Below are 55,896 nucleotides of genomic sequence, written 5' to 3' on the forward strand. Positions count from 1 at the left end.
CTGTTCATGCCGATGGCCGTCTCCCTGCTCGCCGCCGGCGTCATCTTCCGCCTGGTGTACGAGCAGGACCCGGACAAGGGCGTGGCCAACGCCGTCATCACGACCGTCCACGACGCCTTCTCCGCCGGCGCGGGCTATCCCGGGGCCCGGCCACGGGAGAACGACCAGGCGCCCGCAGCCGTGCAGGGCGGCGCGGTGGTGACGAAGCAGCAGGCGCAGGCCGGCACTCCGGTGCTGATCCCGCTCGTCGGCCTGACCCAGGACGCGGTGAAGAACACCGCGCCCGCCAAGGCCGCCCCCGGCGGCGACGGCCTGAGCGGCACGATCTGGCTCGACGTCGTCCGCGGCGGCGGAGGCACACTGAACCAGATCGACCCGCAGGAGAAGGGCCTGGCCGGCGTCACGGTCGAGGCGGTCTCCGGCGGCGCGGTCAAGGCGACGACCGAGACGGCCGCCGACGGCACGTTCCGCTTCTCCGGCCTCCCGGCCGGCTCCTATGTCGTACGGCTGCCGCAGTCGAACTTCACGGCGCCCTTCAACGGGCTGACCTGGCTGGGGCCGTCGCTGATCACTCCCGCGATCATCGGCGCGTACATCTGGGTGTGGGCCGGGTTCGCGATGGTGCTGATCGCGGCCGGGTTGTCGGCGATCCCGCGTGACGCCCTGGAGGCGGCCAGGATCGACGGCGCGACCGAGTGGCAGGTGTTCCGCCGGATCACCGTGCCGCTGCTGTCGCCGGTGCTGCTCGTCGTCTTCGTCACCATGATCATCAATGTGCTGAAGGTGTTCGACCTGGTGTTCATCATCGCCCCCGGCTCGGTGCAGCCACAGGCCAACGTGATCGCGCTGGAGATGTGGCGCGTGTCGTTCGGCGGCGGCGGCAACCAGGGTCTGGGCAGCGCGCTGTCGATCTTCCTGCTCGTGCTGGTGGTGCCGTTCATGATCTTCAACATCCGCCGGTTCAGGAGGGACGAGGGATGACGACCCTGGCCGAACCCCTGCACGCGCAGTCCATGCGGCGCGGCCTGATCGCGCGGGCGGTCGACCGCCTCGGCGGCGGCCTGGTCCAGGTCTTCATGATCCTGGTCGCGCTCTTTTGGCTGCTCCCGACCCTCGGGCTGCTCGTCGTCTCGCTGCGCGGCGAGACCGAGAACAACTCCTCCGGCTGGTGGACGCTGTTCACCAAACCCGCGCAGCTCACCGTCGACAACTACTCGAACCTGCTCGCGTCGGGCTTCGGCTCGTCGTTCTGGAACACCGTCCTCATCACGGTGCCGGCGACGCTGCTGGTGATCGGCATCGCGGCCATGGCGGCGTACGCGTTCGCCTGGATCGAGTTCCCCGGCAGGGACCTGGTGTTCCTCGTGGTCATCGCCCTGCTGGTCGTCCCGGTGCAGATCGCGCTGATCCCCATCGCCAAGCTGTACGGAGCCCTCGGGATCTTCGGCTCGATTCTCGGGGTCGTGCTGTTTCATGTGGCGTTCGGCCTGCCGTTCGCCATCTTCCTGCTGCGCAACTTCTTCGTGGGCATTCCGCGCGAGCTGCTCGAGGCGGCGCGGATGGACGGCGCGCCGGAGTGGCGGATCTTCGCCACCGTGGTGTTCCCGCTGGCCAAGCCCGCGATCGCGTCGCTCGGCATCTTCCAGTTCCTGTGGGTGTGGAACGACCTGCTCGTCGCGCTGGTCTTCGCCGACACCGGCAACCAGCCGATGACGAAGGCACTGCAATCCCAGATGCGGCAGTTCGGCACGAACGTGGACATTCTCGCGCCGGGCGCGTTCCTGTCGCTCATCATCCCGCTGGTGTTGTTCTTCGCCTTCCAGCGGTATTTCGTGCAGGGCATGCTCGCGGGCTCGGTCAAGTGACCGGCCGGAGGCCCCGAATCGTCCGGGGCCTCCGGTATCACCGCGGTTGACACGGGAAATGTCCCGTGTGTGACGAGCCATGCCGGAAGAACGTCGGATGCCCGCTTCACGGGGGTAAGCGGGCATCCGATCTTTCCGTCGCCGGGCCGTACGGGGGCCGAAAAGCCGATAGAGTGCGCGGACATGTCAGGACGTCCGTTGCACGAACTCGTGGAAGCCGGGTGGGCCGAGGCCCTCGCACCCGTGGCCGGGCGGATCGCCGCCATGGGCGACTTCCTCAGGCAGGAGATCACGGAAGGCCGCCAGTACCTCCCGGCGGGGGACAACGTCCTCCGCGCGTTCCAGCAGCCGCTGAGCGAGGTCCGGGTGCTGATCGTCGGCCAGGATCCCTACCCCACCCCCGGGCACCCGGTCGGGCTGAGCTTCTCCGTCGCCCCCGACGTACGGCCGCTTCCGGGCAGCCTGGTCAACATCTTCAAGGAGTACATGGCCGACCTCGGCCATCCCACGCCGCCCTCGAACGGCGACCTCACCCCGTGGACCGAGCAGGGCGTGCTGCTGCTCAACCGGGTGCTGACGGTGATGCCGGGCAAGCCCGCCTCCCACCGGGGCAAGGGCTGGGAAGAGGTGACCGAGCAGGCCATCAAGGCGCTGGTCGAGCGGGGCGGACCGCTCGTGGCGATCCTGTGGGGCCGCGACGCCCGCAACCTGCGGCCGATGCTGGGGGACGTGCCGTGCATCGAGTCGGCCCACCCCAGCCCGCTGTCGGCGCGCAGCGGGTTCTTCGGCTCCCGTCCGTTCAGCCGGGCCAACGCCCTGCTGGAGCAGCAGGGCGGGGCGCCGGTCGAGTGGAAACTGCCGTGACGGCTTGCCGATAGGATCACCACCATGAGCGATGGAACGGACACCGGTCGCTACCTGCGGCTCACCGTCGACCTGGTGGTCGAGGTCCTTGATGTAGACGCGCTGCAGGCCGCGGCGCTCGCCGAGATCCGCGACCCCCAGGCCGAACTGGACGACGCCGAGCGGCAGGAGCAGATCGAACTGGTCAACTCCGACGAGACGGGCGCGGCGGCCCTGCAGTGGCTGATCGAGCCCGACCACGTGCTGGGCCTGGTCGAGCACGTCGCCGAGATCGAGCCGAGGGAGGCGATGCTCGGCGTGGAGCCGTCGGAGGGCGTCCTGGAGGACGAGGACGACCACGATCACGATCACGACGAGCCGGGTCACATCCACTGAGGCCCGACCACATCCACTGAGGCCGGTCCACGACAGGGCGTCGGGCCGGACGCGCCGGCCCGACCGGCGCGTCCGTGCCGGGCCCCTCACACAGGCCGGCGCGTCCCTGCCGCCTGACGTCACGGGACCGCGTGGGCGTCACGGGACCGCATGGACGTCACCGACCGCGTACGCGTCAGGGACAGGCGGGTAGACGCCCGCCCCGCTCATACCGGCCGAAGAGCCTGGTGGGGTCCTGTCGGCGGCTCTACACGAATGGCGTCGCCGGGCCGGACCTCGCCGCCCGCGACGACGACGCCCATGACCCCGGCCTTGCGCACCAGATTGCCCTCCTCGTCCCGGTCCAGCACAGCCTTCATCAGCCCGTCCTGGAAACCGTCGAGTTGCACGCAGGGGTTGCGCAGACCGGTCACCTCGACGACGGCGGTCTCGCCGAGATGCAGCCGGGTCCCGGCGGGCAACGCGAGCAGATCGACACCCCTGGTGGTGACGTTCTCCCCCATGTCCCCTTCCCGTACGGCGAAGCCCGCCTCGCGCAGTTCGTCGTGCAACTCCGCGTGGACAAGGTGCACCTGGCGCAGGTTCGGCTGACTGGGATCGCGGGCGACTCGCGACCGGTGCTTCACGGTCACGCCGGCGTGGGCGTCCCCCTCGACGCCCAGGCCCGCCAGCAGCCGGATCGACTCCAGCGACGTCTTGCTGAAGGTATGGGCGGCGCTGCGGCTCACCGCCGTCACTCTGCTCGTCACGTCTCCTCCTCTTGGGGCGATGGCTCCATTCCGCGCACGAGGGCGAGGAGGCGGTCAAGCAGATATTCGTCACACGGGGCCTGCTCGCTGACCCACGCGACCGCGTTGACCAGCGTGAGGAGGTCGGCGATCTCGATGTCGCCGGGCACCGCGCCGTCCCGTTGCGCGCGTTCGAGCAGGGCGGCGCCGGTGGCCCGGATCCGCTCGTGGCACGCCGCGAGCGCCGCGTCCGTGTCCGGCGCGGGCGGTGCGGCCATCCGGGCGGCCACCAGGCCCCGCATCGCGGTCGCGTGCTCGGCCACGGCCCGCAGCCAGGTGCGCAACGCCTGCGCCGGCGACCTGTGGTCGAGCAGGTCGCGTCCTTTCTCGCACAGCGCCGCCACATCGTCCCCGATGATCGCCACGAGCAGGGCTCCGGGAGTGGGGAAATGGCGATACAAGGTGCCCGGGCCCACCCCCGCGCTCTGCGCGATCTTGTTGAGCGACGCCTGAGCTCCGTGCTCGGCGAAGGCGGCTCTGGCGGCGCGGAGCACGCGTTCGCGGTTGTCGCGCGCGTCGGCCCGCATCCGCCGGTTCCCGGGAGCATCGCCGGGCGAGCCCACGGCGTCGGCCGGCCGAGCGGCCGACGCGTTCGTGTCGCCCGCCGTCGCAGGGGCCGGTGGCCCCGCGTCGCTCGTCGTCTGGTTCGCCCGCCGCCGGGGGGCCCTGGCACTCTCGGTCGTCACTTCACCCTCGCATTGCCATCCGGAGAGGATCTCCGTATTCTAGCCGCAACCTAACCGGAGAGGTTCTCCGGTCGGAATCGTGGAGGTGTTCGATGAGGATCGGTGTTTTCGTCGGGGAGGTCCGGGGAGCCGTGACGGCCGGGGAGCTCGCCGGCCAGGTGCGTGCGGCGGCGGACGCCGGTCTCTCCACCGCCTGGTCGGCTCAGGCGCTCGGATGGGACGCGCTGACCGCGCTGGCCGTGGCGGGCGCCCAGGTGCCGGGCATCGCGCTTGGCTCTTCCGTGGTTCCGGTGCCCGCGCGTCATCCGCTGGTGCTGGCGAGCCAGGCCCTGAGCGTCCAGGCGGCGACTGGGAACCGGCTGACCCTCGGCATCGGCGTGGGGATCGCGATGATGACGCGGACGATGTTCGGCCTTTCCGCCGACCGGCCCGTCGCCCGGATGCGCGAATACCTGTCGGTGCTCCGTCCCCTGCTCAGGGGCGAGCAGGTGAGTCATCGGGGCGAGATGTTCACAGTGGAGGGCACGGTGAACGTTCCCGGCGCCGCGCCGCCGCCCGTGCTGCTGGCCGCGCTCGGCCCCGCCATGCTGCGCCTGGCGGGCGAGCACGCGGACGGCGTGGTGACCTGGATGACCGGCCCTCGCACCCTGGCCGGCCATATCGTCCCGACGGTCACGCGGGCGGCCCACGCCGCGGGGCGCCCATCCCCTCGCGTCGTCGCCGGGCTGATCGTCTGCGTGACGGACGACGAAGAGGATGTGCGGCGGCGGATCGCCGGGGAGTTCGGGCTGGCCGGCCAGGTGCCCGAATATCGGGCCGTGCTCGACCGGGAGGGCGTGGACGGCCCGGAGGACGTCGTGATCGTCGGCGACGAGCAGGCGGTTGTCCACCGAATCGGGGAGCTCGCCGAGGCGGGTGTCACCGAGTTCGCCGCGTCGCCCTACGGGGACGCGCGCGAGCAGGAACGCACCCTCGCGGTGCTCGCCGGCCTCGCCGGATCGACCGGCCACTCGACCTGAGGCCACCGGCCGCTCGGACCACGCAGAGCCCGCCCACGGTGCCGGCGACTTCCCGACCGGTCTGCCCGGACGGGGTCGGTCAGGAGCTCAGGACCTCCTGGCGCCGCCGGGCGAGGGACTCCTGCTGGCGGGTCAGCTCACCACAGCGGGCGGACACCTGGTTGACCATCCCCGCGACCCACTCGGCCACCTCGCGCACCGCCTCCGCCGTACGGGCGATCCGCTGGTGCTTGATGGCGTCGGTGATGATGTTGTCGAAGAAGACGTCGGCGAACCAGCGCGTGTCCACCTTCGGCAACTGCGGCGCGGCGCCGACGCCGATGTCGGCCAGCTCACGGGAGAACCGGTCGAGCGCACCCTGCGCGTGCCAGGCCGCCTCGTCGGCCTGACGCAGGTGCCCGTGCTCGACCATGTCGGCGAAACCGCCGCCGTTGCTGAACATGTCCCAGGTCGAGGCGCCGCGGGCGCCGCCCAGATGCCGCAGGACATAGCCGACCGCCTCGCCCGCGGCCGCCCCGACCTGCTGCGCCTCCTGGTGCTCGCGCAGGTCGGCGCTCACGCTCGCCAGCCGGGCGGCGATGTCGGCCAGCTCCCGCCCGCGCGGATCGCCCGACTCGACCAGCATCCGTTCCTTGCGGACGAGCAGTGCCTCCAGCTCGTGATGCGGGTTGCCGAGCTCCGCGAGGGCCTGGTCGGTCGTACGCAGGTCGCCGGTGAGCCACGCCAGGCGGGTGCGCTGCCCGGTGACCCGCTGGCGGGCCGCCACCGCCTCGGCCCGCTCCCGCGCCAGGCGCTCCTCCTTGCTCCCGGTCAGACCCGCCAGGAGGGCGGCGAAGCCGCCCTGTTCCAGCTTGGCGACGTCGCGGTCCTCCTTGGCAAGCTGCCGCTCCAGGTCCGCGAGCATGCCGCGGACCTCCTCGATCTGAGTCAGGAGAGTGGCACGCTGCCGGGTGAGCTGGTCCCGGCGTCTGGCGCGGTCCCGTGCGTCCCGGATCTCGTCATCGACAGCAGCGAAAAGGGTCACACTTCAACAGACGTCCGGCAGACACCCGAACGTTCCCGCCCCGCCGCCTGATCACCTGGTCAAGGGAACCGGCATGATCGTGCCGGTGGTTCTGCCGGTCTGCCCGCAGAAGCCGGCTCAGGCGACCAACAGGCCCGGGGAATGACGGGGGTGGGGGCTTCCGTCGTGACCGCCCGGCAGGCGGAGCCTGAGACAGGACCGGGCGGCGGCGGCCGGCGCGAGGCGTGCGCGCAGGAGCCCGCTCTCCTCGTCCCAAAGGCCGGGCGGGGACCCGTCCTCGCCTCCGGGAACGGGGAAGGGCCCGCTTTCCCGGTCCGCTCCGCCGGACAGCACGGCACAGTCCAGCTCCGCCACATAGTCCAGCTCCGTCACACAGTCCTGCCCCGCCACGTGGTCCGGCCCCGCCACCCGGAGGCGGCGGGCGACGCCGCGGCGGGGCGGATGCGTCCCGGTCTGCCAATGGGAGCCGGTGGACAGCCAGGCGAAATGGCCGGCGAGCAGCGACTCGGCCACGGTGCGCAGGACGGTGACCGCGCACAGGCTGTGGGCGCAGGCGAGGCCGGTCAGCGTGATCTCCGGCAGACCGAAACGCCGTAGGCCGCGCGAGGTCGTCACGAGGCACGAACAGCCCTCGTCGACATCGGCTCCCGCGGGTGCGGCGGCGCCGAGGCCGCAGGTGTGATCCTCGTCGGCGCACGACACCTTCCAGCCCAGCCAGTCGTCGCCGAGGCGGAAGTCACGCCGCTCCCCCGGGCACTCGGCGCAGTGGTAGACGGCCGCCCCCGTGAGCGGGTCGTACAACCCGCCGTGGTAGGCCTCCGCGATCCCGCGCGCGGCCGCGCGGGCGACCTGGGCGGCCTCGGGTTGTTCCTCGACGGGAGCGGTGCTCGTCACCACCACGTGATGACGGGCCCGTCTCACCCGTCTGAGGTCCTCCGCGTTCAGGTCCATCCGCCGCCACGGGGACCGCGCCGACCGGAACGCCTCCAGCGTCAGCCGGGGCGTGCCGAGCGCGTCCCTGGCGGCACGCCGGTGGGACGGCCCCATCCGCCAGGGGACGACCGACGAGAGATCGGTCGGCGTGCGGTCCGTGACGACGACGAAGACCGATGAGGTCTGCGCGGGCACGGGATAGGTGAATAGCATGGCTCCTCCTCCGCGACGTGCTGCACCTACAACCGCCGAAGCGGCCGCGGAAGTGCCGCAGGAGCAGCCGGCCCCACGCCCACCGCTCCTCGCACTGCCGCAGGGCCACAGCCTGCGCGAAACCGTCGCCGGCCGACCCACCCGAACGGCGCTCTGTGGACAGCCGGCGAACAGAACGGGCGAATCCCCGCGCCACGTCGCCTTGGTCCACAGGTGGCCGGTCAATGGGCCTGTCGGGCGATCGCCTAATTGGCCTTACCGAAGATCAGGAGCCGATGGGACTCCAGCGTCCCTTCCGGCAGGTCGTCCGGCGCGAACCACCGCGCCTCCAGGATCTCCTTGGGGTCGATCTTCATCGTGCCGCCCGCGAACTCGGCCTCGTACGCCACCTCTACCCGCAGCCGGTAGCCGCTCTTGAGCTGGACGAGCTCACCGACACGCACCTTCAAGCCGGTCTCTTCGCGCACCTCCCGGACGACCGTCTCCTGGAACGTCTCCCCCTTCATGGCACCGCCGGTGGGCAGCCCCCATTGCCTGCCTTCCGGCCACAACCGATGCCGGAGCAGCAGCACCCGCCCGTCTCCGTCGCGGACGATCCCTGTGACACCGACCATGAACTTCGCCTGCGAAAGCCACAGCAGTCGCCACTGCACCGAGCCGCCGATGCTCCGCCACAGCCGGGCGACCAGATCGTTCACGATGAGTCCCTTCGTCCACGAGCCCCTTCGTCCACGGTGACTCCAGCGGTGAGAAGGACATCATCACAGGCCGGGCGCCCGACCCCGTGCCACTTATCGCGGGGCGACCGCCCTACCGCGACCCGCCCTCACTCCAGGTCATGTCGATCCGCTGCCCGATGATCTCGTATCCGGCGCGGAGGAACGCCCGGGCCATCGGGACGTTGCCGACGTCCGTGGCGGCGCGGATTCGCGGGACGCCCTGCCCGGCGAGGACGCGCGTCCCCTCGGCCAGCAGGTCGTCGACATGGCCCTTGCCGCGATGGGCGGGCAGGACCCCGATGTAGGCGATCATCGCGTTGTACTCGTTGCGCGCCGGGATGACGAATCCCACCGGTTCGCCCTCGGGCGACGTGCCGATTCGCCACCATTCCCGTGGGCTCCGGTAGTGGGCGAGCTCGTCGTCGTAGTGCTGGGCGGCGGCCCGCTCGGCGGGCATGCGGGCGAGGTCGGCGCGGCTGTGGGCGTCGAGCGTGCCGTCGAGGACGCGGGTCATCAGAGTGACCAGTTCCTCCCTGCCGGCCACGGGACGGAAGGTCAGCCGCCCGTTCGGCGCCGCGACGGGAGTGCCGGGACGCCACTCCAGCCGCAGCCGTTCGACGAGCGGCCGCGCGCCGGCCCGCTCCAGCACGGCCATGCGGTTCTCGACGGCGGGCCTCGCCGTCGCATCGTCGCGCCATCGCGAAGGCACGAACGCGTTGTATTCGGGCGGGCATGCTCCGGCCGGCAGCACGGCGGCGCTCGCGGTTTCGTACAACCGGACCCCGGCGTCGATACTCGCCGGTCCTGGCGTGGCGTCGTCGAGGTCGAGGATGTCCAGCAGCGCCGGGGCCTCGCCCGCGCGCGGGGCCCACCAGGACAGCCTGGCGACGAGGCGGTCGCCGCGCAGCGCCATCCACATCCACTCGGGCCGCCGGCGGCCGGAGGCGAGGTCGTCGTCCAGCTCGTCGTTCAGCACGTAGGGCAGGCGGCGGAAAAGGCCGAGTTCCTCGCGTCCCGCGATGGGGCGCATGATCAAGTCTTCGGGGTTCACTGCACTTCCTCAGATGAGGCGTGCCCGTTCGCGCCCAGGGGTCAGCGTCCGGCCGCACCCCGGGAAGGAACCGGCACGACGTTCTTGGCAAACATCGGCTCGTCCCTCCTCTCGTCGTCGAAGAATCGTCGTCGAAGATCCGCGCCTGTTCTATCGGACGCGCCACCTGGTGCGCCAATCATTTTCCACCGGCGAGACCGCAGGCCAGTGGCCCTTCGGCTCCGGCTACGGCGACCGGGTCGCCACCGTCACGACGACGGTAGGCGACCCGCACGCTCCCGGTGCGCCGCTCGTCCGCCCGTACGGCGTCGCGGCGTGGTCCCCGCCCGGCGCCGGCCGGGCGACCCCGGTGTCCGGCCCCGCCGGGCCGTGGCGGGAACGTCCGGGATCAGCTGCAGTTGCCCCACGTCAGGCGGCCACCGCTCGCGATCTCCCCGTCGACGCGCGTGTCGGCGACCGTGCCGTAGTACTTCACGCACTTGCCCTTGGCGTTCATCTTCACCGGACCGGCGTAGTACTTGTACTTCTTCAGGTGGTCGATCTTCTCGGCCGTCCTCCCGTTGGACTGCCGCACCATGAGCTGGGCGGACGTCCGTGTGGGCGTGCCGACGTACGCCGACTTGATGGTGACGACGCAGTTCTGCCCGGTCTTGCGGTTGTAGAGCAGGTAGACGCGCCCGAAGACCTGCCCCGACGGGGTCTTCACCGCCCGGCTGCCGTCGTGGGTGACCCGGCCGAAGCCGGAGCCGCACACCCCCTCGGGGGTGTAGCCGGCGGAGATCGCGTATGCCGGGTTGGCGACGAGCCCTCCGACGGCCAGCGCCGCTGCGACGACGACCGTACTCGCGGACCTGCGCATACGTTGTCCTTTCCCAACCGCCGCCCTCCGTCCGGGCGGCGTCCTGGCGATCATCCTTGCGGATCATCAACCAGGAGATGACCGAAACAGTCAAATCTGGGCAAGACGAATCGCGTTCAGCCCGCCGCCAGGGCGCAGGAGAGGCCTGACCGGTGCATCACCCGATAGGCCGCCCAAATCGAGTCCGGCGGGTGAAACATTCAGCACGAAACGCCCTCATCGGCCCCTGAAGAGGCGAACGACGAGGCCCTTCCACCGAAGGCTTGACCCTGCCCGGGCCGACGACTGACGCTTCCTCCGGCGGCTCCTCCCGCAGCGCACGACCAATGGGATCACGCCGCTCCCGCGTGTGAGGCCGAACTCGTGGTGATCTTCGCGGCTGCTCCTGTCAACGCGCACATGACGGAGGTCGAATGCTCGGCAGAGGAAGCAGCCGTCGCCAGGCGACACCGCACACGCAGGTCCGGAGCGGAATCCGGACGCACGGCTCGCGTGTGCGCGCCCGCATGCGCACGGTCCTCGCGTGCTCCGTGGCCGCCCTCACCGCAGTGATCGGCACCATGTCCCACCAGGCGGTGGCCGGGGCGGCCGCCGCCGGTTGCCGGGTCGACTACACCGTCACGTCGCAGTGGCCCGGCGGGTTCACCGGCGCCGTCACCGTGACGAACCTCGGCGACCCCGTCTCCGGCTGGAAGCTCGCGTGGTCCTTCACCGCGGGTCAGACGGTCACGCAGGCGTGGAACGCCACCCTCACGCAGAACGGGGCCCAGGTCACCGCGGCCGACGCCGGATACAACGCGGCCCTCGCCACCGGCGGCTCCACCGCGTTCGGCTTCAACGGCTCCTGGAACAACTCCGCCAACCCCCTGCCCCTCTCCTTCACGCTCAACGGCACCCCCTGCGCGGGGTCGGCGACCTCCACACCGAGCCCCACCCCCACACCGAGCCCCACACCGAGCCCCTCCGCCAGCCCCTCCGCGAGCCGGACACCGAGCCCCACGCCCAGCCCCACGCCCAGCCCCACGCCCAGCCCCACGCCCAGCCCCACCCCGAGCCCGCGAGGCGGCGACGGAAGCCCGGCCGACCCCCGCATCGCCTACGCCGGGCGGTGGGACACCGGATCGAGCACCGGGTACGTGCCGAACTGGACGGGCGCCTACTTCGAGACCGCGTTCACCGGGACCACGGTGAAGATCAAACAGCGGGACGCGGTCAACATGTACGTCAGCATCGACGGGGGCGACGACGTGTTCTACGCCGGCGTCAGGGGCACCGTGAACCTGACCCCGACCCCGCTGCCCTCCGGCACGCACACGCTGCGCGTGTCCTACCGCTCAGGGGACACGGTCTTTCAAGGGCTGGTGCTCGATCCGGGGGCGACCACCGTGGACCCACACCCGCCCACCAAGCTCATCGAGTTCGTCGGCGACTCCATCACCGCCGGCTACCTCGATTCGAAGCTCGCGCTGTCCGCGTACGGCTGGGTCCTGGGCGAAAAGCTGCACGTCCGGCACACCCAGATCGCCCGCGCCGGCTACTGCCTCGTGGCACAGGAGGGGTGTGCCGGGCAGAGCACGCAGTATTTCAAGCTCGGGAGCACGGGCGCCACGGACTGGGACTTCTCCCGCTACACCGCCGACGCCGTCGTGATCAACCTCGGCACCAACGACATCGGTCATCACGTCACCGGCTCCGCCTTCCAGGCGGCCTACACCTCCTTTCTGAGTGCCGTCCGGGCGAAGCACCCGAGAGCGGCCCTGTTCGCGATGGAGACGTTCAAGCAGCGCTACGTCGCCGAGACCAAGGCGGCGGTGGCGGCTCGCAACGCCTCCGGCGACGCCAACGTCTACTACATCAACACCGAGGGCTGGCTGACTCCGGGCGTCGACTACGCCGACGGCGACGGGCACCCCAGCGACGCCGGCCACATCAAGATCGCCAACCGTCTCGCCCCCGTCATCGCCCCCAAGATCGGTGTTTCCGTCCCCTAACGGAGGCCGTCCGTGCCCTATCCCACGCGAGGGGGGCTTCGCTCCTCGCTCGTCGCCGCTCTGGCCGCGGCCCTCGCCGCTGTCTCGATCTCGCTGCCTCCCCGTGCGCATGCCGCCACCGGCGACGGCTCGCCTACCGATCCCAACATCTCCCTCACCGGACGGTGGGACACGGCCGACCCCACCGCGTACACGCCGCACTGGGCCGGCGCCTACCTCACCACCGGCTTCACCGGCACCACCGTCAAGCTCAAACAGCGCAACACCATCGACCTGTACGCCAGCATCGACGGAGGGCCGTACACCTACTACACGAACGTCAGCGGCACGGTGAATCTGACCCCGACCCCGCTGAGGGCCGGCACCCACACCCTGCGCGTGTCCTACCGAGTCGTGGCAGGGTCCTATCACGGTGACGCCGTCTTCCGGGGGCTCGTCCTCGACTCCGGCGCCGGTACGGTCGCCCCGCCGGTTCCGCGCACGCTCATCGAGTTCGTCGGCGACTCGATCACCGTGGGCACGACGACTTCGAAGAACGCGCTCACCGCGTACGGCTGGCTCATCGGAGAGCGGTTGGGCGCGCGGCACACCCAGATCGCCCAGGGAGGCGCCTGTCTGGTCGCCACCGCCGACGGCTGTGTCGGTTTGGAGAGGCAGTTCGTCAAGCTCGACCCCAACACGTCCACCCCCGACTGGGACTTCTCCCGCTACACCGCCGACGCCGTGGTGATCAACCTGGGCACCAACGACTCCGGCCATGGGGTTCACACACCGGAATTCCAGACCTCCTACACCAACCTCCTCCGGCAGGTGCGGGCGAAATACCCCAAGGCGGCCGTCTTCGCGCTCGAGACCTTCAGTAAACGGTTCGCCGCCCAGACCCAGGCCGCGGTGAAGACCCTCAACGACGGCGGCGACGCCGACGTGTACTACGTCAACACCGAGGGATGGCTGACCAGCGCGCAGCTCAGCGACTCCGTGCATCCCAACGACGCCGGTCATCAAGCGATCGCCGACCGCCTGACCCCGATCATCTCCGCCAAGCTCGGCGGGTCCCCCTCGCCGTCACCCAGCCCCACGCCCAGCCCGACACCCAGCCCGACGCCGAGCCCGACACCCAGCCCCACGCCGACACCGACCGCCGCGGGAAGTTGCACGGTGACCTACACCATCACCAACCAGTGGCAGGGCGGCTTCCAAGGTGATGTGACGATCGCGAACACCGGCAGCGCGGCGGTCGGCGGCTGGAGGCTGACCTGGTCCTTCCCCAACGGGCAGCAGATCAGCCAGGCGTGGAACGGCGCCTACAGTCAAAGCGGCAGCGCCGTGACCGTGACCGACGCCGGCTGGAACGCCGCCATCCCGGCCGGCGGCACGGCGGCGTTCGGCTTTATCGCCAGTCAGTCCGGCGCGAACGGCGAGCCGACCGCCTTCGCCCTCAACGGCATGCCCTGCGCCGTCCGCTGACCGTGACCGGCCCGGCCCGCGCCGGGCCAGAGCGGCGCCTGCCCTGGAGCCGGCGCAGCGGGCGGTCAGGTCGCGCCGTCAGGCCCGTGCCGCGAGGACGGCCTCCGCGAGCGCCCGCGCGGCCAGGGCGGGACGGGCGCCGGGCCGGGTGACGGCGTGGGCGAGCACACCGTCGATGAGCACGAGGAGCTGGTCGGCGCCCGCGTCGGCGGCGGGGTGCCCGTGGCGGGTCAGTTCCGCCGCCATCAGCCGGTGCAGTCCCTCCTTGAAGGCCCGCACCTCCGCGTGCGCCGGATGCCCGGGGTCGGTGAGCGTGAGCTCGGCCGCGGTGTAACGGCACCCGCGGAACGACGACTGCGAGGTGATGGCGTCGAGCTCGTCGAACACGGCCAGCACCCGCTCGCGCGGGTCGTCCCCGGCCTCATCCATGACACGGCGGTAGCGGTCCAGGTTGTCGTCGCTGCGCAGCACCTCGGCCACGAGGCCGTCCTTGCCGCCGAAGTGCTGGTAGAGCGACCGTCTGGCGACATCGGCCTGCTTGAGGATCGCGTCGACGCCCACCTGAACGCCCTGGCTGTAGGTGAGCTCCCTGGCGGCGTCGAGCAGCCGCTCGCGGGGGCCGGGTCTCGTCGTCACGGGACGATTCTGGCACGCGCTTGACAGTAGATCAATCGGTCTATCTAATTGGGCGGCGTATACCGATCGTTCTATCTACCTCAGGAGTGCCAATGGCCCGCGCCGGGACTCTCCCCACCGTGCTGACCGGCGTTTTCGTCGCCATCCTCGATTTCTTCATCGTCAATGTGGCCATCCCCACCATGCAGCGGGACCTGCACGCCGGGCCGGCCGCGATCGAATGGGTGGTCGCCGGATACGCCCTGGCGTACGGCTCGGGGCTGATCCTGGGCGGACGCCTCGGCGACGTGTTCGGCCGGCGGCGGATGTTCGCCCTGGGCCTCGCCCTGTTCACGCTCGCGTCGGTCGCCTGCGGACTGGCCCCCGACGCGGGTTCGCTGGTGGCCGCCCGCGTCGTCCAGGGGGCCGCGGCCGCCGTCCTCGCCCCGCAGGTGCTCGCCGTCATCCGCACCGCCTACAGCGGCGCCGCCCAGGCCAGAGCCGTCAACGCGTACGCGCTGACCATGGGGCTGGCGGCGGTGTTCGGCCAGCTCGTCGGGGGCCTGCTCATCCAGGCCGACCTGTTCGGGCTCGGCTGGCGCGCCTGCTTCCTGATCAACCTGCCGATCGGCGCCGCCGCTCTGGCCGCTACCTGGCGGGTGATCCCGGAGAGCCGCGCGGCCGGTGCCGTACGGCTCGACCTCGGCGGGGCCGCCCTGGTCACGCTCGCGCTGGCGGCCACGCTGCTGCCGCTGATCGAGGGCCGTGAGCAGGGATGGCCGGTGTGGACCTGGGTGTCGTTCGCCCTTGCCGTCGCACTGCTGCTGGCCTACGCCCGGCGGCGGCACGATTCACCGCTGATCGACCTCACTCTGTTCCGCGAGCGCGCCGTCACTGCGGGGCTGCTCACCAACCTCGCGTTCTCCATGGGTATGGCGGCGTACTTCTTGATCTTCGCCATGTACTCCCAGGAGGGCCGGGGCCTGGACGCCCTGCACGCCGGCCTGGTCTTCACGCCGATCGGTGCGGGCTACCTCGCGGCGTCGCTGGCGGCGCCGCGCCTGGCCGCGCGCTTCGGCCGCCAGATCATCGCGTTCGGCGGCCTGACCAGGGCCGTCAGCCTGGCCGTCCTGCTGGTCGCGGTCGCACAGAACGCGCCGATCGGCTGGCTGGTGCCCGTGCTGGCCGTCGACGGCGCCGGCATGGGGCTGGTGCTGTCGCCCATCATGGGCACCGTCCTGTCGAGGGTCGCCCCACACCACGCCGGCGGCGCCGCGGGCGCCCTCACCACCGCCCAGCAGGTCGGCGGCGCGCTGGGCGTCGGCATCATCGGCATCGTCTTCTACGGCGCCCTGTCCGGCGGCGTCACCGTGGCGTTCCAGCACGGGCTCGTCTACCTCATCGTCATCACCCTGGCCATCGCCGCTCTCGTCCAGTGGCTCCCCCGCGCCAGAGCCGCGGCCTGACCGTTGTTCCGAAGGAGAATCATGAACGACCTCAACGACCTGGCCCGCCGCTACGTCGCCGTGTGGAACGAGCCCGACGCCGCCGTACGCCGCGAGATGATCGCCCAGCTGTTCGCCCCCGACGCCGCCCACTACACCCCGTCCGTGGAGGCCCACGGCCACGCGCAACTGGAGGTGCGCATCGCCACGTCGTACGACAAGTGGGTCGAGCCGGGCACGTACGTCTTCCGGGCCGTGGAGAACGCGAACGGCCACCACGACGCGGTCCGCTTCAACTGGGAGATGGTGCGGACCGCCTCCGGCGAGGTGGACTCGGTCGGGTTCGACTTCCTCACGCTCGGCGAGGACGGCCGGATCAGGACCGACCACCAGTTCATCGAGAGCTGACCCCGCGCCCGGCCCTCGCGTACGGACCACCCCTGCGGGCGGCGTTCGTCTCGGCGGCGACCGCGCCGTCCGGGCGACGCCGGAACGCCAGGGTCGTCACGAGGTCAGCGGGGGCGCCTTCCTGGCGGAGCCGCGATAGGTCTCCGGGTCGTACCGGCGCTCACTGTCGTCCAGCTTGGCGTTCGCGGCCTCGGCGAGGTCGACTCCCAGCGCGTCGGCCAGCCTGACCAGATACAACGTCACGTCCCCGAGCTCGGCGCGGACCCTGCGCAGGGCGTCCTCGTCGAGGTTGCGCGACTCCTCGGCGGTCAGCCACTGGAACTCGGCGACCAGCTCCCCCGCCTCACCGGCGAGGGCCATCGCCAGGTTCTTGGGCGTGTGGAACCTCTCCCAGTCCCGCACGCGTACGAACTCGCGCAGCCGGGCGGCCAGGTGCTCCAGTTCACCGCTCACGGCACCCGACCCTACTCGTGCGGCCGTACGGCGCCGTGGGTGAGGCCGTCGGCCACCAGCCTGGACAGGTCCTCACCGAGCGCCGCCGCCTCGCGCAGGGCCGACCGGAAACCGGCCAGGCGCCGGAACACCTCGCCGTATCTGCGTTGGTCCTCCATCGGCAGCACCGGCAACTCCGCACGCCGTACGTCCACCCGATAGCGCGAGGACATGGCGGTGTAGTGGCGGACGTTGGCGGACGCGCAGAGGAAACCCGCGAGGAAGTCGGGGTCGAGCACCTCGGGATCGGGCCGCAGCAGAGACAGGTAGGGGCCGAGCAGGGCGCCGCCCTTCGTCAGCACCTGCGCGACCGGGGCGGTCACGACCTGCGGCACCACGACGTCGCCAGGCCGCGTGACGATCGGTCTCGCCCCGGCGTGCTCGGAGGATCCCGTCGCGTCCCGGTCGTCGAGCACGTCCTCGACGGTGAGGACGGGCATCCCCCGAGGAGCCTCCTCTCCCGGCCGGGCCGGCGTCTGCTGCTCCACGGCGAGCATGCCGCGCCGCACCAGCTCGGGCAGCGGGACCAGGGCGAGCTCATCCGCGGGCGCAGCCGCGACGGACGGCAGCAGCCCGGCGACGGTCTCCAACAGCTCGGCGAGCCGGGACCGGGCTCCGGCGATCCGCTCCGGCGACAGGTCGTCGGCCCCCGTGGACAGGTAGCGGGCGGGGGTGAGGTCCACGTCCTCGTCGAGCAGATCGACGAGCGGGACCGACCTGCTGACGCCGGGCTCGTCCAGCTCGCGCCCCGCGCCGAACTCCCGCCACGCCCCGACGGCCACCGCGGCGTAGTCGTCCGGCCTGCCGGAGGTGTCGACCATCAGCACATGGCTCGGCGTGCCGCCCTCGGACGGCTGGCACAGGATCCACAACGTCAGGCCGACCGCCACGTTGGGCACCGCGCCCTGCGGAAGCGCGATGACCGCGCGCAACGCACCGCGCCGCAGCAGCTGGGACCTGATCCGGCGGCCCGACCTGCGGCTGGCGACGGCCGGGGGCATGAGGAGCACGGCCACGCCTCCCGGCGCGAGGTGGGCGAGCGCGTGCTGCACCCAGGCCAGCTCGGGCTCCACGCGCGGCGGCAGGCCGTACTCCCACCGGGGGTCGGCCGTCAGCTCCGCGTAGCCCCAGTTCCGGTCGTTGAAGGGGGGGTTGCACACCACGGCGTCCGCCAGCTCGCCGGGGAAGGCGTCCGCGCGCAGGGAGTCTCCCGGCCTGATCCGCGCGTTGTCGCAGCGCAGCGCGAGCCGTACGGCGGTGAGCCGGGCGGCCACCGGATCGACGTCCTGGCCGAGCAGCCGGGCCCCGGGCGCGCGCTCAAGCGCGCGGCCGAGCATGCGCCCCGAGCCGCAGGCCGGGTCGAGCACGGAGCCGAACCCGTCGCCCACGAGGTCGAGCGTGAGCGTGACGATCTCGGCGGGAGTGGAGTAGACCCGCCGGGTGTGCACCTCGAAGTACCGCTCACGCAGGAACTCGAAGGTGTCGCGAACGCCGCGTTCGGCGGCCAGCCGGGCGATGGAGCGGACCAGCGGCACCCTGGTCACCGGCACGGACTCGGGAAACGCCTCCGCGCTGACGGTCTTCGCGCACGTCGCGCGCACCCGGGCCGGAAGTCCCCGCGCCACCTCCTCGTCGGTCCCGGCCGAGAGCCTGCGCCAGTCGTCCGCCTCATGCCGCACGTACACGAGGAAGGCCCCGAGGTCGGCGATCAGGTCGGCGAGGTCGTCGTCGTCGACGGTGGTGCGCAGGTCCTGCCAGAGCCACTCGTCCGGAGGGAGGTCCCTGCCCTCGGCGTGGCCGCGCAGCCACTCCCGGATCTCCGCGAGGGAGAACGCCGGGCTGGTGGACGTGCCTCCCACGGGCTCGGGAAAGTCGTCGTGCCTGCGCCGCCAGTTGCTGACCGCCGCACGTCCCACGCCGGCCAGGCGGGCGATGTCCGCCGCGGTGACGTGTACGTCTCGCCGCACGCCGCTCCGCCTTCCGCCAGTTCTCCGATCAGACCGGACCATATCCGATGCCCCGGACATGGGCAACGTCGCACCAAGGGCTGGTTGATTGTGTCAACACATGCTCTAATGGACGCCATAAGTCATCGTGGAAGGGAGCAAGGATCGTGAGCACTCCCATCACTCGCCTCAGGTCACTTCGCCGCGGCCGCGCGATCCACCTCCTGGACATCGAGAACCTGACCGGTTCCCCCCTTCCGACCACCCACGACGTACGGCGGGTGATGGGCGCCTACCAACACAGGGTGCCGGTCGGGCCGCTGGACCAGTTCATCGTGGCGGTCAACCACAACGCGCTCGTCTCCGTGGGGATCGCGCTGCGCGGGGTGCAGTTGCTGGCCCGTTCGGGGCCGGACGGCGCCGACCACGCCCTCGACGAGGCGGCCCGCACGACCCGGGTGGACCTGCGGTTCGAGCGGGCGGTGATCGGCTCGGGCGACGGCTACTTCGCCGACCTGGCCCTCTGGCTGGCGGGCTGCGGCCTGCACGTCACCGTCGTCTCCCAGCGCACCTGCCTGAGCTGGCGGCTCTACACCGCGGTCCCCGACACCGTCACCTTCGAACTGCCCGTCCCCCAGGCCGCCTGAGGCCTACCGCTCGCCGCGGAGCCGGGGGCACCATGAGGGCATGATCGACTATTTGGTGATCGGAGCCGGGTCGGCCGGATGCGTCCTGGCCAACCGGCTCTCGGAGGATCCGGCCGTCCGCGTCCTGCTCGTCGAGGCGGGCGGCGCCGACCGCCACCCGCTCTACCACGTACCCAAGGGATTCGGAAGGCTCTTCGACGATCCGCGGAAGGTCTGGCACTACCGGACACAGCCGTTCGGTCCCGACGGGCAGGCCGAGATATGGCCGCGCGGCCGGGTTCTCGGCGGGTCGAGCTCCATCAACGGCATGGTCTACAACCGCGGCCACCGCGCCGACTACGACGAACTCCTGCGACTCGGCAACCCCGGCTGGGGCTGGGAGACGATTCTGCCGATCTTCCGGGCGATGGAGGACAACGCGCTGGGCGCCACCGCGACCCGCGGGGCGGACGGGCCGCTGCACGTGTCCCCTCCGCGCGACCCCGATCCCCTCTGCGACGAGATGATCGCATCCGGGGCCGCGCTCGGCCTGACCGCGATGCCGGACGTCAACGAGTCCGACGACGAACGCGTCGGCCACGCGATGGCGACCATCAAGGACGGGCGGCGGTTCAGCGCGGCCCGGGCCTTCCTGCATCCCGTACGCCATCGGAGCAATCTCACCGTCGTGACCGGGACGACGGTGACCGGGCTGCTGTTCGACGGCGACAAGGTCGTCGGGGTCACCGCCCGGGACGCCGGCGGCGCCACCGTCGAATATCGCGCCACCCGGGAGGTCGTCCTGTCCCTGGGCAGCCTGGGCACGGTGAAGCTGCTGCAGTCGTCCGGCATCGGCCCCGCGCAGGTGCTGCGGGCGGCCGGTGTGGAGGTCCGGCTGGACCGGCCGATGGTCGGCGCCCGCATGCGCGAGCACCGGTGCCTGGCGCTGAAGTTCCGGCTGAAGGAGGACCTCGGCTACAACCGCATGCTGTCCACGCCGCTGCGGCAGGGCGTCACCGCGCTGCGCTACCTGATGAACCGCGGGGGTCCGCTCGCCGCGCCGGCCTACGACGTGATCGCCTTCCTCAAGACCCGGCCCGAGCTGGACCGGCCGGACGCCCAACTGCTGATGGGGCCGTGGTCGGTCAGCACGTACCGGGCAGGCGAGACGGTCGCCGTCGAGCGGCAGCCCGGGGTCTCGGTCGTCGCCGAGATCCTCCGCCCGACCTCGGAGGGCAGCGTGGCCATCACCTCCGCCGACCCCGGCGCGCCGCTTCGCATCGAGCCCGACTACTTCGGTACGGAGCACGACCGGCGCGTCGGCGTCGACCTGTTCCGCCGGATGCGCGAATACTTCGCCCAGGAGCCGATCGCGGGACGGCTGGCGTCCGAGACGTTCCCCGGTCCGGGGGTCGGCTCGGACGAGGAGATCATCGACGCGGCGCTGGGCGGCGGCTACTGCGGCTACCACGCCATGGGCACCTGCGCCATGGGCCCGGGCGACGACGACGTGGTCGACGCGCGACTGCGCGTGCGCGGTCTCGACAACCTGCGGATCGTTGACTGCTCGGTGCTGCCCACCATGGTCTCCGGCAACCTGAACGGCCCCATCATGGCGATGGCCTGGCACGCCGCCGACCTCATCCTCGACAGAGCCTGACCACTCAGACCTCCGCGATGGCCAGGGAGCGGCCCGGCAGGTCGAGCACGTCGCCGGAAAGGCGGGCGGACTCGTCGGAGGCGAGCAGGATCCGCGACGCGGCCAGCCGTACGGGCACCGGGCCTTCGGCGAAGTTGGCGGCGATCCGCAGCGATCCGCGCTCGATCACCACGACGCGCCGGTCCTCGTCCACCTCGGCCCGCACCCGGTCCAGGCGCGGATCGGTGAGGTCGGGGCGCGACCGGCGCAGGGCGATGAGATCGCGATACCAGCCCAGCAGCGAGGCGTGCTCGTCCTTGGCCGTCTCCTCCCAGTCGAGCTTGGAGCTCAGGAAGGTCGTCTCCTCGCCCGGTTCGGGGGCCTTCCAGTCGTAGCCGAAGCCCTCGAACTCCTTCCTGCGCCGTTCGCCCTCGCCCTCGGCCAGGTGTGGCTCGAAATGGTCGGTGAAGAAGTAGAACGGGGTGGTCGCCCCCCACTCCTCGCCCATGAACAGCATCGGGGTGAACGGCGAGGTCAGCAGCAGCCCCGAGGCGAGGCGGAGCTGCGCGGGCCGCATGCGGTCGCCTTCGGGCCGGTTGCCGATCTGGTCGTGGTTCTGCGCGCAGCAGACGAACCGGTGCGCCGGTATCCCGGTCGCCGGCCGGCCGTGGGAGCGCCCCCGGAACGACGAGTAGGCGCCGTCGTGGAAGTAGCCGGACGTCAGCACCTTGGCCAGGGACGACAGGGTGGCGAAGTCGCCGTAGTAGGCGTTGGCCTCCCCCGTGACGTTCGCGTGGATGGCGTGGTGGACGTCGTCGTTCCAGCTCGCGTGCATGCCGAGTCCGCCGGCCTCGCGCGGGGTGACCATGCGGGGGTCGTTGAGGTCCGACTCGGCGATGAGCGTCAGCGGCCGGCCGACCGCGGCGGACAGCGCGTCGACCTCGGCCGACAGCTCCTCCAGGAAGTGGACGGCGCGCTTGTCGTGCAGGGCGTGCACGGCGTCGAGGCGCAGCCCGTCGATGTGGTAGTCGCGCAGCCACTGCAGGGCGTTGTCGATGAAGTAGCGCCGCACCCCGTCCGAGCCGGACCCGTCCAGGTTGACCGCGTCGCCCCAGTAGGACCCCTTCGCGTCGTGGAAGTAGGGTCCGAACCTGGCCAGGTAGTTGCCCGAAGGACCGAGGTGGTTGTAGACGACGTCGAGGATCACACCGAGACCGGCGCGGTGGCAGGCGTCCACCAGGTCCTTGAGCCCGTCCGGCCCGCCGTACTCCTCGAAGACCGCGTAGAGCTCCACGCCGTCGTAGCCCCAGTTGCGCTTTCCCGGCACGGGCGGCACCGGCATGATCTCGACGAAGTCGACCCCGAGATCCACCAGGTGCTCCAACCGGTCGGCCACCCCCCGGAAGGTGCCCTCGGGCGAGAACGTGCCGACGTGCAGCTCGTAGATCACCCCGCCGCGCAGGTCGCGGCCGTGCCAGCCCTGGTCCGTCCAGGCGAACCTGTCGTGGTGGTAGACGCGGCTCGGGCCGTTCACTCCGTACGGCTGCCGCCGCGTCCGGGGGTCGGGGAACGGCCCGTCGCCGTCCACGAAGAAGGCGTAGTCGAGGTCGTGCTCGTCGCCTGGGGCGGTCCACCGGCCGCCCTCGCCCCGCGTCATCTCGTGCCGGGCGCCCCCGTGCTCGACCTCGACCCGCGCCGCCTCCGGCGCCCACACCTCGAACATGCGCATATCCCCCTAGAGGACGAAGCCGTCAGCCTTCGAGAATCGCGACCGGACACGCGGACAGCAGGTCGGCCATCCGCACCTCACCCGCGTGCTCGGCGCCGGTGAGCAGGTCGCGCCAGCGCCCCTGCGGCAGCGTCATCGTGTCGCTCCCCCATCCGCCCCTGCGCTCCAGCCCGACCGGCAACCGGGTCGCGACCACGACGGCGGCCGTGCCCTGCCCGGGAACGCTCCGCGTGAACGCGACCGCGTGCTCCCCCGCCTCGATCGGCGCGTACGGCGCCTCGGGGTCGAGCCGCTGCCGCAGCCCGAGCGCGGCGGCGGTGACGCGGATCTTCTGGCCGTCCCAGCCGTCGTCGGGCTCGGCCAGCAGCCGGCGGCGCCGCTCGAAGTCCACCGGCCGGCGGTTGTCCGGGTCGACCAGCGAGAAATCGGTGATCTCGTTGCCCTGGTAGACGTCCGGAATGCCCGGCATGAGGAGCTGGACGGCCTTCTGCCCCAGCGAGTTGACCCGGGCATACCGGTCCACGACCTCGGTGAACGAGGCGACCGAGTAACCGCACGCCTCGATGGCCCGCCGGGCGAAGTCCCTGATCCCGTCCTCGTACGCCGGGTCGGGGTTCAGCCAGGAGATCGACGTCTTGGCCTCGCGCGCCGCCTTGAGCAGGTAGTCGGTGAAGCGGTCGAGGGAGATCGGCCAGGCCGCCATCAGCGACTGCCAGGCGAGGTAGTCGAGCTTGGGGTCGAACGACACGGCCGCGGCCCAGGAGTCGACGGCCATCGCCCACTCCTCGGGCAGCTCCGACAGCACAGCGAGACGGGCGCGCACGTCCTCCGACCGCTTGGTGTCGTGGGTGGACAGCGTGGTCATCGTCCGCGGCGGCAGCCCGGCGCAGAACGCGTGGAACTCGGCGGGCGACACTCCGAACCTGTCGGGCTCCCCGCCCACCTCGTTGAGGCAGGCCAGCGGATACCACCGGTAGAGCGCGGTGTCCTCCACGCCCTTGGCCATCACCGGCCCGCAGGTCTGCTGGAAGCGGGTGATCGCCTCGGGCGTGCCGTACAGGACGAGCTTGGCGGCCTTGGCGACCGCGCCGGGGTCGGTCCGGGTGGCGGCCAGCCCGGCCGCCTCCTGGACGATCGCCTCGGAGCCGGCGGACGGCTGCTCGCCCGGGTTCACGTACGCCCGGTAGACGGGCATCGCGGCCAGCAGCTCCACGACGGCCTCCCGCAGCTCCGGATCGCCGAGATCGTCGGTCAGCCGGTCGACCTCTCCCCCGAAGAACAGGTCGATGACGTGCTTCTTGGCGTCGTGCCGCACGGTCTCGTAGTCGTCGCGGACGCCGGTGTGGCGGCCGAACGTCTCGATCAGCGCGTCGCGGCCGGCCGGGTCGACGAACAGCCGGGTGATCATGTTGAGCGCGTCGTATCCGGTGGTGCCGTCGCACGGCCAGTCGGCGGGCAGCCGCTCCCCGTCGATGAGGATCTTCTCCACCCACAGCGGGCCGGGCACGTGCGGGCGCAGCCGCCGGAGGTAGCGACGGGGGTCGGCCAGGCCGTCCGGGTGGTCGACGCGCAGCCCGTGGATCACCCCCTCCTCGATGAGGCGGAAGGTGACGGCGTGGGTGGCCTCGAAGACCTCGGGATCCTCCACTCTCAGGCCCATCAGCGACGACACGTCGAAGAACCGCCGATAGCCGGGGCTCTCGCGCCAGTGGGCCAGCCGGTAGTGCTGGGCCTCCAGCAGTTCCGGCAGCGGCAGGTGCTCGGTGCCGGGCCTGATCGGGAACGCGTGGTCGTGGTAGCGCAGCACCCTGCCGTCGACGCCGTCGTCCACGCGGAGCGCCCCGTCGGCGTCGTCGCCGAGCAGCGGCAGGGTGACGGGCCACCGGAAGTCGAACCATCGGGAGGCCGGCGACCCCGGGCCGTCCCGCAGCGCCGCCCACAGCTGGGCGTTGTCCGACTCCGGCACCGGGACGGTCATGTGGTTGGGCACGATGTCGCAGATCAGCGGCATCCCCTTCGCCGCCAGCGCCCGAACGCCCTCCTCGCCGCCGAACTCCTCGCGTACGCGGCCGTGGTCGGTCACGTCGTAGCCGTGCTGGGACTCCGGGCAGGCCTGGAGGATCGGCGACAGGTAGAGGTGGCCCACCCCCAGGTCGCGGAGATATCCGACGAGGCTCGCGGCCTGGGCGAATCCGAAGTCAGGCGTCAACTGCACCCGATAGGTAGAAGTCACCGATCCGCCTTTCGCAGCGCGTTTCAGGAGGTCGTGTCCATAGTGCACATCACGGGCGCGCCCCTGCCAGCACCGCGCCGGGCAGGAGGAGCACAGAACCGGCTCCCCTCCTGCCCGGCGCGACGAGGACTAACGCCGAAGCGCACTCTATTCGGGCATCGGCGCCGGTCAGAACCCCGGCACGGGCCGGACCCTGCGCAGCACCCGCACCGACCTGCCGCTCACGGGCACGGCCTCGCCGGCCCGGCACACGCGCGACTCGCTCAGCACCGGCATCGCCGTGTCCAGCTCGGTCGCCCACAGCTCGCCGTAGTCGTCGGGGATCGTGAACTTGATGACCTCATGGTGGGCGTTGAACAGCAGCAGGAACGAGTCGTCGCCGATCCGCCGGCCGCGCCGGTCGGGCTCGGTGATGGCGTCGCCGTTCAGGAACACCGCCAGCGCCTTGGCGTAGCCGTTCGTCCAGTCGGCGTCGGCCATCTCCGTGCCGGACGGCGTGAGCCAGGCGATGTCGCTCAGCTCGTCGTGCGACCCGCGTACGGGCCGGCCGTAGAAGAAGCGGCGGCGGCGGAAGACCGGGTGGTCGCGGCGCAGCCGGGCCAGGCGCCGGGTGAAGTCGAGGAGCTGGCGCTTCTCCCTGGTGCCCGCCTCATCCCTCGCGTTGGCCTCCAGGATCGTGCCCCAGTCGACCCAGCTGATCTCGTTGTCCTGGCAGTAGGAGTTGTTGTTGCCCTGCTGGGTGCGGCCGATCTCGTCGCCGTGCGACAGCATGGGCACGCCCTGCGACAGGAACAGCGTGGCCAGGAAGTTGCGCTTCTGCCGTTCGCGGAGCTGGGAGACCGGACCGGTGGCCGGGCCCTCCACCCCGCAGTTCCAGGAGCGGTTGTCGTCCGCGCCGTCGCGGTTGTCCTCGCCGTTGGCCTTGTTGTGCTTGTCGTTGTACGACACGAGGTCCTGCAGCGTGAAACCGTCGTGGCAGGTGACGAAGTTGATCGAGGCGGCCGGCCGGCGGCTGTCGTCCTGGTAGAGGTCGCTCGACCCGGTGAGGCGGCTGGCGAACTCCGGCAGCGCGGCGGGCTCTCCCCGCCACAGGTCGCGGATCGTGTCGCGGTAGCGGCCGTTCCACTCGGTCCAGCGGGCCGGGAAGTTGCCGACCTGGTAGCCGCCGGGCCCGACGTCCCACGGCTCGGCGATGAGCTTGACCTGCGACAGCACCGGGTCCTGCTGGACGAGGTCGAAGAACGCGCTCAGCCGGTCGACCTCGTGCAGCTCACGGGCGAGGGAGGCCGCGAGGTCGAAGCGGAAGCCGTCCACGTGCATGTCGCGCACCCAGTAGCGCAGCGAGTCCATGATCAGCTGAAGTGCGTGCGGGCTGCGCATCAGCAGGCTGTTGCCGGTGCCGGTGGTGTCCATGTAGTAGCGCCGGTCGTCTTCGACCAGCCGGTAGTAGTTGGCGTTGTCGATGCCCCGCATGGACAGGGTGGGGCCCAGGTGGTTGCCCTCCGACGTGTGGTTGTAGACGACGTCGAGGATCACCTCGATGCCCGCCTCGTGCAGCGCCTTCACCATCGCCTTGAACTCCAGCACCTGCCCGCCGCGCTGCCCCGAGCTGGAGTACGCGTTGTGCGGCGCGAAGAAGCCGATCGTGTTGTAGCCCCAGTAGTTGGACAGCCCCCGCTTCTCCAGCATGTGGTCGGTCACGAACTGGTGGACCGGCATGAGCTCGATCGCGGTGACGCCGAGCGAGGTGAGGTGGTCGATGATCTCGGGGTGCCCCAGGGCGGCGTACGTGCCCCGGATCCGCTCGGGGATCTTCGGGTGGCTGATCGTGAGGCCGCGCACGTGCGCCTCGTAGAGCACCGTGTCGTGGTAGGGCGTGGCCGGCGGACGGTCGTGTCCCCATCCGAAGAACGGGTTGACGACGACCGACCTCGGCACGTACGGCGCCGAGTCGCTGTCGTCCCGGCTGTCCGGCTCGCCGAAACGGTAGCCGTACACCGCCTGGTCCCACTGCACCGAGCCCTCCACCGCCTTGGCGTACGGGTCGAGCAGCAGCTTGCTGGGGTTGCAGCGCAGGCCGTCGCCGGGCGAGTAGGGCCCGTGGACGCGGTAGCCGTACCGCTGGCCCGGCCCCACCCCGGGCAGGTAGCAGTGCCAGACGAAGCCGTCCACCTCGCTCAGCGAGACGCGCTCCTCGTTGCCGTCGTCGTCGAACAGGCACAGCTCGACGCGCTCGGCCACCTCGGAGAACAGGGCGAAGTTGGTGCCCGCTCCGTCGTACGTCGCCCCGAGCGGATAGGAATCCCCCGGCCAGATCTCCCTCACTGGACCTCCTCGCCCTCCGGCTCGGCGGTCGCGCCGGGAAGGTCCCGGAGCCCACCGGCTCTATGGTCGCGCTCGCCCACGGTCTGTACCCTTCCCGGAACTCCGCGTGCGAGATCGTGGTGCTGAGTGTCGTTCACAAGACATCGTGCCTGCCCAGAAAAGGCTTCGACAGTCTCGCCACGTTAACTGCGTGTATGGCAACGGGTTGAACCGCCCATCAACCGGCAAAGCACCGGTGACCTGGACCGACTCGCCGCGAACGGACGCGGGGGCCCACTCGGCCCGTCACTGTGCGTCCATGCCCCCCAGGCTCGGCGGACGGTCGTGTTCCGAGCTCGGCGCGGGCGCGCCGGGGGTCAGCGTCCCTCGTGGCGCTCCCGGGCGGCGACGACCTCGGGCATGCGCTCCTCCGCCCAGGCGAGGAGGGGAAGCAGGCGCTCGGCGGCCTCGCGGCCGAGCGGGGTGAGGCTGTATTCAACCCGGGGCGGGATCGTGTGCTCGGCCTCCCGCAGCACCATGCCGTCGCGTTCCAGTGCCTGGAGGGTCTGGGACAGCATCTTCTCGCTCACCCCGTCCACGCGGCGGCGCAGGGCGTTGAAGCGGTAGGGCGCCTCGTACAGGGCCGCGAGCGCCAGGATCGCCCACCGGCCGGTGACGGTCTCCAGCACGGTGCGCGAGGTGCACTTCCGTGAGAAGACGTCGGCGACGAACCCCTCGAACTCCTCCATGACCGTCAGCTTACGACGCTTGAGGTACTTTCTGATAGAAAGCACTAACCAAAGGAAAGCACTGTGGAGGAGAGACCATGATTGTCGTGACCGGAGCCACCGGGCACCTCGGCAGGCTGGTCGTCGAGGAGCTCGCCGGCCGTGTGCCCGCCTCGCGGATCGTCGCGGCGGTGCGCAGCCCGGAGAAGGCGGCCGACCTGGCCGAGCGCGGCATCCAGGTGCGCGAGGCCGACTACGACCGTCCCGCCACGCTGGGATCGGCGTTCGAGGGCGCCAGCAGGGTCCTGCTCGTCTCCGGCAGCGAGCCCGGCCGGCGGATCGACCAGCACAAGGCCGTGGTGGACGCCGCCCGGGCTGCCTGCGTCGAGCTGCTCGCCTACACGAGCATCCCGCGCGCCGACACCACTCCGCTGGGCCTCGCGCCCCACCACCAGGCGACCGAGGAGTACATCCGCGCGAGCGGGCTTGCCTTCGCCTTCCTCCGCAACGGCTGGTACCACGAGAACTACATCGCGGCGGCCCGGCAGGGCGCGCAGAGCGGCGTCATCCTGGGCAGCGCCCGCGACGGCCGCGTCGCCTCGGCGGCGCGCGCCGACTTCGCCGCCGCCGCGGCCGCCGTCCTGGCGGGTGAAGGGCACCGGAACGCGGTGTACGAGCTGACGGGCGACGTCGCCTGGAGCATGCCTGAGCTGGCCGCCGTGGTGTCCGAACTGTCCGGTGCTCCGGTCGAGTATCGGGACCTGCCCGTCGCGGAGTACGCCAAGGCACTGGAGGCGAGCGGCCTGCCCGAACCGGTCGCGGCCCTGTTCGCCCAGGTCGACGCCGGCATCGCCGACGGCTGGCTCGGCGACACCCCCGGCGACCTGTCCCGCCTCATCGGCCGGCCGACGACGCCGCTGCGCGACACCCTCGCGGAAGCCCTGAAGAACGGGTGATCACACGCCCTTGAGCAGGGCGGCACAGTGGCAGCGACAGTGGCAGCGAGGGTCAGTGGCGCGAGCCGTGGGCACGAGTACGCCGCAGCAGACGGCGACGCGGGCCGGCCGCCCGGCCGTCGGTGTGCAGCCACAGGTTGACGCCGGTCCCTCCGAGCGCCGAGGGCTCGATGCGCACCCCGCCACCCGTCGACTCGGCCAGGCGCCGGGCGATGTCGAGGCCGAGCCCGGTCGAGCCGGCCCCGCTGTTGCCCCGCCGCAGCGCCCTCTCCGGATCGGGGATGCCCGGGCCCGCGTCCGCGACGAGGACGCCCACCATGCCGCTCCCCCGATGCAGGGTGACGCGGAAGGCCGTGCCCTGCGGCGTGTGGCGGAAGACGTTGCCGAGCAACGCGTCGACCACCGCGCCCAGGTCGGCCGCGGCGACCGGCACCGGGCTGGGCTCGTCCGCGCCGACGAGCTGCCAGAGCCGCGCCTGGTCCTCGGCCAGCGCCGACCAGAAGGCGAGCCGTTCCCGCAGCACGAGCGCGGCGTCGCAGCCCGCCGGCACGGCCCGGGACGGCCTCCTGGCGGCTTCGATGATCTCGTCCACGGCCTGTTCGAGCCGGTCGATGGCGAGCCCGCGCTGCCGAGGGCCGCCGCCGCCTGCCCGAGCCTGCGGGCCGACCGGACCACCCGGGCCCCGAGCCGGTCGGCGACCACCACCGATCCCACCACCAGGGTGACCGCGACGCCGGTCAGCACGGCCCAGGAGGTGGACACGCCCTTCCTCGCGTCCGCCGCGGGCGCGTACACCTCGATGACGGCCCGCCGCCCGCCGCCCAGCGCGACCGGCCTGAGCAGCACGTATCCCTTGCCGACCGGCACGGTCCTGGCGCTTTCGGCCGCGCCCGCGACGTCGGCGGGCGTGACCCGGGAGCGACCCGCCGTACGCCCGCCGGAGAGGTGGACGGCCAGGCGGGAGCTGCCCGCCGGGGTGCTGGCCAGCGCACGCTCCAGCGCGGCCGCGTCGTCGGTCACCACGAGGGCGGGCACGATCGTGGCGGCCTGGCGCTCGGCGTCGGCGAGCGCACGGCTCTCGGCGATCTCCTTGACCGCCACGGCCAGCGGGATGAGGAAGGCCAGCGCGACCATCGCCGTCACGGCCACCGCCACCAGGGCCAGGCTCCGTCTCACCGCCGCTCCCGCTCCGGGCCTCGTGCCGCCCCGCTTCCGGGGCTCAGCTCTCGGCTGGGGGGCTGAGGCGCACGCCGACACCCCGCACGGTGTGCAGATACCGGGGACGGGACGCGCTCTCGCCGAGCTTGCGCCGCAGCCAGGACAGGTGGACGTCGATCGTCTGGTCGTCCCCGTACGACTGCCGCCACACCTCGGCCAGCAACTCCTTGCGCGAGATCACGCGGTCGGGACGGGCGGCGAGATAGGTCAGCAGGTCGAACTCCCGGCGGGTGAGGTCGAGCGGCGCGCCGTCCAGGCGGGCCTCCCTGCGGTCGGCGTCGACGACCAGGCCGCCGACCCTCGCGACCGACGACGGCGCCCCGGGCCTGGCCCGGCGCAGAACGGCCTCCAGCCGGGCGTTGAGGTGGTCGCCGGAGAACGGCTTGACCAGGTAGTCGTCCGCGCCGTCGCGCAGCAGGCGGACGATCTCGGCTTCGTCGTCCCGCGCGGTGGCCACGATGACCGGCACGTCGGAGATCGCCCGGAGCATCTTCAGCGCCTCCGCGCCGTCGAGGTCAGGCAGCCCCAGATCGAGGACGACCACGTCGGGGCCGACGTGGGCGATCTCCCGCAGCGCGTCGAGCGCCCGGCCCGCGCTGCGGACCGCATGGCCGCGCCCGGTCAGGTCGCGGATGATCGCGGACCGCACGAACTCGTCGTCCTCAACCACCAGAACGGTCGCCATGGGGCAGAAACGTACACTCCCGGTCGGCACGGCGTCCCAGGAAAAGCCATCCGAAACATGGGGATTTGCAGCTATTTAAGGCATGCACAAATCCGTAGAGCTTGACCGAAAAGGGTCGAGCGTGAATTCGAGTCGCGGGATAGAGTGAGCGGCCACATGAGAAGGGCCGCCGGTTACCTGATCGCCTGGTGCGGAGCCACCGCGCTCGCCGTCGGCGTGTCCTGGCTCGGTGTGCGCGACGTGCTGCGCAGCGCGATCCTGGACGAGGCGCCCCTCGCTCCCGTGGTGGCCGTCGTCGCGCACCTGTCCGCCTCGCCGGGCGTCCCCACCCCCACTCCTCAGGGCACCTCGGGCGGCGGGGCCTCCAAGGAACCGACCGAGGAACCGCCCGAGGAGCCGTCCGGGGAACCGTCCGAAAAGCCGCACGGGCCGGCGGGATCGGCGGAGTCCTCTCCCGCCGCCCAGCAGCGCAAGGCCGCCGGAGGGGAGAGCCTGCACACGTTCACCCTGGAGGGCGGCCGGGCGACGATCGCGGTGACCTCCGCGGACTGCCGCGTGGTGACGGCGACCCCGAACGACGGCTACGAGGTCAAGGTCTGGGAGGCCGACCAGTGGCTGCGGGTCGCGTTCCTCCGGGACACCCACGAGTCGTCGGCGTTCTGCGTGTGGAACGCCCTGCCGCCCAGGCTCGACACGTACGAGAACTGAGGGATCCCGGCCGTCCGGCGGGAGGACTCAGTCGAGGAGGGCGCGGTACTTCTTGAGCTCCTTGACCTCGGCGCCCAGCGATGTGGTGGTGGCGACGGCGAGCGCCTTGGCCCCCTCGAACGCGCCGTCGGCCTGCTCGGCCCGGGCGAGCTTGATCGCGCCGTTGTCGTGCTCGATCATCAGCGTCACGTACTTGCGGTCGAAGGACGGGCCCTGCAGCTTGGCGAGCGCCTCAATCTCGGCCCGCGTCTGCGTGCCCGGCATCGCGTGGTCGCGTGGCAGCGGCTCCGCGCCCCACATGTCGAGCCAGCCCTTGAACGTGCGGATGTCGGTGTCGCGGGCCGTGGCGACCTTCCCCGCGAACCCGCTGACCCACGGGTCGCCGGCCCGTGTCTGCGCGAGCCTCGCCATCTCCAGGGCCTGGAGGTGGTGCGGGACCATCTGCCGGGCGAACGCCACGTCGGCGGCGTCGCCCCCGGCGGACGGCGCGCCGGTCTCGTCCGGAGTGGCGCTGAGCGCGGAGTCGGGGGTCTGCGTGGCCTCGGAGCTCGGCGCGGCCTGCGAAGCGGGGGGCGTCTCGAAGGTGGCAGCGGGCGAGGCGACTACCGGAGCGGGCGAGGCGGCCCCGCTCGCCAGGTCCGGCGCGCCGCATCCGGCGAGCAGGGCCATCGCGAGCACGCCCGTCAACGCGGCCGGTAACGCGGCCGTCACACGAGCCGGCACAGCGGGAAGCCGGCGGTTAGTGGTCGTCACTGGAGGGCCTTTCCGGTTCTGGCTGGCGGACGAACGCGACGGCCGCCGGGGCCGGGCACGATCGGATCCGTCCGCGATCCCTTGCCGCAGGACCCTACCGCCGGACGGCGACTCCGGTCGCCTGGCACGGCGTTTCGGCATATTTACGGTGATTATCGGACAAGCTGGGCATCGCGTGTCAAAATTCCCATTCGCTTCCCTGGATCATCGCCGTGCTCTAGCCTCCAACTGTGCCAAACAGCAGCGAAACTCTACGAAAGGTTTCACACCGAGGAAACCTCTGTTGACACGAGCGAAACAGTGATACTTTCGCTTGGGAGCGCTCCCAAGCCGTGTGAACCTTCGGGCCGAGGAGACCGGATGGCCGATCTTCCCACCCTCGCAGAGGTAGCCGCCGCAGCCGGCGTCTCCCCGGCAACAGCTTCCCGGGTCCTGACCGGCTCGGTACGCGTGACCACGTCGACCCGCCGACAAGTTCACGACGCCATGTCGCGTCTGGGCTATGTCCGGCGCCGCGCCCCCAGGGGATCCGCGGGCAGGCGGGCCGAGCAGATCATCGCCGCGGTCGTCTGCGAGCACAGTCCACGTCTTTTCACCGAGCCGTTCTACGCCAGGCTCCTGTCCGCGTGCGAGGAGGTGCTGACGACGCACGGGGTCCCCATGGTCGTAATGACCGCGACCCCTGCGACCGCCTCCATCGCCGCGCCGCCGCTGGTCGCGGGCGCCGTCGACGGTGTCCTTCTGATCGGGGCACGGGCGCGGCACCCCCTCGCGGTCACGCTGGCCGCCTCGGGCGTCCCGGTGCGCTGTGCCGGGCGGCCGCCAGACGGCATCGACCTCCCGTTCGTCGACATGGACAACCGTGACGGCGGACGGCAGGCGGCCGAGCACCTGCTGCTCAACAACCGCAAGCACATCGCCACCATCGCCGGGCCGCCGACCCTGCCGGCCGCCCGCGACCGGCTGGAGGGCTTCCGGCAGACGCTCCGCGACGCCGGTGTGCTCGACATGCCCGTGGCGTACGGCGACTTCACCCACGCGTCGGGCGCGCACGCCATGCAGTGGCTGCTGCAGCGGGCGCCGCACCTCGACGCCGTGTTCGCGGCGTCGGACGTGATGGCGGCCGGGGCGATGCAGACGCTGCGCCGCGCCGGGCGGAAGGTGCCGGACGACGTGGCCGTCATCGGATACGACGACGCGCCCGTGGCCAGGCACACCTCGCCGACGCTGACCACGGTCAGGCAGCCCGTCGAGGAAATGGCCACGCTCGCCGCACGACTGCTTCTCATGACACTCGGGGACGGGGACAATCCCAAGGGCAATCCGGTGCTGCCCACGGAACTGGTGGTTCGTGAATCGGCCTGAGCTTCGAGAAGGCGATGTCCTGACCCGTCGCTATCTGCTCCAGGAGCGGATAGCGACGGGTGGGATGTCGGTCATCTGGCGTGCCTTCGACCAGTCACTCCAACGCGTGGTCGCGATCAAGGTGCTGGACGGCTCGCTCGACGACGACAACCCCGGACGGGAACTCATGCGCCGGGAGGCCAGAGCCACCGCCCGGCTGATCCACCCGGACGCGATCGAGGTCTACGACTACGGCGAGACGGTCACGAACGGTGGCAGGCTGGCGTCCTTCGTGGTCATGCGCCTGCTGGAGGGCCGGTCGCTGGCCGACCGGATCGTCGAGGGCCCGTTGCCCTGGGCCGAGGCGGTGGAGATCGCCGCCGGGCTGGCGAAGGTGCTGACGGCGGCGCACGACCGGGGCATCGTCCACCGGGACGTCACCCCGGAGAACGTGCTGCTCGCCGAGGACGGGCCCAAGCTGCTCGACTTCGGCATCGCCGCGTTCGTCGGCGACGCCGACGACCACCTCGTCGCCGACTTCGGCACCCCGCCGTACGTCGCGCCGGAGCGGCTGAAGGGGACGACGGCCGACCCGGCCGTGGACGTCTACGCGCTCGGCGTGCTGCTGTTCGAGATGCTCACGGGCGCGCTGCCCTACCCGGAGAAGACCTGGGAGGCGATCGAGGCGGCGCGGCGGGAGGGTCCGCCGCCGGCGCCCGAGGGGGTGCCGGGCCTGCCGCAGGAGGTCACCGACCTGTGCCGGCGCTGCCTGTGCCCCGATCCCGTGGACCGGCCGAGCGCGCGGGCCGTCGCCGCCGCCCTGACCACGATGAACAAGCCGCCAGGACCACGCGGAGCCGGCTGGGGCGCCGCCGCCGTCGGGGCCGCGGCCCTGGGCGGCATCCTCTGGTTCACCCAGACGCACGGTCCGGAGGTCGCAGCCGTCACCGTGCTGGCCAGCCCTTCGCCCACGCTCACGCAGACCATCGTCTCGCCGCCGCCGCAGGTCGAAGCCATCGCCGTACCCCGGCACACGGTCGCGCCCGTCGCGGACCCCATGAGCACCGCCGCGCCGGCCCGGCGTCACCCCTCCCCCTCGATCAGCGTCAAGGCCGTCAAGAAGGACCGGCACACCGGGGACACCCTCCGGCGGCCGAAGACCTCGGCCACCTCCGAGTCCGACGTGGCGCCGCTGCCGCTGGCCCTCACGGCCGCACCGCTGCGGGTCGACACCGCTGTCCGGCAGTTCAACCTGCTCACGGACGGCGCGGAGGCCACCGACGACATCGACGACGACGTCGCGCTCGACCTCAAACAGGTGCTGCGCAACGCCGTCGCCAGCGGTGAGGGGCTGTCCGGCATCCGCACCAAGATCGAGGTCCGCTATCAGGAGGGACGGCTGCCCTCCACGCTGAAGGAGGAACTACTGGCCGCGCTCGATCGGGTCGAAGCCGCTCTCGCCGAGGCCAGCAACACCTGAAGTGGGAGCGCTCCCAGAACAACCCTCTGTTGAGTTCGGTCAAGACCGAAAGTCCGAGTGCGTCCGTTAAGCGGCCACCCTGCGACCGAAATCATCTTCTAGTGCCGAGGGCCGGCCGACGACGTCCCGCCCTCGCCCGGCGGTCAGATCCGCCTGATCGTCGCAAGCCAGGCGGGTGCGCCGTCATCGTGATATCTCGTCCGAACCCGGTCCGGTTCGACGGCCACGACGCTCCATCCGCCGCCCGGAGCGAACGCCGCTCCGAGCTCTTCCCGGCCGACCGGGTGCGGCCCGGTGCCGGGACCCTGGTCGCTGAAGCACAACACGTACAGCGTTCCACCGCGTTCCGTCACCGACGCGAGACTCCTCACGTATCGGGATCGCTCGTCGCCGTCGAAGGTGTGGAACAGCCCGCAGTCCAGCACCGTCCCGAACCCGCGCCCCAGACGATCCAGACGCAGGGCGTCGGCCGCGGCGAACTCAACCTGGACCCCACGGTCGCCGGCCTTCTCCCGGGCGATCGTCAACGCCGTCTCGGCCACGTCGACGCCCAGAACCGGCAGCCCCAGCGCGGCGAGGTGAAGCGCGTTCTCGCCGGTCCCGCAGCCCGCGTCGAGAACCGCCCCGGCGAATGCGCCTTCGGATGCGAGGCGCACTATCGCCGGCTGCGGCCGTTCGATGTCCCAAGGCGCGGGACCGTCGTGGTACGACGCGTCCCACGACAGTCCCGTCATCCGTTCATGACTGGTCGGTTTCCGCCCACCGAACGGATCGTCGGCGGGGCTTTTCGAGCGCTCCGGCACCTTCTTCTCCTTCCTCCCCGATTCCTACGGTCCACTGTCCGGGTCACGCCCTTGCACAGGAAAGGCAGAACCGGATAGATCGTTGTCTCATGAGCGGATTCAAGAAGTTCCTCATGCGGGGCAATCTGGTGGAGCTCGCCGTCGCCGTGGTCGTGGGCGCGACGTTCAGCGGGCTCATCCAGGCCCTCGTGCAGGACCTGGTCACCCCCCTGATCGCGGCCGTCACCGGCGGGAGGCAACCCGACTTCTCCAGCTACAAGTTCACCGTCAACGGCGCCGTGTTCAAGTACGGCGACTTCGTCAACCACCTGCTGACGTTCCTCATCGTCGCCGCCGTGATCTACTGGCTGGTCGTCCTGCCGATGACCCGCTTCCTGAGCCACTTCGACACCAAAAAGGAGGCTGCCGAGAAGAAGTGCCCCGAGTGCCTGTCGGACATCCCCGTCGACGCCCGCCGCTGTGCCTTCTGCACGGTCGAACTGTCCCCCGTCCCCGCCGCCGACAAGCCCCCTGCCTGACCTCTCCGCAGGCCCGCCCTCCTGGTCAGGGCCGGAATCGGGTCAGCGTCCGCTCCCCCGCCTCCGCCGACTCCGAGGGGACGGGGCGGTTAGTGCGCCGCAGCACGTCCACGATGACGAGCGACGTCCGCTGAGGATCCCTGGTGATCCGCACCCCTTGGGCCAGCCAGCACGCGGCGGCGATCATGTCCCGGGCCCGTTCGAGGTCGCCCGGGCTGGTCCCCGCCCTGCACCACACCCACAGGCGCTCGCCGAACGGCTCCGGCCTCGTACGGAGGATCATGGGCAGCTTGCCCCGCCGGTTGACGATCAACGCCTCGGCGCAGGCCTTCCGTACACGGTGGGGCGTCACCACGCACCAGAAGCGGGCCGCCACCTCCCGGCGGGCCTGCGGCCACAGCAGAACGAGCAGGCAGACCAGGGAACCGGTGACGATCGTGACGGCCGGGCCCGCCGTCCGTACAGCGATGATCACGACCGCCGGCCCTCCAACCACCAGCACCGCCTCGTAACGCCACCTCCACAGCACCAACAGCGGTCCCGGCCGTGCGACGGGAGAGGTCTCCCGCTCGATGAAACGCAGGACCAGGTGCGGGTTCCGTCGGACCTGGTGCCTCATGACCGGCCGCCCGAGGGTCGCTCGGGCCGGCGGGAGGCCGGCGGTTCGAGCAGATTGACCCGCCCGGTGCCCCGGCATCGGCGGCACGGCAGCCCCGTGGGGCACCGCCCCTTGGCGGAACAGACCTTGCAGGCGGTGAGCGCGTCGAACCGCGTGTCGCGGTAGGTATGCGTGTGCCAGGTGCGCCGGATCTCCCAGCGCTGCACCCACGCGAACGCGTCGATCTCGGCGAACGCCTCCTCGCCCGCCTTCCAAAGGAGGGCGATGATGCGCATCCGTAACCCTGGAGGGGAAGGAACGCGCATGTTCTTGTTGTTACAGTGCACGGGATCATCCCTTTGCTGATCAGGCAGGTTGGATGGTCGTCTGCGCTGGGTCGATGTGCCACCATCGGCCCAGCAGCGCGTTTCAGGGGATAGGGGCCGAAAGACAAGGCCCCGATGCGCATCGCCTCCCTCCGGGAACCGGCCGGTCCAGCCGCCACGTTGAGGCTTATGCCGTGTTTCGTACCCCTCCTTTGCCGTTGGCAATCGCATTTTGGCAATTACCATTGGCATTCCCCGGCGGTACTTGCCAGCTGCGTGGTAACGTGCGGATCTACACGCTTCACGGGCTCAGAAGGTGACCGCTCATGGCCGGGACGAACGTGACACTTCGCCGGCGCCAGCTGGCCAGCCGGTTGAGAGAACTGCGGCACGCCGCCGACCTGACGGTGGAGCAGGCAGCCGAGGAACTGCTGTGCAGCCCAGCCAAGATCAGTCGAATGGAGACGGCGCAACGGGGCGTCAGTCAGCGAGATGTGCGCGACTTGTGCCGTATTTACCGGGTGTCGGACGAGAACCTCGTCCGGCAACTGATGAACTGGGCGAGGGAATCCCGCCTTCCCGGCCTACGCCAGGAGTACGGCGACCTCGGCTACGACGCGATCTACACCTTCATGGATCTGGAGGCGGCCGCATCCTCCATCACCGAGTTGCAGATTAATTACCTGCCCGCCCTGTTCCAGACCGAGGAGTACGCCCGCGCTCTGATCCGCGGCCTACTCCCAGGCATCGAGCAGGAAGTGCTGGAACGACGGGTCGAAGCCCGCATGAGTCGTCAAAATCTCCTGCTGCGCAATGATCCACCCCGCTACCGGACCTTCATCGATGAGGCGGCACTGCGCCGGGTGACGGGAGATCCCGCGATCATGGAGGCGCAACTGGAGCGCCTGCTCGTCCTGGGACAGGCACCGCATGTGACGGTACAGGTGATCCCATTCACCGCCGGGCCATACATGTGCGCGGACGACCCGTTCGTGATGTTCAAGTTCAAGGACCAGAGCCTGCCGGACGTCGTCTACCGGGAGTCGCTGGACCGGGTCGAGTATCTGGAGAGGCCGAACGAGTTAGCCGTTTATCGGGAAGGGGTCGACCGCCTGCGCGCGGTGGCGCTCTCCCCCAACGAGTCCCTCAAGCACATTGCCGGTGCGAAAACGGACTTCAGCACCACCTGAAATATTGACCACTCAGGAGCGCCTACGTCTCTGCGGACACTCTAGCCGAGAGACATGAACAGATGAAACTATCCGACGAGTTGCCGGCCACCGAGCCGGAATGGCGCATCTCCTCGCGTTGCAGCGGTGGGAACTGCGTACAGTTTTCCCAGGTCAACGGAGGGGTTGCTCTGCGGGATTCGAAGAATCCCAACGCGGGCACGCTCTTCTATTCAGCGCAGGAATGGCACGCTTTCCTGGCGGCTGCGAAGGCGGGTGCCTACGACGTGACGAAGTGACCTGCTCACTGGCCACTATGCGCGTAAGGCCTCCGAAGGTACATTTAGCGTAACTAGGTACTTTCGCGGTTAATCACGCAGCCTGCGGGTGAGCATTCGGGAGGGTGAATGGCCGGCCGACCCACGTTCAGCGAGGTGACATGGCGGCGGGCATGCGGCGGCGGAAACTGCGTCGAAGTGGCCTTCCAGGATGGACACGTGGGCGTACGTGACGGAAAGCGAGGCGGCGAGGGCCCGATCCTCACCTTCACGGCCGAGGAATGGCAGACCTTCGTCGAGGACGTCAAGGACGGCCGCTTCGACCTGCCCTGAGGTTCCGCGCGAACGGACGAAGGGCTTCCCCGGCCGGAGCCGGGGAAGCCCTCTACCCCTACGAGCGTTCCGTCACCAGGGGGACGGGGCGGGTGGGGGGACGACCGGTGGGCGGTCGTCGCAGGTGATGGTGTTGGGCAGCATCCAAGGAGCGAGCCAGCCGCCGTCGTTGCCGCCGAGGTCGGTCACGGAGAACTCCGATCCCGTGGGCGGGAAGTTGAAGGACCCGCAGTTGTTGACGCCCACCGCGCCGACGTTGCGGGCGTCCACGTTCGCGAAGGACGCCGAACCCTTCACGCGGGCGCTGACCACGGAGGTGCCCGTGCCGTCGACCCGGATGTCCTTGAAGCGGACCTTCGGGATCGCGTACTGGTCCTTCACCGACCACTCGCTGACCAGCATGATCGCGTTGTAGGTGCTGTCCAGGTAGTGGTCGCCGCTGACCTCGATGTCGGCGTCGATGTCCTTCTCCAGGGCGTAGAACCAGATGGCCCCCAGGCCGATGTTCCAGTTCAGCTCGTACGTGCCGGCGCGGGCAGTGGTGTTGCCGGTGATGCGGAGCTTGCCGGCGAACGGCTCGGCGCCGAACCGGGAGCCGACCTGGATGGCGCTGCCCTCTCTGATCGGGTCGGCGATCAGGTTGTTCGAGACCGTGTTGTCCGTGCCGCCGTAGATCGCGATGCCGTTGGCCAGCACGGGCGTCTGGATCGTGTTGTGGTCGACCGTGTTGCCCGCGTTAACGATCTTCTCGGACCACATGGCGAGGGCGTCGTCACCGGTGTTGCGGAAGAAGTTGTTCGACACGACGGAGCCCGTCACGCCGGTGTGGAAGTTGAGCCCGTCCGCGATCTGGTCGACGATCACGTTGTTGGTGATCTTGAGGTTGCGCATGGGGCCGTCGAACCACATGCCGACCTTGGTGTGGCGGATGTGGAGCCCGTCGATGGTCGAGTCGCTCATCGCGCCGCCGACGCCGTTGACCTGGTCGGTGTCGATCCGCTCGCGGACGTCGCCCTCGACGGCGAAACCGGACAGGTGGACGTTGCGGCTGCCGCCCGCCGAGGCGTCCTTGCCGTAGAAGCCGACACCGGTGTGCACCGAGCCGTCCGGGGCCGGTGTGTCCAGGTCGACCTGGCGGCCCTTGATGGTCGTGTACCAGCTTCCGGCACCGGTGATCGTCACGTCGTCCACGACGATGTGGCGGTTCACCTGGTAGGTGCCCGGCGGGATGTAGACCTTCAGGTGCGTGCGCTTCGCGAACGCGATCGCCTTGTCGATCGCCTCTGCGGAGTCGCGCCTACCCGTCGGGTCGGCGCCGAAGAGCAGCACGTTCGCCGCCAGGACCTCGACGTGCGGCAGCCCGACGAGGTGCGAGTCGAGCAGGTCGACGACCGTCCACGCGGCGTTGCTCCCCGCCGGGACCGTCAGCCGCACCGTGTCGCCCGCCCGGTACGTACGGCCGAGCAGGAGACGCTGCTCGTCGTAGAAGTGGTTCGGCCGGTACGGCTTGGCGATCTCCGGGGCCGGCGTGGTGGCGTCCGGCACGCAGGAGCACTCGGTGATCCACCAGTCGGGGTGCAGCAGCCCGGCGTTCGGATCGTTGGAGAACGGATACTGGTTGTAGAGCCAGGCGTACTGCGACGTGAGGGTCATGCCGGCCCGCTTGTGGCCGTTCACCGAGACGTCGAGCGGCGCGGTGATGCCGCCGCCCCCGGGAGCGTCCGGGATGCTGTATCGCACGGTGATCGCGTTGGCGGCCCTGGGCAGTGTGAACTCGACGTACTGCCCGGGGGTCAGCTTGACCGCCTTGCGGCCGGACGCCTCCGCGGGCAGCGTGTACGCGTCGCGGCCGGGGCCGATGACCGTGCCGTTCGTGGTCGCGTTCTCCGCCTCCTGCTCGGCGAAGTCGACGTCGGCCCCGCGCCCGGCGACGAGCGCCGGGTCGAGGGCGGCCCGCGTCACGACGGGGGGCTTCGCCGTGGCGGACGCCGGGGCCTGCAGCGCCATGAGCCCGGTGACGGCGACGGCCGCCGCCAGCAGGATTCTCATCGGGCCTCCATGATCCACACCGCGGTGTCGGGCGGGAGCAGTTCGCCGTCGAGGGGACCGCTGGCCAGCAGCACAGAACCCGGCTCCGGGAGCGCGACCGGCTCGGCGCCGAGGTTGACCAGGCAGACCAGGCCGGAATCGCGGCGGAACGCGACGACCTCGTCCGCGTACGGCAGCCAGGTCAGCGTGCCGTCGCCGAGGAGTTCGCGGCGCAGGCGCAGGGCCGAGCGGTAGAGGCAGAGCATCGAGCCCGGATCGGCCTCCTGCGCCTCCACGGTGAGGCCACGCCAGCCGGCCGGCTGCGGCAGCCAGGGCTCGCCGGTGCTGTAGCCGAACGGCGGCTCGGCACCCGACCACGGCAGCGGCACCCGGCAGCCGTCGCGGCCGCGGACCGTGTGGCCGGAACGCTCCCACATCGGGTCGTCGATGAGCTCCTCGGGGATGTCCTCGACCTCGTTCAGGCCGAGCTCCTCCCCCTGGTAGACGTAGACGCTCCCGGGCAGCGCCATCGCGAGCAGCGCCGCCGCCCGCGCCCGGCGGCGGCCGAGCTCCAGGTCGGACGGCATGCCGTCCCGGCGTTCGGCGTTGTCCCAGGACGTGACGGCCCGGCCGTAGCGCGTGACCGGACGGGCGACGTCGTGGTTGGACAGCACCCAGGTGGCGGGCGCGCCGATCGGCACGTGGGTGGCGAGGGTCAGGTCGATGCTGGCGCGCAGCGCGGCCGGCTCCCACGCGCTCGACAGGAAGTCGAAGTTGAACGCGGTGTGGAGCTCGTCGGGGCGCAGGTAGTTGGCGAACCGCTCCTGGTCGGGCAGCCACACCTCCCCGATGAGGATCCGCCCGCCGTAGGAGTCGGACACCCGCCGCCACTCGCGGTAGATCTCGTGGACCCCGTCGTGGTCGGTGTACGACTCCTCCACACTGTCGAGGTCCTTGACGAGCACAGCCGCGGAGTCGATGCGTACGCCGTCCACGCCCCGGTCGAACCAGAACCGCAGCACGTCCAGGAACTCCTGACGGACGGCCGGGTTGTTCCAGTTGAAGTCGGGCTGTTCGGGGGCGAACAGGTGCAGATACCACTCACCGTCCGGCACCTGCGTCCAGGCCGGGCCGCCGAAGATCGACTGCCAGCCGTTGGGCGGGCCGTCGCCGACGCCGGGGCGGAACCAGAACCGCTCCCGGGCCTCCGAACCGGGACCGGCCGCGAGGGCCTCCTGGAACCAGGCGTTCTGGTCGGACGCGTGGTTGGGGACGACGTCGACGATCGTACGGATGCCCAGGTCGTGGGCTTCCTCGATCAGCTTCTCCGCCTCGGCCAGGGTGCCGAAGACCGGCTCGATGCTGCGGTAGTCGGCGACGTCGTAGCCGCCGTCGGCCATGGGTGAGGGATACCACGGGTTCAGCCAGATGGCGTCGACGCCGAGATCCGCCAGGTAGGGCAGGCGTGACCGCAGCCCCGCCAGGTCACCCGTCCCGTCGCCGTTCCCGTCGGCGAAGCTGCGCAGGTAGACCTGGTAGATCGCGGCCCCGCGCCACCAATCGAGGGTCGAGGTGTTGCCGGGCATGCTGAATACAACTCCTTACGGGTGACGAGTGAACAGCGACGGGGGGCGGTCAGCCCTTGAGGCTGCCGGCGGTGAGACCGGCCATGATGTGCCGCTGGAACAGGAAGAAGACGACGATGGTCGGGATGCTCGCGATCACCAGGGAGGCGACCAGCACGTTCTGCGGCATCTGGGAGGACAGCGAGGCGATGCCGATGCTCACCGACATCTTGTCGCTGTCCGGCAGGACCAGCAGGGGCCAGACGAAGTCGCGCCAGACGTTGACCACGGTGAGGATGGACACCACACCGAGGATGGGCCGGGAGATCGGTATCACCACCGACCACAGGATGCGGCCCGGTGACGCGCCGTCGATCTCCGCGGCTTCGAGCAGCTCCCTGGGGATCGAGTCGAAGAACCGCTTGAGCAGGAAGACGTTGAAACCGTTGGCCGCGGCCGGCAGCCAGATCGCCCATGGCGTATTGAGCAGGTTCCAGTGGAAGAACGGCACGTCCTGCACCGTCAGGTACGCCGGGAGCATGATGACCATGGGCGGGATCATCAGCGTCGACAACATCAGGGCCAGCACGACCTTGCCAAGCGCCGGGCGGAGCTTCGACAGGGCGTAGGCCGCCGAGACGTCCACCGCGAGCGTCAGCAGCCAGGCGCCCCCGGCGTACAGGGCCGTGTTGCCGAGCAGCGTGCCGAGACCCAGCAGGTCCCACGCCTCCAGGTAGCCGTCCAGAGAGAAGTGCGACGGCAGGAAGGTCGGCGGGATCGCGTTGAGTTCCTCGGTCGACTTCATCGCACCGGTGATCATCCAGTAGAGCGGGAAGACGAACGCGGCGGTGAAGCTCACCACCACGATCACCAGCACGATCCAGTAGATGATCCGGCCACGCGCCGTGTTGAGCTGGTGCGGCGAGACGGCCGTGCGGAACTGCGTGTTCATCGGCTTGCGCGGCCGCCACTGCCCGCGGCGCTCGTGCCGGGCCGGGGAGGCCGGCGTCTCCGCCGAGCGGTCGGGCATGACCGTGGTGTCGGACATGGTCGCTCCCCTCACACCGTGTTGTCGCGCGAGACGCGCAGGTAGATCGCGGAGAACACCATGAGCAGGAGCATGAGCATCAGGCCGAGCGCGTTGCCCGCGTTGAGGTTTCCGAAGTTGAAGGCGTACTGGTACATGAGGTAGACGACGCTGACCGTGGCGTTCTCGGGGCCGCCGCCGGTGAGCAGGTAGGGCTCGATGAAGACCTGCATGGTCGCCACGATCTGGAGCAGCAGCATCACCAGCAGGATCAGCTTGGTCTGCGGGATCGTGACGTGCCGGATCCGCTTGAACAGGCCCGCGCCGTCGAGCTCCGCGGCCTCGTACAGCTCGCTCGGGATCGTCTGCAGGGCGGCGAGGTAGATCAGCGTGCCGCTGCCCATGTTCATCCAGGTGGAGACGATGACCAGCGAGATCAGCGCGGTGCTCGTCGAGTTGAGCCACTGCAGGCCGGGCAGGTGGAACAGGTCCAGGACCTGGTTGAACAGCCCGTAGTCCGGGTTGTAGAACCACTGGAACAGCAGGACGCTCACCGCGGGCGGCAGCATGACCGGCAGGTAGACCACGAAGCGCAGGTAGGCGCGGGCGTGCCGCAGCTCGTTCAGGACGATCGCGGCGACGAAGGGGATCCCGTAGCCGCACACCAGGGCGAGCACCGTGAACAGCGCGGTGTTGACCCAGGCCGGTCCGAAGGTCGGGTCGTTGACGACGGTACGGAAGTTCTCCAGCCCCACCCATCTGGGCGGATCCACGAAGTTGGTCTTCTGGAAGCTGAGGATGACCTCCCGGACCATCGGATACCAGGAGAAGAACCCGAAACAGATCAGAGCTCCGCACAGGAAGCCGTATGCGGTCACGTTGCGCCGCACGGCGCGCCGCAGTCTCGTCGGCTGCCGCCGCCCGCCGCCCGCCGCCGGGATGCTCGCTGTGGTCATCGTTGTGAATCCGATCTCGACGTGATTGCCGGGGCGCCGGCCACACGTGTCCAACGGTGGCGGGCGGCGCCCCGGGTTAGGCCCGGATTATCAGGGCGGTCAGCCCTTCGAGGCCAGCAGGGAGTTGACCTTCGACTCGGCGTCGGACAGGAGCTGGTCGATGTTCGCGTCCTTGCGGGTCAGCACGGCCGACATCGGAGTGTCGAGGATCTTGTAGATCTCCTGGGCGTACGGCCCCGGCTCCGCCTTCGCCGGGATGCCCTTGGAGCCCTCCACCCAGCCGGCGAACTGCGCGGCGTCGATGTTCGCGTTCGCCTTACGCAGGTCGTTCACGGCCTGGCCGGCCGGTGTGTCCGCGCCGTACAGATCGGGGTACGGCTGGCCGACGGTGAGGTCCGCACCCTTGGCCCGCACGTAGTCGAACTGTCCCTTGCCGGGAGTGAGGAACTTGTACTCGATCCACTTGAGGCCGGCCTTGATCTGCTCGGGCGTGGCCTTGGGATTGATCATGTATCCGGCGCCGCCGTTGAACAGGGCCTTGGCCTCGGGCTGGGCCGCGATGGCGTAGTTCTCGAACTTGCCGCCGAAGTCGTTGCGGAGCGAGATGAGCACGTCGGGCGCGCCCAGCATCATGCCCATCTTGCCGCCGGCCATGGCCTTCATCAGGGCCGGCCAGTCGATGTAGAGCTGGGAGCCCATGCTGTTGTCGGCCCACCGCATCTGCTGGAGGTTCTCCAGCACGGCCTTGCCCTCAGGGGTGTTGAAGGCGGCCTTCTTGCCGTCGTCGGTGATGACCGATCCGCCGCGGCCGTAGATGGAGGCGGTGAAGTGCCAGCCGCCGACGTTGTTGCCGCTGTACTCGCCGTATCCGACGTAGCCGGGACCGAGCCCCGCGATCTTCTTGGCGGCGGCCTGCACGTCGGCCCAGGTCGTGGGCGGGCTGTTCGGGTCGAGACCGGCCTTGGTGAAGACCTCCTTGTTGTAGACGAGGCCCATGCCGTAGCCGTCGGTCGGCAGGCCGTAGATCTTGCCGTCCTTCTTGAACAGGTCGATCGAGTTGTTGTAGTCCGCGAACGTCTTGATCTCGTTGACGTACGGCGTGAGGTCGGCGGCCTGGCCGCTCTCGATCAGGCGGCCCACGTTGGGGAAGTTGACGTAGAACACCGTTTCGAGCTCGCCGCTGGCGAGCTTGGGCTCGAAGGTCCGCGGGTCGTAGCAGGGAAACGCGTCGGTGACCTTCGAGACCTTGATGTTGGGGTTCAGCTGCTGGAAGGCCGCCAGGTCCTCCTCGAAGGTCGCACGCTCCGCCTTGTTCGTCTTCGGCGGCTCGCAGTTGACCGAGATCGACACCGGCCCGGCACTGCTGGGCGCCGCGCCTGCCTTGTCACCGCCGTTACCGCTGTCGTCGGTGCCGCACGCCGCGGCCGCTGCAATGGCAAGTCCCGAGACCAGCAGTATCGAGAGCTTGTGGGATTTCATCCTCGTTCCCTTCTGGAACCGCGCACCACGACCCGTCGAAGCACACGTCTCGGGGCCGACTGGAGCGCCCCGATCCGCTCGGTTGCGAGAAACATACAGAGGCATGCAGGACTGAGCAATAGTCCGTCATTAACTCTGCAAAAAAGTGACAGTGATCGGTCTGCCGCTGGCATGCCACGAGCGGGCTTTGAAGCCGGGGACGCGCTCACGAGCGGGCGGGTGCTCCGGCCGGCCGTGACAGTCGCGCTCTGGTGAGCCTCGGGAGCGGCCATCGCGGGCGCGGTGGTACAGGGCACGGTCTTACGCCGGCCTCCGCACCCGCCCGCCCCCGGCGCTCCGCGCGCTGTTCGACGGGACGGGAACGCCGCCCAAGACATCGGGGTGGAGGGAGCGGAGCGGAAGGGAGCGAGGACCGCAGCGAAGGCCCAGCGGAGCGGGCTTCGCGAGGACCGGAGTTTCCTTCCGGCGCAGTGACCGACTTGCCCAGGTCCAACGCGCTCACCGATCCCGCCAAGGTCCAGCACGCTCACCGATCCGCTCACCGATCCCGCGAAGGTCCATGACGCGGCCCAAGCGCGCCGAGGTTCGTGGCGGTGACCAGCGCAGCCCGTCAGGAGCGGGGGGCGGGGGCGGTCGAGGCGCGTACCACCAGCTCGGGCTCGAACAACAGCTCGTCCCCCGGCACCACGGCCGCGTCGATCTGGGCCACCAGCAGCTCGACGGCCGCCCTGCCCATCGCGTCGATGGGCTGGCGGACCGTGGTCAGCGGCGGGTCCACGCAGTTCATCAGCGCCGAGTCGTCATAGCCGATGACGGAGACGTCCTCGGGCACCGACAGCCCCGCCCGGCGGGCCGCCCTGATCGCGCCGAGGGCGAGCACGTCGCTGGCGCAGATGATGCCGGTCACGCCCGCGGCCACCATGCGGGCGGCGGCGGCGTGCCCGCCTTCCAGCGAGAACATGGTGTGCTCGACGTGGTCGGGGCCGAGCTCCAGGCCGTTGGCGGCGGCGTACGCGCGGAACGCGGCGAGCTTGCGCTGGGACGGCACGTGGTCGGGCGGGCCGAGCAGCATCGCGACCTGACGGTGCCCGAGGGCCATGAGGTGGGCCAGCGCGATCTCGGCTGCGGCGACGTCGTCGCACGACACCTGCGGGAACCCGAGATGCTCGACCGCGGCGTTCACGAGCACGGTCGGCAGCTTGCGTTCGAGGACCCTGCGGTAGTGGCTGTGGGAGGCGTCCCCCTGGGCGTACAGGCCGCCGGCGAAGACCATGCCGGAGACGTGCTGCTGGAGGAGCAGGTCCACGTAGTCGGCCTCGGAGACGCCGCCCACGGTCCGGGTGCACAGCACGGACGTGAACCCCTGCTGGGCCAGCGCACCCCCGACGACCTCGGCGAACGCCGGGAAGATGGGATTTTGCAGCTCCGGGAGGACCAGGCCGACGAGCCTGCCGCGGTCACCGCGCAACTGGGTGGGCCGCTCGTATCCCAGCACGTCGAGCGCGGTGAGCACCGCCTCTCTGGTGGCGTCGGAGACCCCCGGCTTGCCGTTGAGCACGCGGCTCACGGTCGCCTCGCTCACGCCCACCTTCTTGGCCACTTCCGCAAGCCGTCGTGTCATGGCCGCAACTATACGACAACGAGCGCAAGCACTTTCATACGCTTGCGCACACGCTCACGAACAGCAGGTCAGGCCCCCACCACACTCGGGGCCGACGTCGGCGGGCCCTTCGCACCCGAGGGTGATCGGCACGGCGCCACCCCGCCCGTCCTCCGGCCGGTATGCGGAGCGGTCCAGAGGCCCCGTGGCTGGGATTACGTCTCGTCGTAATGTGCATGTCATCTTGCGACTTTTCGTCGCAATATTGCAGAAGGATGTTTGCCAACTTATCGTGTGGGCCACTCACCTTCTTCGGAGGTGTGGCGGTTCAGCGTCCACGCCGCATCTCCCGGGTCTCGCATGCAGAAAGGAACCTCATGAGAAGATCCGGAACCGCCGTCGCGGTGGCGGGGGCGCTGATCGCTGTGGGGAGTGTGGTGGCCTTCCCCGGCACGTCGTCGGCCGCGGCCTCGCCGTCGCCCTTCTCCGTCCCGGGACGAGGCGCGACCGTGCCGTTCACGGAGATCGAGGCCGAGGCCGCCGCGACCAACGGCGAGCAGATCGGCCCGGACCGCGTCTACACCCACCTGCCGTCCGAGGCGTCGGGCCGCCGGGCCGTACGCCTCGACGCCCCGGGAGAGTACGTCGAGTTCACCCTGCCCAAGCCCGCCAACGCCATGACCGTGCGCTACAGCGTGCCGGACAACGCGGCCGGAACGGGCATCACGGCACCGGTCGATCTGCGGATCAACGGGACCAAGCTCAAGGACCTGCAGTTCACCTCCCGGTACGGCTGGTTCTACGGCGGCTACCCGTTCGGCAACACCCCCGGCGACAAGCCGCACCACTTCTACGACGAGACCCGGACGATGTTCGGATCGACCCTGGCGGCGGGCACCAAGGTGCGGATCCAGGTGGCCTCCACCTCGGTCGCGCCGTGGGTCGTCGTGGACCTGGCCGATTTCGAGCTCGTGCCGGACCCGATCTCCCGGCCCGCCGGGTCGCTGTCGGTCGACGACTTCGGCGCCGACCGCAACGGCACGAGCGACTCCACCGCCGCCTTCCAGGCCGCCGTCGACGCCGGGAAGGCCCAGGGCAAGGAGGTCTACATCCCGGCCGGGACCTACACCCTGTGGGACCACGTGGTCGTCGACGGGGTCACGCTGCGCGGCGCCGGCCCCTGGTACAGCGTGCTCACCGGCCGCCATCCCACCCAGCGCAACCGGGCCGTCGGCGTCTACGGCAAGTACGTCAGCGGCGGCGGCTACACCGGGCCGATCCGGTCCCACGAGGCGGGCGGGCCGAGCCGGGGCGTCACCCTGCGGGACTTCGCGATCATCGGCGACATCACGGAGCGGGTGGACGAGGACCAGGTCAACGCCCTCGGGGGCGCGATGACCGATTCGGTGGTCGACAACCTGTGGATCCAGCACACCAAGGTCGGGGCCTGGATGGACGGCCCGATGGACGACTTCACGTTGAAGAACAGCCGCATCCTCGACCAGACGGCCGACGGCGTGAACTTCCACACCGGTGTCACCGACTCCACGGTGACCAACACGTTCGTCCGCAACAGCGGTGACGACGGCCTGGCGATGTGGCCCGACCGGATCGCCAACGTGAACAACGCGTTCACGTCCAACACCGTGGTCGCGCCGGTCCTGGCCAACAACATCGTGACGTACGGCGGCCGGGACATAAAGATCACCGACAACGTGGTGAGCGACACGGTCACCAACGGCGGCGGCATCCACGTCGCCAACCGCTATCCGGGGGTGAACTCCGGCCAGGGCACGGCGGTCGCCGGCACGATCACGGTCGCCCGCAACACCCTCATCCGGGCCGGCAACAGCGACTACAACTGGAACTTCGGCGTCGGCGCGATCTGGTTCGACGGCCTCAACGAGCCGGTCAACGCGACGATCAACGTGACCGACACCGACGTCATCGACAGTTCCTACGAGGCCGTCCAGTTCATCGAGGGCAGCACCCAGACCGTCAACTTCTCGAACGTGAACATCGACGGCACCGGGACGTACATGATCCAGGCGCAGTCGGCGGCGAAGGCGAGCTTCACCAACGTCCGGGCGGCGCACATCGGCGCGGGCGTCGCGATCCACAACTGCGTCGGCACCGGATTCGCCCCCACCTACGGCACGGGCAACTCCGGCTGGAGCCCGGCCTCCACCGTCTGCACCGGCCAGTGGCCCGCGCCGAACTACGTCTACGACGGCAGCGACCCCAGCCCGAGCCCGTCGCCGTCCACCTCGCCCTCCTCGTCGCCCTCCCCCTCCCCCTCGCCCAGCCCGACGGCATGCGCTCCCGGCAGCGGCGACCTCGCCCGGGGCAAGACGGTCACGGCGACGAGCAGCACCCAGTCGTACGTCGCGGCCAACACCGTGGACGGCGACGCCGGCACCTACTGGGAGTCGGCAAACAACGCCTTCCCACAGTCGATCACCGTGGACCTGTGCGCGGTGACTCCGGTCCAGCGAGTGGTGCTCAAGCTGCCGCCGAGCGCGGCCTGGGCCACCCGCACCCAGACCCTTGCGGTCCTCGGCAGCACGGACGGCACGAACTACACCCCGCTGTCCCCCTCTGCGGGCCGTACGTTCGACCCGGCCACCGGGAACACGGCGAGCATCTCCTTCACCGGCGCGAGCGTCCGCCACGTCCGGGTGACGGTCACCGGCAACACCGGCTGGCCCGCCGCGCAGTTGTCGGCCTTCGAGGTGTACGGCACCGGCGGCACCCCCAGCCCATCACCCAGCCCGTCGCCCAGCCCGTCACCGAGCGCCTCCCCCAGCCCGTCGCCCAGCCCGCTGCCCACGGGCAACCTCGCCCGGGGCAAGGCGGTCGGCGCGAGCAGCCACGCCGACGTGTACGTCGCGGCCAACACCGTGGACGGCAACGCCGGCACCTACTGGGAGTCGGCCAACAACGCCTTCCCGCAGTCGATCACTGTGGACCTCGGCGCGTCCGTCACGGTCGGCAGGGTGGTGCTCAAGCTGCCGCCGAGCACCGCCTGGGGCGCCCGCACCCAGACGCTGTCGATCCTCGGCAGCACGGACGGCACGAACTACACCACGATCGCCGGATCCGCCGGATACACGTTCGACCCGGCGACCGGCAACACCGTCACCGTCGCCGTGCCCGCCGCCGCCCGGCGCTACCTGCGGCTGAACGTCACCGGCAACACCGGCTGGCCGGCCGCCCAGATCTCCGAGTTCGAGGCGTACGCCTCGTAACCCGGAACGGGACGCCCGGAGGAGGAGTGGACGCCTCCTCCTCCGGGCTCCCCCACACAGCATGGCCCCCTCAGCGGGCCGTCAGGCGACGGGGACGCCGACGCGGCCGGTGGAGGAGCGGACGACCAGCTCCGGCTCGAACAACAGCTCACCCGTCGCGACCGCGGCGCCCTCGATCTGGCTGACCAGCAGCTCCACCGCGGCCCGGCCCATCGCCTCGATCGGCTGACGCACCGTCGTCAGCGGCGGGTCCACACACGTCATGAGCGCGGAATCGTCGTATCCGACGACGGACACGTCCTGGGGCACGCGCCGACCGGCCCGCCGCGCCGCGCGGATGGCCCCGAGGGCCAGCGGGTCGCTGCCGCAGACGATCCCGGTGACGTCCTGCCGCACGAGCTTCAGCGCCGCCGCGTGGCCGCCCTCCAGCGAGTGCATCGTGTGCTCGACCAGCTCGCCGCCCGCGGCCCGGAACGCCTCCAGCTTCCGTATGGACGGCATGTGGTCGGCGGGGCCGACGACGAGGCCGATCCGCTGGTGGCCGAGCGCGCGCAGGTGGCCCAGCGCCTGCTCCAGCGCGATCGTGTCGTCGCAGGAGACTCGGGGGAAGTCCCAGTGATCGGCGGCCGCGTTGACCAGCACGGTGGGCAGCCGCCGCTCGACCAGCCGCACGTAGTGCCCGTGGACGACGCCGGTCTGGGTGTAGAGCCCCCCGGCGAAGACCACTCCGGACACCTGCTGCTGTAACAACAGGTCCACGTAGTCGGCCTCGGAGATCCCGCCGACCGTACGCGTGCACAGCACGGGGGTGAACCCCTGCTGGGCCAGCGCCCCACCGACGACCTCGGCGAACGCCGGGAAGATCGGGTTCTGCAGCTCGGGCAGGACGAGCCCGACCAGGCGGGCGCGCTCGCCGCGCAGTTGCGTGGGCCGCTCGTAGCCGAGCACGTCGAGAGCCGTCAGCACGGCCTCCCGGGTGGCCTCGGAGACCCCGGCCTTGCCGTTGAGGACGCGACTCACCGTGGCCTCACTGACCCCGACCTTCTTCGCAACCTCCGCAAGCCGTCGCGTCATGGCGGCAAGCATACGACGCGGAGCGGCCGGGCCAAGGATCTTCGACGACACGGTTGCAAGCGGGCTGAAAGCACTGTGAAAGAGGCGATTCCTAGTGTCTGACGCGTTGCAAATCACCCAGGAAGGCACCATGAACATCCTCAGGAACAGCCTCGCCGTCGTCGCGGCGTCCGCCCTTCTCGGTCTGACCGCCGCCTGCAGCGGGGGCCAGACGGCCGTCTGCGAGGAGGCGACCAAGGCGTTCACCGACTACAGCTCCAAGGCCGCCGCCGCGGCCGGCGACATCAAGGGCATCAACACCGCGACCGGCGACCTTGCCGCGCAGCTCAAGGACCTGTCCGGCAAGGCGGACGGCGACCTGCAGGTGGCGCTCGCCGGCATGGCCGACTCGTGGGGGTCCTTCACGATCGACCTTTCTGACCCGGCCGCCGCAACCAAGCTCGCCGAGTTCGGCCAGAAGGCCACCCAGGCGACGCAGCAGCTCGCCTCCGCCTGCTCCTGACCTCCGCCGCCCGCCTCGCCGCCGGCGCGCGAGCGCCGGGGGCGGGCGGGGTGCGGAGGCCGGCGTAAGACCGTGCCCTGTACCACCGCGCCCGCGATGGCCGCTCCCGAGGCTCACCAGAGCGCGACTATCACGGCCGGCCGGAGCACCCGCCCGCCCGTGAGCGCGTCCGCTCAGTGGTGGAGCAAAGCCCGCCCGTTGAGCGCGTCCGGCCCGGCCGGGCCGTCAGTATTCGAGCCCCCAGTCGTGGGTGCCGAGAGTGTAGGCGTCGCCCTTGGGCACCAGCCTGCCGCCTTCGGCCAGGCTGGTGAGGCACCGCCGTACGTCGTCCTCCGGAAGGCCGGTCATCGCGGCGACGTCGGCGGCGGTCGCGGGCCGTTCCTTTGTGTTGAGGGCGGCGACGGCCTCGTAGACCGTCATGTCCGCCGCCGTCATCTGCTGGACGTCTTCCAGGCGTTCCTCGTCAGGCACTGCGCTGTCTCGCCCCCTCACGCAGCCGCTCCGGATCGACCTGCCGGTCCGGGAAGCGCGCGAGGTATTCGCCTTCCAGCTCCTGCGTCCGCGAGGTGTGGCGCTCCAGCGCGTCGTCCGATCCGTGGAAAAACGTCTCCGTGCGGGTCTCGTGCAGGTGGCGCAACTCGCGGAGCAGGTCCTCGTCGCCCAGGTCCCGCGGGTCGACTCCCATGGTCATAACGGTCCTCCCTCACACCTCTGTGGGCTTGTCCCAGCGCTCGTCGGGGTTCTTGTCGTCCGGCTCCGCGTTCGGCGGGTCCGTTTCGGACGGAGCCCACTCACCGGCGATGTCCGGCTCGTCCTCGGTATCGATGAATCTGTCGTCTTCCCTTCGCATGCCAGGTCTCCTGCCCGGTGAAGCGCCCGCCATTCCGGACCGGCCGAACCGGACCGGCCCGCGATGCCGTACGGGGACAGGAGGTTTCAGGACAGGTCGAACTCCCCGCCCTTGACCCCGTCGACGAACGCCTCCCACTCGCCGGGGGTGAACATCAGCCGCGGCCCCTGGGGATCCTTCGAGTCGCGCACGGCGACGCCGTCGCGCAGGCGCGCGACCTCCACACACTGGTTGCCGACGGTGTTCGAGCGCGCCGCCTTGCGCCAGACCGCGCACGCCAGGTCATCCGCCGCTACGAGTCCCCTCATCGTCCAGCCATCTCCTTCTCGACCGAAATAATCATTTCCATGGACTTCTCCGGGCCGAGCGCGGCGGCACGAAGATGATCGAAGACCTGGACATATCCGCGGATCTCCGCCGGATCCTCCAGGTAGAGCTCGCCGCTCATGTTCTCCAGCAGCACCACGTCGGCGTCGCCGGGATCGGGGAAGGCCAGGATGGCCGTCGAGTTGCCCATGCCGAGGTAGGCGCCCGCGTCGAACGGCACCACCTGCACGGTGACGTTCGGCTGGACGGCCGTCTCCCGCAGTCTGCGCAGCTGCTCGGCCATCACGGGCGGGCCGCCCACGGGCCGGCGCAACGCCGCCTCGTCGAGGACGGCCCACAGCTCCAGTGGGGCGGGCCCGGTCAGGCGCCGCTGGCGCTCCATCCGGGCGGCCGCCCGCCGCTCGATCTCCGCCGGGTCCTTGACCAGGGCGGCGCCGATGACCGCGCGGGCGTAGTCCTCCGTCTGCAGCAGCCCGGGGACCAGCAGCGGCTCGTAGTTGCGCACCGACGACGCCTCGGCCTCCAGCCCGACGTACGGCCCGGGCAGGACGTCGTCGTAGGCGCGCCACCATCCCCGCCGGGCGGCGTCCCTGGCCAGCTCGACCAGCGCGTCCCGCGCCGAGCCCTCCACGCCGTAGAGGTCGAGCAGGTCGCGGATGGTCCGGGTGTGCGGGCGGGTGCGGCCGGCCTCGATGCGGTAGACGGTGGAGGCCGCCACGCCGAGCCGCCGGGCGACCTCCTCGCGGACGAACCCCGCCTCACGCCGCAGACGCGTCAGCTCACCGGAAAGCCGGCGAAGCCGGACTGTAGGGCCACCCACTCCCCTCATGAGCCGAACTCTCCCTTTCGCCGCAAAAGGAAACTATGCCATCGTGCATTCGCCATATTGCGTAGCCGTTTTGCAAAGTGCAGGATGAACGCAGTCTTGCACGGACCTCGAATCGCCATCCGCAGACGGGTGCACAGGGAGTTATCACGGGATGACAATTCTCAACCTCTTGGGGAGAATCGCGATCTCACGCCCCTTCTCGGGAGACCCGTCCCAGGTGCGGGCCGCCCGGCGGTTCGTGGCGAGCCGTCTCGGCGACGACCACCCCTGCCGCGACGACGCCGTGCAACTGATCGGCGAGCTGGCCGCCGAGTCGCTCCGGCACGCGGCCTCCTGCGGGCGCCCGCCGGGGTACGGCGTGTCGGTCCTGGCCACGCCCGCCGCGGTCCGCGTCACGCTGTCGACACAGGGGTGCGGGTGCTGGACGTCTCCCGAGCTGACGCCAGGCCGCGGCGTCCACCTGGTGGACCTTTTCACCCGCCGGTGGGGCGTGTCGGCCACCCGCACCGGGGTCTGCGTGTGGTTCGAGCTCGGACACGACACCGCCGTACCGCCACCAAGGGGCGTGGAGAGCGGGAGCACGAGGACGGCCTGAACACCGCTCCGCGCCACCACGGCCGAGGCCGTTGAGAAGCAGAACGAATTTCCAGCCGGATCCGGGGTAGACGGGCGCCATATCTTCCGAAGAAGGGGACGATATGGCGCAAATAAGCACCGACATTCCCGCGCGGCTGGATCGGCTCCCCTGGGCCCGCTGGCACTGGCTCGTGCTCATCGGACTCGGCACCGTCTGGATCCTCGACGGGCTCGAAGTGACCATCGTCGGGGTCATCGGGCCCCGGATCACGGACCCGAGCAGCGGGCTGGGTCTCACCGACAGCGAGGTCGGGATCGCCGCCGGCGTGTACGTCGCGGGAGCCTGTCTCGGCGCTCTCTTCTTCGGCCACCTGACGGACCGGTTCGGGCGCAAGAAGCTCTTCCTGGTGACGCTCGCCGTCTACCTCGCCGCCACCGTGGCCACGGCGTTCTCGCACGACGCCTGGTACTTCTACCTGTGCCGGTTCTTCACCGGCGCCGGCATCGGAGGCGAGTACGCCGCGATCAACTCGGCGATCGACGAGCTCATCCCGGCCCGCGTGCGCGGCACGGTGGACCTGGTGGTGAACGGCTCCTTCTGGCTGGGCACCGCGCTCGGCGCGCTCATCGCGATCCCGGCGCTCGAC

Annotated in this window: 55 protein-coding genes (2 of these 55 only partly in view); 23 read left to right on the forward strand and 32 right to left on the reverse strand. The window is 70.6% G+C overall.

Annotated features, from left to right (window positions below):
* The 4 genes from FLX07_RS15975 to FLX07_RS15990 all read left to right on the forward strand — a co-directional run.
* Positions 1-981, forward strand: the 3' portion of a protein-coding gene (locus FLX07_RS15975) for an ABC transporter permease (protein ID WP_229689785.1). It extends 654 nt beyond the left edge of the window; only the last 981 of its 1,635 coding nucleotides appear in the window; its start codon lies beyond the left edge, outside the window; its stop codon occupies positions 979-981.
* Positions 978-1,865, forward strand: coding sequence for a carbohydrate ABC transporter permease (locus FLX07_RS15980; protein WP_142571562.1), 888 nt, complete (start codon positions 978-980; stop codon positions 1,863-1,865). Before FLX07_RS15975 ends, FLX07_RS15980 begins: the two co-directional genes overlap by 4 nt.
* Before the next feature lie 183 nt (positions 1,866-2,048).
* The gene (locus FLX07_RS15985) at positions 2,049-2,729 is read left to right on the forward strand and encodes a uracil-DNA glycosylase (RefSeq protein WP_142571563.1); all 681 of its coding nucleotides are present in this window, start codon (positions 2,049-2,051) and stop codon (positions 2,727-2,729) included.
* A 24-nt stretch (positions 2,730-2,753) separates the two neighbouring features.
* Positions 2,754-3,104, forward strand: coding sequence for a hypothetical protein (locus FLX07_RS15990; RefSeq protein WP_142571564.1), 351 nt, complete (start codon positions 2,754-2,756; stop codon positions 3,102-3,104).
* A gap of 206 nt (positions 3,105-3,310) precedes the next feature.
* On the opposite strand, the gene FLX07_RS15995 is transcribed toward FLX07_RS15990, so the two are convergent.
* Entirely contained in the window at positions 3,311-3,853 is a 543-nt protein-coding gene (locus tag FLX07_RS15995; RefSeq protein WP_142571565.1) for an MOSC domain-containing protein, read from the reverse strand.
* The gene (locus tag FLX07_RS16000) at positions 3,850-4,578 is read right to left on the reverse strand and encodes a TetR/AcrR family transcriptional regulator (protein ID WP_229689786.1); all 729 of its coding nucleotides are present in this window, start codon (positions 4,576-4,578) and stop codon (positions 3,850-3,852) included. Before FLX07_RS16000 ends, FLX07_RS15995 begins: the two co-directional genes overlap by 4 nt.
* Positions 4,579-4,670: 92 nt before the next feature.
* Here FLX07_RS16000 and FLX07_RS16005 point away from each other — a divergent pair, with 92 nt between their 5' ends.
* Entirely contained in the window at positions 4,671-5,597 is a 927-nt protein-coding gene (locus FLX07_RS16005) for a TIGR03564 family F420-dependent LLM class oxidoreductase (protein WP_142571566.1), read from the forward strand.
* A gap of 79 nt (positions 5,598-5,676) precedes the next feature.
* Here the strand turns inward: FLX07_RS16005 and FLX07_RS16010 are convergent, their stop codons facing one another.
* The 5 genes from FLX07_RS16010 to FLX07_RS16030 all read right to left on the reverse strand — a co-directional run bounded on the left by FLX07_RS16010 (position 5,677) and on the right by FLX07_RS16030 (position 10,396).
* Positions 5,677-6,501 carry a hypothetical protein gene (locus FLX07_RS16010; RefSeq protein WP_142571567.1) on the reverse strand — a complete coding sequence of 275 codons (825 nt, stop codon included), beginning with the start codon at positions 6,499-6,501 and terminating at the stop codon, positions 5,677-5,679.
* Between the two features lie 237 nt (positions 6,502-6,738).
* Positions 6,739-7,767 (reverse strand): hypothetical protein, encoded by a 1,029-nt coding sequence (locus FLX07_RS16015; protein ID WP_142571568.1) that lies wholly within the window; start codon positions 7,765-7,767, stop codon positions 6,739-6,741.
* Positions 7,768-8,012: 245 nt separating this feature from the next.
* A complete protein-coding gene (locus tag FLX07_RS16020; protein WP_142571569.1) occupies positions 8,013-8,465 on the reverse strand; it encodes an NUDIX domain-containing protein in 453 nt (150 codons plus the stop codon).
* 112 nt (positions 8,466-8,577) lie between these two features.
* Positions 8,578-9,537 (reverse strand): GNAT family N-acetyltransferase, encoded by a 960-nt coding sequence (locus tag FLX07_RS16025; protein WP_229689787.1) that lies wholly within the window; start codon positions 9,535-9,537, stop codon positions 8,578-8,580.
* Between the two features lie 388 nt (positions 9,538-9,925).
* A complete protein-coding gene (locus FLX07_RS16030) occupies positions 9,926-10,396 on the reverse strand; it encodes a hypothetical protein (RefSeq protein WP_142571570.1) in 471 nt (156 codons plus the stop codon).
* A gap of 413 nt (positions 10,397-10,809) precedes the next feature.
* Here FLX07_RS16030 and FLX07_RS16035 point away from each other — a divergent pair, with 413 nt between their 5' ends.
* On the forward strand, positions 10,810-12,387 hold the full coding sequence (locus FLX07_RS16035; RefSeq protein WP_208762230.1) for a cellulose binding domain-containing protein: 1,578 nt from the start codon (positions 10,810-10,812) through the stop codon (positions 12,385-12,387).
* A 12-nt stretch (positions 12,388-12,399) separates the two neighbouring features.
* Positions 12,400-13,854, forward strand: coding sequence for a cellulose binding domain-containing protein (locus FLX07_RS16040; protein ID WP_142571571.1), 1,455 nt, complete (start codon positions 12,400-12,402; stop codon positions 13,852-13,854).
* A 78-nt stretch (positions 13,855-13,932) separates the two neighbouring features.
* On the opposite strand, the gene FLX07_RS16045 is transcribed toward FLX07_RS16040, so the two are convergent.
* Complete coding sequence (locus FLX07_RS16045; protein WP_142571572.1) at positions 13,933-14,490, reverse strand: TetR/AcrR family transcriptional regulator; 558 nt, start codon at positions 14,488-14,490, stop codon at positions 13,933-13,935.
* 92 nt (positions 14,491-14,582) lie between these two features.
* Here FLX07_RS16045 and FLX07_RS16050 point away from each other — a divergent pair, with 92 nt between their 5' ends.
* Positions 14,583-15,935: an MFS transporter gene (locus tag FLX07_RS16050; protein WP_142571573.1), complete on the forward strand. Its 1,353-nt coding sequence runs from the start codon at positions 14,583-14,585 to the stop codon at positions 15,933-15,935.
* Between the two features lie 21 nt (positions 15,936-15,956).
* Positions 15,957-16,322, forward strand: coding sequence for a nuclear transport factor 2 family protein (locus FLX07_RS16055; RefSeq protein ID WP_142571574.1), 366 nt, complete (start codon positions 15,957-15,959; stop codon positions 16,320-16,322).
* Positions 16,323-16,418: 96 nt separating this feature from the next.
* Here the strand turns inward: FLX07_RS16055 and FLX07_RS16060 are convergent, their stop codons facing one another.
* Complete coding sequence (locus tag FLX07_RS16060) at positions 16,419-16,775, reverse strand: nucleotide pyrophosphohydrolase (protein WP_208762231.1); 357 nt, start codon at positions 16,773-16,775, stop codon at positions 16,419-16,421.
* Between the two features lie 11 nt (positions 16,776-16,786).
* The gene (locus tag FLX07_RS16065) at positions 16,787-18,781 is read right to left on the reverse strand and encodes an N-6 DNA methylase (RefSeq protein WP_229689788.1); all 1,995 of its coding nucleotides are present in this window, start codon (positions 18,779-18,781) and stop codon (positions 16,787-16,789) included.
* 146 nt (positions 18,782-18,927) lie between these two features.
* On the opposite strand from FLX07_RS16065, the gene FLX07_RS16070 reads away from it, so the two are divergent.
* Complete coding sequence (locus FLX07_RS16070) at positions 18,928-19,407, forward strand: hypothetical protein (RefSeq protein ID WP_142571576.1); 480 nt, start codon at positions 18,928-18,930, stop codon at positions 19,405-19,407.
* A 40-nt stretch (positions 19,408-19,447) separates the two neighbouring features.
* Entirely contained in the window at positions 19,448-21,046 is a 1,599-nt protein-coding gene (locus FLX07_RS16075; protein ID WP_142571577.1) for a GMC family oxidoreductase, read from the forward strand.
* 4 nt (positions 21,047-21,050) lie between these two features.
* Here FLX07_RS16075 and treZ read toward each other — a convergent pair whose 3' ends face one another.
* The 4 genes from treZ to FLX07_RS16095 form a co-directional block, all read right to left on the reverse strand.
* Positions 21,051-22,748, reverse strand: a complete 1,698-nt coding sequence (gene treZ, locus FLX07_RS16080; protein WP_142571578.1) for a malto-oligosyltrehalose trehalohydrolase — start codon at positions 22,746-22,748, stop codon at positions 21,051-21,053.
* 28 nt (positions 22,749-22,776) lie between these two features.
* Positions 22,777-24,987, reverse strand: coding sequence for a malto-oligosyltrehalose synthase (treY, locus tag FLX07_RS16085; protein ID WP_142571579.1), 2,211 nt, complete (start codon positions 24,985-24,987; stop codon positions 22,777-22,779).
* Between the two features lie 168 nt (positions 24,988-25,155).
* Positions 25,156-27,312, reverse strand: coding sequence for a glycogen debranching protein GlgX (gene glgX / locus FLX07_RS16090; protein ID WP_142571580.1), 2,157 nt, complete (start codon positions 27,310-27,312; stop codon positions 25,156-25,158).
* A 356-nt stretch (positions 27,313-27,668) separates the two neighbouring features.
* Positions 27,669-28,040: a winged helix-turn-helix transcriptional regulator gene (locus tag FLX07_RS16095; protein ID WP_142571581.1), complete on the reverse strand. Its 372-nt coding sequence runs from the start codon at positions 28,038-28,040 to the stop codon at positions 27,669-27,671.
* 77 nt (positions 28,041-28,117) lie between these two features.
* Here FLX07_RS16095 and FLX07_RS16100 point away from each other — a divergent pair, with 77 nt between their 5' ends.
* Positions 28,118-28,975, forward strand: a complete 858-nt coding sequence (locus FLX07_RS16100; protein WP_142571582.1) for an SDR family oxidoreductase — start codon at positions 28,118-28,120, stop codon at positions 28,973-28,975.
* 52 nt (positions 28,976-29,027) lie between these two features.
* On the opposite strand, the gene FLX07_RS37755 is transcribed toward FLX07_RS16100, so the two are convergent.
* Both FLX07_RS37755 and FLX07_RS16110 read right to left on the reverse strand, forming a co-directional pair.
* Positions 29,028-29,567, reverse strand: coding sequence for a sensor histidine kinase (locus FLX07_RS37755; RefSeq protein ID WP_229689789.1), 540 nt, complete (start codon positions 29,565-29,567; stop codon positions 29,028-29,030).
* Positions 29,568-30,194: 627 nt separating this feature from the next.
* Positions 30,195-30,878, reverse strand: a complete 684-nt coding sequence (locus FLX07_RS16110; RefSeq protein ID WP_142571583.1) for a response regulator transcription factor — start codon at positions 30,876-30,878, stop codon at positions 30,195-30,197.
* A gap of 156 nt (positions 30,879-31,034) precedes the next feature.
* Here FLX07_RS16110 and FLX07_RS16115 point away from each other — a divergent pair, with 156 nt between their 5' ends.
* Positions 31,035-31,586: a hypothetical protein gene (locus tag FLX07_RS16115; RefSeq protein WP_142571584.1), complete on the forward strand. Its 552-nt coding sequence runs from the start codon at positions 31,035-31,037 to the stop codon at positions 31,584-31,586.
* Positions 31,587-31,613: 27 nt separating this feature from the next.
* On the opposite strand, the gene FLX07_RS16120 is transcribed toward FLX07_RS16115, so the two are convergent.
* Positions 31,614-32,339, reverse strand: coding sequence for a DUF305 domain-containing protein (locus FLX07_RS16120; RefSeq protein WP_208762232.1), 726 nt, complete (start codon positions 32,337-32,339; stop codon positions 31,614-31,616).
* A gap of 360 nt (positions 32,340-32,699) precedes the next feature.
* Here FLX07_RS16120 and FLX07_RS16125 point away from each other — a divergent pair, with 360 nt between their 5' ends.
* Entirely contained in the window at positions 32,700-33,704 is a 1,005-nt protein-coding gene (locus tag FLX07_RS16125; protein WP_030510556.1) for a LacI family DNA-binding transcriptional regulator, read from the forward strand.
* The gene (locus FLX07_RS16130; RefSeq protein ID WP_268239500.1) at positions 33,691-35,163 is read left to right on the forward strand and encodes a serine/threonine-protein kinase; all 1,473 of its coding nucleotides are present in this window, start codon (positions 33,691-33,693) and stop codon (positions 35,161-35,163) included. Before FLX07_RS16125 ends, FLX07_RS16130 begins: the two co-directional genes overlap by 14 nt.
* A gap of 143 nt (positions 35,164-35,306) precedes the next feature.
* On the opposite strand, the gene FLX07_RS16135 is transcribed toward FLX07_RS16130, so the two are convergent.
* The gene (locus tag FLX07_RS16135; protein WP_229689790.1) at positions 35,307-35,966 is read right to left on the reverse strand and encodes a class I SAM-dependent methyltransferase; all 660 of its coding nucleotides are present in this window, start codon (positions 35,964-35,966) and stop codon (positions 35,307-35,309) included.
* Positions 35,967-36,055: 89 nt separating this feature from the next.
* Between FLX07_RS16135 and mscL the strand changes: the two genes are divergently transcribed.
* Positions 36,056-36,484: a large conductance mechanosensitive channel protein MscL gene (gene mscL, locus FLX07_RS16140; protein ID WP_142571587.1), complete on the forward strand. Its 429-nt coding sequence runs from the start codon at positions 36,056-36,058 to the stop codon at positions 36,482-36,484.
* A 25-nt stretch (positions 36,485-36,509) separates the two neighbouring features.
* Here the strand turns inward: mscL and FLX07_RS16145 are convergent, their stop codons facing one another.
* Both FLX07_RS16145 and FLX07_RS16150 read right to left on the reverse strand, forming a co-directional pair.
* A complete protein-coding gene (locus FLX07_RS16145; RefSeq protein ID WP_142571588.1) occupies positions 36,510-37,103 on the reverse strand; it encodes a hypothetical protein in 594 nt (197 codons plus the stop codon).
* Positions 37,100-37,378 carry a hypothetical protein gene (locus FLX07_RS16150; protein ID WP_142571589.1) on the reverse strand — a complete coding sequence of 93 codons (279 nt, stop codon included), beginning with the start codon at positions 37,376-37,378 and terminating at the stop codon, positions 37,100-37,102. The genes FLX07_RS16145 and FLX07_RS16150 overlap by 4 nt, the downstream gene beginning before the upstream one ends.
* Positions 37,379-37,734: 356 nt before the next feature.
* Here FLX07_RS16150 and FLX07_RS16155 point away from each other — a divergent pair, with 356 nt between their 5' ends.
* The 3 genes from FLX07_RS16155 (at position 37,735) to FLX07_RS38425 (ending at position 39,188) form a co-directional block, all read left to right on the forward strand.
* The gene (locus tag FLX07_RS16155; RefSeq protein ID WP_142571590.1) at positions 37,735-38,598 is read left to right on the forward strand and encodes a helix-turn-helix domain-containing protein; all 864 of its coding nucleotides are present in this window, start codon (positions 37,735-37,737) and stop codon (positions 38,596-38,598) included.
* 62 nt (positions 38,599-38,660) lie between these two features.
* Positions 38,661-38,876, forward strand: a complete 216-nt coding sequence (locus FLX07_RS16160; RefSeq protein WP_142571591.1) for a DUF397 domain-containing protein — start codon at positions 38,661-38,663, stop codon at positions 38,874-38,876.
* 108 nt (positions 38,877-38,984) lie between these two features.
* A complete protein-coding gene (locus tag FLX07_RS38425; protein ID WP_142571592.1) occupies positions 38,985-39,188 on the forward strand; it encodes a DUF397 domain-containing protein in 204 nt (67 codons plus the stop codon).
* Between the two features lie 72 nt (positions 39,189-39,260).
* Here the strand turns inward: FLX07_RS38425 and FLX07_RS16170 are convergent, their stop codons facing one another.
* The 6 genes from FLX07_RS16170 to FLX07_RS16195 form a co-directional block, all read right to left on the reverse strand.
* On the reverse strand, positions 39,261-41,237 hold the full coding sequence (locus FLX07_RS16170) for a glycosyl hydrolase family 28-related protein (protein ID WP_142571593.1): 1,977 nt from the start codon (positions 41,235-41,237) through the stop codon (positions 39,261-39,263).
* Complete coding sequence (locus tag FLX07_RS16175) at positions 41,234-42,802, reverse strand: glycoside hydrolase family 13 protein (protein ID WP_142571594.1); 1,569 nt, start codon at positions 42,800-42,802, stop codon at positions 41,234-41,236. The genes FLX07_RS16170 and FLX07_RS16175 overlap by 4 nt, the downstream gene beginning before the upstream one ends.
* Positions 42,803-42,851: 49 nt before the next feature.
* Positions 42,852-43,829: a carbohydrate ABC transporter permease gene (locus tag FLX07_RS16180; RefSeq protein ID WP_223853438.1), complete on the reverse strand. Its 978-nt coding sequence runs from the start codon at positions 43,827-43,829 to the stop codon at positions 42,852-42,854.
* 11 nt (positions 43,830-43,840) lie between these two features.
* The gene (locus FLX07_RS16185; protein ID WP_142571595.1) at positions 43,841-44,764 is read right to left on the reverse strand and encodes a carbohydrate ABC transporter permease; all 924 of its coding nucleotides are present in this window, start codon (positions 44,762-44,764) and stop codon (positions 43,841-43,843) included.
* A gap of 99 nt (positions 44,765-44,863) precedes the next feature.
* The gene (locus FLX07_RS16190) at positions 44,864-46,243 is read right to left on the reverse strand and encodes an extracellular solute-binding protein (RefSeq protein WP_142571596.1); all 1,380 of its coding nucleotides are present in this window, start codon (positions 46,241-46,243) and stop codon (positions 44,864-44,866) included.
* A gap of 610 nt (positions 46,244-46,853) precedes the next feature.
* Positions 46,854-47,864, reverse strand: coding sequence for a LacI family DNA-binding transcriptional regulator (locus FLX07_RS16195; protein ID WP_142571597.1), 1,011 nt, complete (start codon positions 47,862-47,864; stop codon positions 46,854-46,856).
* A 356-nt stretch (positions 47,865-48,220) separates the two neighbouring features.
* Between FLX07_RS16195 and FLX07_RS16200 the strand changes: the two genes are divergently transcribed.
* Positions 48,221-51,091 (forward strand): discoidin domain-containing protein, encoded by a 2,871-nt coding sequence (locus tag FLX07_RS16200; RefSeq protein WP_142571598.1) that lies wholly within the window; start codon positions 48,221-48,223, stop codon positions 51,089-51,091.
* 81 nt (positions 51,092-51,172) lie between these two features.
* Here FLX07_RS16200 and FLX07_RS16205 read toward each other — a convergent pair whose 3' ends face one another.
* Positions 51,173-52,165, reverse strand: a complete 993-nt coding sequence (locus FLX07_RS16205; protein ID WP_142571599.1) for a LacI family DNA-binding transcriptional regulator — start codon at positions 52,163-52,165, stop codon at positions 51,173-51,175.
* 130 nt (positions 52,166-52,295) lie between these two features.
* On the opposite strand from FLX07_RS16205, the gene FLX07_RS16210 reads away from it, so the two are divergent.
* Complete coding sequence (locus FLX07_RS16210) at positions 52,296-52,667, forward strand: hypothetical protein (RefSeq protein WP_142571600.1); 372 nt, start codon at positions 52,296-52,298, stop codon at positions 52,665-52,667.
* Positions 52,668-52,892: 225 nt separating this feature from the next.
* On the opposite strand, the gene FLX07_RS16215 is transcribed toward FLX07_RS16210, so the two are convergent.
* The 5 genes from FLX07_RS16215 to FLX07_RS16230 form a co-directional block, all read right to left on the reverse strand.
* Entirely contained in the window at positions 52,893-53,138 is a 246-nt protein-coding gene (locus FLX07_RS16215; protein WP_142571601.1) for a helix-turn-helix domain-containing protein, read from the reverse strand.
* Positions 53,131-53,358 carry a DUF6158 family protein gene (locus FLX07_RS16220; protein WP_142571602.1) on the reverse strand — a complete coding sequence of 76 codons (228 nt, stop codon included), beginning with the start codon at positions 53,356-53,358 and terminating at the stop codon, positions 53,131-53,133. Before FLX07_RS16220 ends, FLX07_RS16215 begins: the two co-directional genes overlap by 8 nt.
* A 12-nt stretch (positions 53,359-53,370) precedes the next feature.
* Positions 53,371-53,517, reverse strand: a complete 147-nt coding sequence (locus FLX07_RS36465; protein WP_167748262.1) for a hypothetical protein — start codon at positions 53,515-53,517, stop codon at positions 53,371-53,373.
* An 86-nt stretch (positions 53,518-53,603) separates the two neighbouring features.
* Positions 53,604-53,825: a DUF397 domain-containing protein gene (locus FLX07_RS16225; RefSeq protein WP_142571603.1), complete on the reverse strand. Its 222-nt coding sequence runs from the start codon at positions 53,823-53,825 to the stop codon at positions 53,604-53,606.
* Positions 53,822-54,673 (reverse strand): helix-turn-helix domain-containing protein, encoded by an 852-nt coding sequence (locus FLX07_RS16230; RefSeq protein ID WP_142571604.1) that lies wholly within the window; start codon positions 54,671-54,673, stop codon positions 53,822-53,824. The genes FLX07_RS16225 and FLX07_RS16230 overlap by 4 nt, the downstream gene beginning before the upstream one ends.
* 151 nt (positions 54,674-54,824) lie before the next feature.
* On the opposite strand from FLX07_RS16230, the gene FLX07_RS16235 reads away from it, so the two are divergent.
* Positions 54,825-55,268, forward strand: a complete 444-nt coding sequence (locus FLX07_RS16235; protein WP_167748263.1) for an ATP-binding protein — start codon at positions 54,825-54,827, stop codon at positions 55,266-55,268.
* A gap of 103 nt (positions 55,269-55,371) precedes the next feature.
* On the forward strand, positions 55,372-55,896 hold the beginning of the coding sequence (locus FLX07_RS16240) for an MFS transporter (RefSeq protein ID WP_189105003.1). It continues 915 nt past the right edge of the window; 525 of the gene's 1,440 nt are visible here — the first part of the coding sequence; its start codon is at positions 55,372-55,374; the stop codon falls past the right edge of the window.

The organism is Microbispora bryophytorum, from assembly GCF_006874465.1.
GTDB lineage: Bacteria > Actinomycetota > Actinomycetes > Streptosporangiales > Streptosporangiaceae > Microbispora > Microbispora bryophytorum.

Excerpts from the sequence above, each read along its gene's own strand:
- FLX07_RS16155 (WP_142571590.1), top strand. The coding sequence starts at position 37,735 with ATGGCCGGGACGAACGTGACACTTCGCCGGCGCCAGCTGGCCAGCCGG.
- FLX07_RS16205 (WP_142571599.1), bottom strand. The coding sequence starts at position 52,165 with ATGACGCGACGGCTTGCGGAGGTTGCGAAGAAGGTCGGGGTCAGTGAG.
- FLX07_RS16115 (WP_142571584.1), top strand. The coding sequence starts at position 31,035 with ATGAGAAGGGCCGCCGGTTACCTGATCGCCTGGTGCGGAGCCACCGCG.
- FLX07_RS16035 (WP_208762230.1), top strand. The coding sequence starts at position 10,810 with ATGCTCGGCAGAGGAAGCAGCCGTCGCCAGGCGACACCGCACACGCAG.
- FLX07_RS16005 (WP_142571566.1), top strand. The coding sequence starts at position 4,671 with ATGAGGATCGGTGTTTTCGTCGGGGAGGTCCGGGGAGCCGTGACGGCC.
- FLX07_RS15980 (WP_142571562.1), top strand. The coding sequence starts at position 978 with ATGACGACCCTGGCCGAACCCCTGCACGCGCAGTCCATGCGGCGCGGC.
- FLX07_RS16235 (WP_167748263.1), top strand. The coding sequence starts at position 54,825 with ATGACAATTCTCAACCTCTTGGGGAGAATCGCGATCTCACGCCCCTTC.
- mscL (WP_142571587.1), top strand. The coding sequence starts at position 36,056 with ATGAGCGGATTCAAGAAGTTCCTCATGCGGGGCAATCTGGTGGAGCTC.
- FLX07_RS16180 (WP_223853438.1), bottom strand. The coding sequence starts at position 43,829 with ATGTCCGACACCACGGTCATGCCCGACCGCTCGGCGGAGACGCCGGCC.
- FLX07_RS36465 (WP_167748262.1), bottom strand. The coding sequence starts at position 53,517 with ATGCGAAGGGAAGACGACAGATTCATCGATACCGAGGACGAGCCGGAC.
- FLX07_RS16185 (WP_142571595.1), bottom strand. The coding sequence starts at position 44,764 with ATGACCACAGCGAGCATCCCGGCGGCGGGCGGCGGGCGGCGGCAGCCG.
- FLX07_RS16015 (WP_142571568.1), bottom strand. The coding sequence starts at position 7,767 with ATGCTATTCACCTATCCCGTGCCCGCGCAGACCTCATCGGTCTTCGTC.
- FLX07_RS16110 (WP_142571583.1), bottom strand. The coding sequence starts at position 30,878 with ATGGCGACCGTTCTGGTGGTTGAGGACGACGAGTTCGTGCGGTCCGCG.
- FLX07_RS16190 (WP_142571596.1), bottom strand. The coding sequence starts at position 46,243 with ATGAAATCCCACAAGCTCTCGATACTGCTGGTCTCGGGACTTGCCATT.
- FLX07_RS16010 (WP_142571567.1), bottom strand. The coding sequence starts at position 6,501 with ATGCTCGCGGACCTGGAGCGGCAGCTTGCCAAGGAGGACCGCGACGTC.
- FLX07_RS16075 (WP_142571577.1), top strand. The coding sequence starts at position 19,448 with ATGATCGACTATTTGGTGATCGGAGCCGGGTCGGCCGGATGCGTCCTG.
- FLX07_RS16055 (WP_142571574.1), top strand. The coding sequence starts at position 15,957 with ATGAACGACCTCAACGACCTGGCCCGCCGCTACGTCGCCGTGTGGAAC.
- FLX07_RS16200 (WP_142571598.1), top strand. The coding sequence starts at position 48,221 with ATGAGAAGATCCGGAACCGCCGTCGCGGTGGCGGGGGCGCTGATCGCT.
- FLX07_RS15985 (WP_142571563.1), top strand. The coding sequence starts at position 2,049 with ATGTCAGGACGTCCGTTGCACGAACTCGTGGAAGCCGGGTGGGCCGAG.
- FLX07_RS16230 (WP_142571604.1), bottom strand. The coding sequence starts at position 54,673 with ATGAGGGGAGTGGGTGGCCCTACAGTCCGGCTTCGCCGGCTTTCCGGT.
- FLX07_RS16050 (WP_142571573.1), top strand. The coding sequence starts at position 14,583 with ATGGCCCGCGCCGGGACTCTCCCCACCGTGCTGACCGGCGTTTTCGTC.
- FLX07_RS16125 (WP_030510556.1), top strand. The coding sequence starts at position 32,700 with ATGGCCGATCTTCCCACCCTCGCAGAGGTAGCCGCCGCAGCCGGCGTC.
- FLX07_RS16170 (WP_142571593.1), bottom strand. The coding sequence starts at position 41,237 with ATGAGAATCCTGCTGGCGGCGGCCGTCGCCGTCACCGGGCTCATGGCG.
- FLX07_RS16220 (WP_142571602.1), bottom strand. The coding sequence starts at position 53,358 with ATGACCATGGGAGTCGACCCGCGGGACCTGGGCGACGAGGACCTGCTC.
- FLX07_RS16175 (WP_142571594.1), bottom strand. The coding sequence starts at position 42,802 with ATGCCCGGCAACACCTCGACCCTCGATTGGTGGCGCGGGGCCGCGATC.
- FLX07_RS16160 (WP_142571591.1), top strand. The coding sequence starts at position 38,661 with ATGAAACTATCCGACGAGTTGCCGGCCACCGAGCCGGAATGGCGCATC.
- FLX07_RS16225 (WP_142571603.1), bottom strand. The coding sequence starts at position 53,825 with ATGAGGGGACTCGTAGCGGCGGATGACCTGGCGTGCGCGGTCTGGCGC.
- FLX07_RS15990 (WP_142571564.1), top strand. The coding sequence starts at position 2,754 with ATGAGCGATGGAACGGACACCGGTCGCTACCTGCGGCTCACCGTCGAC.
- FLX07_RS16150 (WP_142571589.1), bottom strand. The coding sequence starts at position 37,378 with ATGCGCATCATCGCCCTCCTTTGGAAGGCGGGCGAGGAGGCGTTCGCC.
- FLX07_RS16145 (WP_142571588.1), bottom strand. The coding sequence starts at position 37,103 with ATGAGGCACCAGGTCCGACGGAACCCGCACCTGGTCCTGCGTTTCATC.
- FLX07_RS16030 (WP_142571570.1), bottom strand. The coding sequence starts at position 10,396 with ATGCGCAGGTCCGCGAGTACGGTCGTCGTCGCAGCGGCGCTGGCCGTC.
- treZ (WP_142571578.1), bottom strand. The coding sequence starts at position 22,748 with ATGTTCGAGGTGTGGGCGCCGGAGGCGGCGCGGGTCGAGGTCGAGCAC.
- FLX07_RS16195 (WP_142571597.1), bottom strand. The coding sequence starts at position 47,864 with ATGACACGACGGCTTGCGGAAGTGGCCAAGAAGGTGGGCGTGAGCGAG.
- FLX07_RS16100 (WP_142571582.1), top strand. The coding sequence starts at position 28,118 with ATGATTGTCGTGACCGGAGCCACCGGGCACCTCGGCAGGCTGGTCGTC.
- FLX07_RS16095 (WP_142571581.1), bottom strand. The coding sequence starts at position 28,040 with ATGGAGGAGTTCGAGGGGTTCGTCGCCGACGTCTTCTCACGGAAGTGC.
- FLX07_RS38425 (WP_142571592.1), top strand. The coding sequence starts at position 38,985 with ATGGCCGGCCGACCCACGTTCAGCGAGGTGACATGGCGGCGGGCATGC.
- FLX07_RS16210 (WP_142571600.1), top strand. The coding sequence starts at position 52,296 with ATGAACATCCTCAGGAACAGCCTCGCCGTCGTCGCGGCGTCCGCCCTT.